General features: G+C 63.0%; 60 protein-coding genes and 1 tRNA gene (1 of these 61 only partly in view). 46 read left to right on the forward strand and 15 right to left on the reverse strand.

Annotation, left to right across the window (positions count from 1 at the left end; translation table 11 throughout):
• Nucleotides 1-51: 51 nt before the first annotated feature.
• A protein-coding gene (locus tag V1261_RS03830; RefSeq protein ID WP_405197982.1) for an IS3 family transposase occupies nucleotides 52-1,283 on the forward strand; the annotation gives its coding sequence in 2 pieces (ribosomal slippage) (nucleotides 52-319 and nucleotides 319-1,283; 1,233 coding nt in all).
• 95 nt (nucleotides 1,284-1,378) lie between these two features.
• Nucleotides 1,379-1,807, forward strand: coding sequence for a hypothetical protein (locus V1261_RS03835; protein ID WP_329770131.1), 429 nt, complete (start codon nucleotides 1,379-1,381; stop codon nucleotides 1,805-1,807).
• Nucleotides 1,808-2,326: 519 nt separating this feature from the next.
• Here the strand turns inward: V1261_RS03835 and V1261_RS03840 are convergent.
• The gene (locus V1261_RS03840) at nucleotides 2,327-2,707 is read right to left on the reverse strand and encodes a hypothetical protein (protein ID WP_329770132.1); all 381 of its coding nucleotides are present in this window, start codon (nucleotides 2,705-2,707) and stop codon (nucleotides 2,327-2,329) included.
• Between the two features lie 212 nt (nucleotides 2,708-2,919).
• On the reverse strand, nucleotides 2,920-3,348 hold the full coding sequence (locus V1261_RS03845; protein WP_329770133.1) for a hypothetical protein: 429 nt from the start codon (nucleotides 3,346-3,348) through the stop codon (nucleotides 2,920-2,922).
• Between the two features lie 249 nt (nucleotides 3,349-3,597).
• Here V1261_RS03845 and V1261_RS03850 point away from each other — a divergent pair, with 249 nt between their 5' ends.
• The 5 genes from V1261_RS03850 to V1261_RS03870 are packed head-to-tail and all read left to right on the forward strand — an operon-like array spanning nucleotide 3,598 to nucleotide 5,424.
• On the forward strand, nucleotides 3,598-4,308 hold the full coding sequence (locus V1261_RS03850; RefSeq protein WP_187738552.1) for a hypothetical protein: 711 nt from the start codon (nucleotides 3,598-3,600) through the stop codon (nucleotides 4,306-4,308).
• Between the two features lie 37 nt (nucleotides 4,309-4,345).
• Nucleotides 4,346-4,807: a DUF5681 domain-containing protein gene (locus V1261_RS03855; RefSeq protein WP_329770134.1), complete on the forward strand. Its 462-nt coding sequence runs from the start codon at nucleotides 4,346-4,348 to the stop codon at nucleotides 4,805-4,807.
• A complete protein-coding gene (locus V1261_RS03860) occupies nucleotides 4,804-5,016 on the forward strand; it encodes a hypothetical protein (RefSeq protein WP_329770135.1) in 213 nt (70 codons plus the stop codon). The genes V1261_RS03855 and V1261_RS03860 overlap by 4 nt, the downstream gene beginning before the upstream one ends.
• A complete protein-coding gene (locus V1261_RS03865) occupies nucleotides 5,013-5,192 on the forward strand; it encodes a hypothetical protein (RefSeq protein ID WP_023906213.1) in 180 nt (59 codons plus the stop codon). Before V1261_RS03860 ends, V1261_RS03865 begins: the two co-directional genes overlap by 4 nt.
• A 4-nt stretch (nucleotides 5,193-5,196) precedes the next feature.
• Nucleotides 5,197-5,424 carry a hypothetical protein gene (locus V1261_RS03870; protein ID WP_329770136.1) on the forward strand — a complete coding sequence of 76 codons (228 nt, stop codon included), beginning with the start codon at nucleotides 5,197-5,199 and terminating at the stop codon, nucleotides 5,422-5,424.
• A 644-nt stretch (nucleotides 5,425-6,068) separates the two neighbouring features.
• On the opposite strand, the gene V1261_RS03875 is transcribed toward V1261_RS03870, so the two are convergent.
• From V1261_RS03875 to V1261_RS03895, 5 genes are all read right to left on the reverse strand, one after another.
• The gene (locus V1261_RS03875) at nucleotides 6,069-6,773 is read right to left on the reverse strand and encodes a TIR domain-containing protein (protein WP_329770137.1); all 705 of its coding nucleotides are present in this window, start codon (nucleotides 6,771-6,773) and stop codon (nucleotides 6,069-6,071) included.
• A gap of 11 nt (nucleotides 6,774-6,784) precedes the next feature.
• A complete protein-coding gene (locus V1261_RS03880; protein WP_329770138.1) occupies nucleotides 6,785-7,270 on the reverse strand; it encodes a DUF2321 domain-containing protein in 486 nt (161 codons plus the stop codon).
• Nucleotides 7,271-7,292: 22 nt separating this feature from the next.
• A tRNA-Ser gene (locus V1261_RS03885) sits at nucleotides 7,293-7,382 on the reverse strand.
• A gap of 202 nt (nucleotides 7,383-7,584) precedes the next feature.
• Nucleotides 7,585-8,085, reverse strand: coding sequence for a hypothetical protein (locus V1261_RS03890; protein ID WP_329770139.1), 501 nt, complete (start codon nucleotides 8,083-8,085; stop codon nucleotides 7,585-7,587).
• 46 nt (nucleotides 8,086-8,131) lie between these two features.
• Nucleotides 8,132-8,704, reverse strand: a complete 573-nt coding sequence (locus V1261_RS03895) for a hemerythrin domain-containing protein (protein ID WP_329770140.1) — start codon at nucleotides 8,702-8,704, stop codon at nucleotides 8,132-8,134.
• 390 nt (nucleotides 8,705-9,094) lie between these two features.
• Between V1261_RS03895 and V1261_RS03900 the strand changes: the two genes are divergently transcribed.
• Nucleotides 9,095-9,409 carry a c-type cytochrome gene (locus tag V1261_RS03900; RefSeq protein ID WP_329770141.1) on the forward strand — a complete coding sequence of 105 codons (315 nt, stop codon included), beginning with the start codon at nucleotides 9,095-9,097 and terminating at the stop codon, nucleotides 9,407-9,409.
• On the opposite strand, the gene cobA is transcribed toward V1261_RS03900, so the two are convergent.
• A complete protein-coding gene (cobA, locus tag V1261_RS03905) occupies nucleotides 9,401-10,207 on the reverse strand; it encodes a uroporphyrinogen-III C-methyltransferase (protein WP_329770142.1) in 807 nt (268 codons plus the stop codon). The two genes, V1261_RS03900 and cobA, sit on opposite strands and share 9 nt — an antisense overlap.
• Before the next feature lie 154 nt (nucleotides 10,208-10,361).
• On the opposite strand from cobA, the gene dcd reads away from it, so the two are divergent.
• The 3 genes from dcd to V1261_RS03920 all read left to right on the forward strand — a co-directional run bounded on the left by dcd (nucleotide 10,362) and on the right by V1261_RS03920 (nucleotide 13,472).
• On the forward strand, nucleotides 10,362-10,931 hold the full coding sequence (gene dcd / locus V1261_RS03910; RefSeq protein ID WP_329770143.1) for a dCTP deaminase: 570 nt from the start codon (nucleotides 10,362-10,364) through the stop codon (nucleotides 10,929-10,931).
• 112 nt (nucleotides 10,932-11,043) lie between these two features.
• Nucleotides 11,044-11,907 carry a KPN_02809 family neutral zinc metallopeptidase gene (gene ypfJ / locus V1261_RS03915; RefSeq protein WP_329770144.1) on the forward strand — a complete coding sequence of 288 codons (864 nt, stop codon included), beginning with the start codon at nucleotides 11,044-11,046 and terminating at the stop codon, nucleotides 11,905-11,907.
• Nucleotides 11,908-11,999: 92 nt separating this feature from the next.
• Complete coding sequence (locus V1261_RS03920; RefSeq protein ID WP_329770145.1) at nucleotides 12,000-13,472, forward strand: DEAD/DEAH box helicase; 1,473 nt, start codon at nucleotides 12,000-12,002, stop codon at nucleotides 13,470-13,472.
• Nucleotides 13,473-13,484: 12 nt separating this feature from the next.
• Here V1261_RS03920 and V1261_RS03925 read toward each other — a convergent pair whose 3' ends face one another.
• Nucleotides 13,485-14,312: a symmetrical bis(5'-nucleosyl)-tetraphosphatase gene (locus V1261_RS03925; RefSeq protein WP_329770146.1), complete on the reverse strand. Its 828-nt coding sequence runs from the start codon at nucleotides 14,310-14,312 to the stop codon at nucleotides 13,485-13,487.
• A 26-nt stretch (nucleotides 14,313-14,338) separates the two neighbouring features.
• Here V1261_RS03925 and V1261_RS03930 point away from each other — a divergent pair, with 26 nt between their 5' ends.
• Complete coding sequence (locus V1261_RS03930; RefSeq protein ID WP_329770147.1) at nucleotides 14,339-15,655, forward strand: hemolysin family protein; 1,317 nt, start codon at nucleotides 14,339-14,341, stop codon at nucleotides 15,653-15,655.
• A 91-nt stretch (nucleotides 15,656-15,746) separates the two neighbouring features.
• Nucleotides 15,747-16,040 (forward strand): H-NS histone family protein, encoded by a 294-nt coding sequence (locus tag V1261_RS03935; RefSeq protein ID WP_329770148.1) that lies wholly within the window; start codon nucleotides 15,747-15,749, stop codon nucleotides 16,038-16,040.
• A 47-nt stretch (nucleotides 16,041-16,087) separates the two neighbouring features.
• Here V1261_RS03935 and V1261_RS03940 read toward each other — a convergent pair whose 3' ends face one another.
• Together V1261_RS03940 and V1261_RS03945 are read right to left on the reverse strand one after the other, a co-directional pair.
• Nucleotides 16,088-16,870 carry an SAM-dependent methyltransferase gene (locus V1261_RS03940; RefSeq protein WP_329770149.1) on the reverse strand — a complete coding sequence of 261 codons (783 nt, stop codon included), beginning with the start codon at nucleotides 16,868-16,870 and terminating at the stop codon, nucleotides 16,088-16,090.
• The gene (locus V1261_RS03945; RefSeq protein ID WP_329770150.1) at nucleotides 16,867-17,487 is read right to left on the reverse strand and encodes a Maf family protein; all 621 of its coding nucleotides are present in this window, start codon (nucleotides 17,485-17,487) and stop codon (nucleotides 16,867-16,869) included. Before V1261_RS03945 ends, V1261_RS03940 begins: the two co-directional genes overlap by 4 nt.
• A 24-nt stretch (nucleotides 17,488-17,511) precedes the next feature.
• On the opposite strand from V1261_RS03945, the gene V1261_RS03950 reads away from it, so the two are divergent.
• The 23 genes from V1261_RS03950 (at nucleotide 17,512) to V1261_RS04060 (ending at nucleotide 39,243) form a co-directional block, all read left to right on the forward strand.
• Entirely contained in the window at nucleotides 17,512-18,090 is a 579-nt protein-coding gene (locus V1261_RS03950; RefSeq protein ID WP_329770151.1) for a YceD family protein, read from the forward strand.
• A gap of 216 nt (nucleotides 18,091-18,306) precedes the next feature.
• A complete protein-coding gene (rpmF, locus tag V1261_RS03955) occupies nucleotides 18,307-18,489 on the forward strand; it encodes a 50S ribosomal protein L32 (protein ID WP_018714170.1) in 183 nt (60 codons plus the stop codon).
• Between the two features lie 73 nt (nucleotides 18,490-18,562).
• The gene (gene plsX / locus V1261_RS03960; protein WP_329770152.1) at nucleotides 18,563-19,639 is read left to right on the forward strand and encodes a phosphate acyltransferase PlsX; all 1,077 of its coding nucleotides are present in this window, start codon (nucleotides 18,563-18,565) and stop codon (nucleotides 19,637-19,639) included.
• 115 nt (nucleotides 19,640-19,754) lie between these two features.
• Complete coding sequence (locus tag V1261_RS03965; protein WP_329770153.1) at nucleotides 19,755-20,732, forward strand: beta-ketoacyl-ACP synthase III; 978 nt, start codon at nucleotides 19,755-19,757, stop codon at nucleotides 20,730-20,732.
• An 88-nt stretch (nucleotides 20,733-20,820) separates the two neighbouring features.
• Nucleotides 20,821-21,771 (forward strand): ACP S-malonyltransferase, encoded by a 951-nt coding sequence (fabD, locus tag V1261_RS03970; protein ID WP_329770154.1) that lies wholly within the window; start codon nucleotides 20,821-20,823, stop codon nucleotides 21,769-21,771.
• A 27-nt stretch (nucleotides 21,772-21,798) separates the two neighbouring features.
• On the forward strand, nucleotides 21,799-22,542 hold the full coding sequence (gene fabG / locus V1261_RS03975; protein ID WP_329770155.1) for a 3-oxoacyl-ACP reductase FabG: 744 nt from the start codon (nucleotides 21,799-21,801) through the stop codon (nucleotides 22,540-22,542).
• 113 nt (nucleotides 22,543-22,655) lie between these two features.
• A complete protein-coding gene (gene acpP, locus V1261_RS03980; protein ID WP_018714165.1) occupies nucleotides 22,656-22,895 on the forward strand; it encodes an acyl carrier protein in 240 nt (79 codons plus the stop codon).
• A gap of 214 nt (nucleotides 22,896-23,109) precedes the next feature.
• Nucleotides 23,110-24,354: a beta-ketoacyl-ACP synthase II gene (gene fabF, locus V1261_RS03985; RefSeq protein ID WP_329770156.1), complete on the forward strand. Its 1,245-nt coding sequence runs from the start codon at nucleotides 23,110-23,112 to the stop codon at nucleotides 24,352-24,354.
• A gap of 53 nt (nucleotides 24,355-24,407) precedes the next feature.
• Nucleotides 24,408-24,944, forward strand: coding sequence for a hypothetical protein (locus tag V1261_RS03990; RefSeq protein WP_329770157.1), 537 nt, complete (start codon nucleotides 24,408-24,410; stop codon nucleotides 24,942-24,944).
• Entirely contained in the window at nucleotides 24,941-25,585 is a 645-nt protein-coding gene (rpoE, locus tag V1261_RS03995; RefSeq protein WP_405198039.1) for an RNA polymerase sigma factor RpoE, read from the forward strand. Before V1261_RS03990 ends, rpoE begins: the two co-directional genes overlap by 4 nt.
• Nucleotides 25,586-25,604: 19 nt before the next feature.
• Nucleotides 25,605-26,306 (forward strand): hypothetical protein, encoded by a 702-nt coding sequence (locus V1261_RS04000; RefSeq protein WP_329770158.1) that lies wholly within the window; start codon nucleotides 25,605-25,607, stop codon nucleotides 26,304-26,306.
• 13 nt (nucleotides 26,307-26,319) lie between these two features.
• The gene (locus V1261_RS04005) at nucleotides 26,320-27,378 is read left to right on the forward strand and encodes a MucB/RseB C-terminal domain-containing protein (RefSeq protein WP_329770159.1); all 1,059 of its coding nucleotides are present in this window, start codon (nucleotides 26,320-26,322) and stop codon (nucleotides 27,376-27,378) included.
• A 154-nt stretch (nucleotides 27,379-27,532) separates the two neighbouring features.
• On the forward strand, nucleotides 27,533-29,146 hold the full coding sequence (locus tag V1261_RS04010; protein ID WP_329770160.1) for a DegQ family serine endoprotease: 1,614 nt from the start codon (nucleotides 27,533-27,535) through the stop codon (nucleotides 29,144-29,146).
• Between the two features lie 217 nt (nucleotides 29,147-29,363).
• Nucleotides 29,364-31,172 carry a translation elongation factor 4 gene (lepA, locus tag V1261_RS04015; protein WP_329770161.1) on the forward strand — a complete coding sequence of 603 codons (1,809 nt, stop codon included), beginning with the start codon at nucleotides 29,364-29,366 and terminating at the stop codon, nucleotides 31,170-31,172.
• 3 nt (nucleotides 31,173-31,175) lie between these two features.
• The gene (lepB, locus tag V1261_RS04020) at nucleotides 31,176-32,141 is read left to right on the forward strand and encodes a signal peptidase I (protein WP_329770162.1); all 966 of its coding nucleotides are present in this window, start codon (nucleotides 31,176-31,178) and stop codon (nucleotides 32,139-32,141) included.
• Nucleotides 32,142-32,238: 97 nt separating this feature from the next.
• Nucleotides 32,239-32,970, forward strand: a complete 732-nt coding sequence (rnc, locus tag V1261_RS04025) for a ribonuclease III (protein WP_405198061.1) — start codon at nucleotides 32,239-32,241, stop codon at nucleotides 32,968-32,970.
• Complete coding sequence (gene era / locus V1261_RS04030; protein WP_405198040.1) at nucleotides 32,967-34,004, forward strand: GTPase Era; 1,038 nt, start codon at nucleotides 32,967-32,969, stop codon at nucleotides 34,002-34,004. The genes rnc and era overlap by 4 nt, the downstream gene beginning before the upstream one ends.
• 27 nt (nucleotides 34,005-34,031) lie before the next feature.
• The gene (gene recO, locus V1261_RS04035) at nucleotides 34,032-34,790 is read left to right on the forward strand and encodes a DNA repair protein RecO (RefSeq protein WP_329770164.1); all 759 of its coding nucleotides are present in this window, start codon (nucleotides 34,032-34,034) and stop codon (nucleotides 34,788-34,790) included.
• Nucleotides 34,787-35,554, forward strand: coding sequence for a pyridoxine 5'-phosphate synthase (locus V1261_RS04040; protein WP_329770165.1), 768 nt, complete (start codon nucleotides 34,787-34,789; stop codon nucleotides 35,552-35,554). The genes recO and V1261_RS04040 overlap by 4 nt, the downstream gene beginning before the upstream one ends.
• The gene (locus V1261_RS04045) at nucleotides 35,551-36,351 is read left to right on the forward strand and encodes an alpha/beta fold hydrolase (RefSeq protein ID WP_329770166.1); all 801 of its coding nucleotides are present in this window, start codon (nucleotides 35,551-35,553) and stop codon (nucleotides 36,349-36,351) included. Before V1261_RS04040 ends, V1261_RS04045 begins: the two co-directional genes overlap by 4 nt.
• Nucleotides 36,348-36,755, forward strand: coding sequence for a holo-ACP synthase (acpS, locus tag V1261_RS04050; protein WP_329770167.1), 408 nt, complete (start codon nucleotides 36,348-36,350; stop codon nucleotides 36,753-36,755). The genes V1261_RS04045 and acpS overlap by 4 nt, the downstream gene beginning before the upstream one ends.
• A gap of 33 nt (nucleotides 36,756-36,788) precedes the next feature.
• On the forward strand, nucleotides 36,789-37,877 hold the full coding sequence (gene nagZ / locus V1261_RS04055; RefSeq protein WP_329770168.1) for a beta-N-acetylhexosaminidase: 1,089 nt from the start codon (nucleotides 36,789-36,791) through the stop codon (nucleotides 37,875-37,877).
• Between the two features lie 82 nt (nucleotides 37,878-37,959).
• A complete protein-coding gene (locus V1261_RS04060) occupies nucleotides 37,960-39,243 on the forward strand; it encodes an RsmB/NOP family class I SAM-dependent RNA methyltransferase (RefSeq protein ID WP_329770169.1) in 1,284 nt (427 codons plus the stop codon).
• Nucleotides 39,244-39,360: 117 nt separating this feature from the next.
• Here the strand turns inward: V1261_RS04060 and rpmG are convergent, their stop codons facing one another.
• From rpmG to trxB, 3 genes are all read right to left on the reverse strand, one after another.
• Nucleotides 39,361-39,531, reverse strand: coding sequence for a 50S ribosomal protein L33 (gene rpmG, locus V1261_RS04065; RefSeq protein ID WP_329770170.1), 171 nt, complete (start codon nucleotides 39,529-39,531; stop codon nucleotides 39,361-39,363).
• 29 nt (nucleotides 39,532-39,560) lie between these two features.
• Nucleotides 39,561-39,794, reverse strand: coding sequence for a 50S ribosomal protein L28 (rpmB, locus tag V1261_RS04070; RefSeq protein WP_329770171.1), 234 nt, complete (start codon nucleotides 39,792-39,794; stop codon nucleotides 39,561-39,563).
• Between the two features lie 255 nt (nucleotides 39,795-40,049).
• The gene (gene trxB / locus V1261_RS04075) at nucleotides 40,050-41,006 is read right to left on the reverse strand and encodes a thioredoxin-disulfide reductase (RefSeq protein ID WP_329770172.1); all 957 of its coding nucleotides are present in this window, start codon (nucleotides 41,004-41,006) and stop codon (nucleotides 40,050-40,052) included.
• Between the two features lie 225 nt (nucleotides 41,007-41,231).
• Here trxB and V1261_RS04080 point away from each other — a divergent pair, with 225 nt between their 5' ends.
• From V1261_RS04080 to V1261_RS04120, 9 genes are all read left to right on the forward strand, one after another.
• Nucleotides 41,232-41,906: a Crp/Fnr family transcriptional regulator gene (locus tag V1261_RS04080; RefSeq protein WP_329770173.1), complete on the forward strand. Its 675-nt coding sequence runs from the start codon at nucleotides 41,232-41,234 to the stop codon at nucleotides 41,904-41,906.
• A gap of 22 nt (nucleotides 41,907-41,928) precedes the next feature.
• Nucleotides 41,929-44,304: a DNA translocase FtsK gene (locus V1261_RS04085; RefSeq protein WP_329770174.1), complete on the forward strand. Its 2,376-nt coding sequence runs from the start codon at nucleotides 41,929-41,931 to the stop codon at nucleotides 44,302-44,304.
• A 232-nt stretch (nucleotides 44,305-44,536) separates the two neighbouring features.
• Nucleotides 44,537-45,223: an outer membrane lipoprotein periplasmic chaperone LolA gene (gene lolA, locus V1261_RS04090; RefSeq protein ID WP_329770175.1), complete on the forward strand. Its 687-nt coding sequence runs from the start codon at nucleotides 44,537-44,539 to the stop codon at nucleotides 45,221-45,223.
• Nucleotides 45,224-45,377: 154 nt separating this feature from the next.
• Nucleotides 45,378-46,682 (forward strand): replication-associated recombination protein A, encoded by a 1,305-nt coding sequence (locus tag V1261_RS04095; protein ID WP_329770176.1) that lies wholly within the window; start codon nucleotides 45,378-45,380, stop codon nucleotides 46,680-46,682.
• Between the two features lie 196 nt (nucleotides 46,683-46,878).
• Nucleotides 46,879-47,808, forward strand: a complete 930-nt coding sequence (locus V1261_RS04100) for a branched-chain amino acid ABC transporter permease (RefSeq protein ID WP_329770177.1) — start codon at nucleotides 46,879-46,881, stop codon at nucleotides 47,806-47,808.
• A 13-nt stretch (nucleotides 47,809-47,821) separates the two neighbouring features.
• Nucleotides 47,822-49,018, forward strand: coding sequence for an ABC transporter permease subunit (locus V1261_RS04105; RefSeq protein ID WP_329770178.1), 1,197 nt, complete (start codon nucleotides 47,822-47,824; stop codon nucleotides 49,016-49,018).
• Between the two features lie 12 nt (nucleotides 49,019-49,030).
• On the forward strand, nucleotides 49,031-49,801 hold the full coding sequence (locus V1261_RS04110) for an ABC transporter ATP-binding protein (RefSeq protein ID WP_329770179.1): 771 nt from the start codon (nucleotides 49,031-49,033) through the stop codon (nucleotides 49,799-49,801).
• A gap of 13 nt (nucleotides 49,802-49,814) precedes the next feature.
• Entirely contained in the window at nucleotides 49,815-50,531 is a 717-nt protein-coding gene (locus V1261_RS04115) for an ABC transporter ATP-binding protein (protein WP_329770180.1), read from the forward strand.
• A gap of 99 nt (nucleotides 50,532-50,630) precedes the next feature.
• Nucleotides 50,631-51,032 (forward strand): VOC family protein, encoded by a 402-nt coding sequence (locus tag V1261_RS04120; protein WP_329770181.1) that lies wholly within the window; start codon nucleotides 50,631-50,633, stop codon nucleotides 51,030-51,032.
• A gap of 15 nt (nucleotides 51,033-51,047) precedes the next feature.
• Here the strand turns inward: V1261_RS04120 and V1261_RS04125 are convergent, their stop codons facing one another.
• A complete protein-coding gene (locus V1261_RS04125) occupies nucleotides 51,048-52,097 on the reverse strand; it encodes a CDP-6-deoxy-delta-3,4-glucoseen reductase (RefSeq protein ID WP_329770182.1) in 1,050 nt (349 codons plus the stop codon).
• 153 nt (nucleotides 52,098-52,250) lie between these two features.
• Between V1261_RS04125 and V1261_RS04130 the strand changes: the two genes are divergently transcribed.
• Nucleotides 52,251-53,175, forward strand: partial view of an NAD-dependent epimerase/dehydratase family protein gene (locus tag V1261_RS04130; RefSeq protein WP_329770183.1) — the 5' portion only. 56 nt of this gene lie beyond the right edge of the window; 925 of the gene's 981 nt are visible here — the first part of the coding sequence; its start codon is at nucleotides 52,251-52,253; its stop codon lies beyond the right edge, outside the window.

A 53,175-nucleotide genomic window follows, 5' to 3' on the forward strand; every position in this document is an offset into this window, starting at 1 on the left:
TGGAGTTCCCCCCATTTGACGGACACTTTCACTGAGAAGAAAGGAGCCCCCATGGGAAAAACCAAGCCCCCGTACCCCGAGGCATTCAAACAGCAGATCGTCGAGCTGTTTCATTCCGGTCGCAGCCAATCCGAGCTGGCACGTGAGTTCGATGTGTCAGCGGTGAGCATTGCCAACTGGGTTGCACGCGCTGCAGCCGATGCTGGCAAGCCGTTATCCGGCAAGGATGTGTTGACAACGTCCGAGCGCGAGGAACTCGTCCGCTTGCGCCGGGAGGTCAAGCGTCTTCAAACGGAGCGCGACATCCTGGCAAAGGCTACGGCCTGGTTTGCCGGACAAAGCGAGAAGACGTCCACGCCGTCTACGCGCTGATGCAGGCGAACCAGGCCGATCTCCCAATACGCACCATGGCCCGGGTGTTGGGTGTGTCCAGCAGTGGTTACCACGACTGGCTAAATCGCCGACCCAGTGCACGCGATCAGGCCAATGCCGAGCTGCTGCTGCGCATCAAAGCCATCCATCAGATGAGCGATACCACCTACGGCGTGCCGCGCATGGTCGCGCAACTGGCGCGCGATGGGGTGATCGTCAACAAGAAGCGCGTCGAACGCCTGATGCGTCAGGCGAGTCTGAAGGGTGTCAGCCGCCGGCGCGGCTGGTGCGTGACAACGCGCCGTGATCGAGAGGCTGGGCTGGCCAGCGATCTGGTCAATCGCCGCTTTGCGGCGGATGCTCCTAACCAACTTTGGGTGGCAGACATGACCTACCTGCCTACCTGGAGCGGGTTTGCCTATCTGGCGGTAGTCATCGACGTATACAGCCGCAAAGTAGTGGGTTGGGCCTTTGGCACGCGCATGACGGCCGATCTGGTGGTGCAGGCGTTGGAGATGGCCGCCTTCACGCGCAAGCCCCAGGGCGTCATCCACCACTCCGATCAGGGCAGCCAATACACCAGCACGGTGTTTGGCAAGCGTTGCGAGGAAATGGGCGTGCGCCCAAGCATGGGATCGGTGGGGGATGCTTACGACAACGCCATGGCCGAGAGTTTCTTTGCCAGCCTGGAATGCGAACTGGTCAACCGAAGAAGCTGGAAAAGCCAGACCGAGGCCAGGCATGCCGTGTTTACCTGGATAGAGGGCTGGTACAACCCACATCGGTTGCACAGCGCACTGGGCTACCTTGCTCCCAACGAATTCGAGCAAATCAATGCACAATCCGGGCAGTCCCCGGTAGAAAATACCACCGTTACCGCGCTGAATTCTTCAGCGCTCAACCGTCCGTGAGATAGGGGGAACTCCAACTCCACAGAGACCCGGCGCAGCGCCAGCTATGGGTACGCGCCTATGAAAAGGTCATTCGGCTTGCCGCGCTGCTGGCGGTGGCCGACAACTACCTGTTCCCTGTCGTCCAGGTTGAGCATGTGGAATGGGCTATCGGCATGCTCCGCCACGCCAACCTGACCGTGCAGCGCCGCGTCTGCGACGGCGATATTTCGGACGACGCCGACCATGCACGCGAGCAGATGATTCTTCAGCGGTGCCGCCGCTGGCTCGCGGTTCAGCGCAAAGACCCGAAGGAAGAAAAGCTGCGCCAGCACGGCGTCGTCTCGCGCCGCTTCCTGCAACAAGAGGTCTGCTCACGAGACCTGTTCAAGAAGCACCGCCTTGGCGCTACGACGGTCTTTAACCACACGATGAAGAGTCTGGTCGAGAATGGCTTTCTCGTGAAAATCCACGAGACCAAGGCTTGGGAGGACTTCAACGCGCGTGCTGAATGCTGGCGCGTGGTGGAACTGGGCCAGCGTTAGCTGGTGGGCGGCTAACAGGCAGCACACAAGGCGCAACTTCGATGCATCCGATCCCCGTCTTGTTTGCTGCAAACCCCCCTCGTTAGTGACACGTCAAACAAACGACCGGGACACCGGCAAAACGCAGTACCTATAAGGGGTTTAAGGGTGTTGTGTGTGTGTTTGTTAGTTTGTTTGTTGCGTTCTTTGCACTTCGTATGGGTCAGCGGTCGTTTGCTTAATTCTTGTGCAGCAAGTGGCCCTGCACGTCCCGCAACACGTACAACACCGCTAACGCCACTAACAGCTAACGCAGCCCGAACGCCAAACTAGGAAAACGGCGGTCGGAAGCGAGTGAATGCAGCACCCACGCGGGTGAGCCGCCCATGTGGTGAGCTCGTTCTAGCCCATTCGTAGCGAGGGCGGAGTTTCGTGCATGCGCAGCGCGTGCAAGCCCCGCACCGCGCCGCCAGTACCGTTGCACTGACTACCCTGCAATCGCGGCCTACGCGGCCCGTGCGTGGCCCCCAGCCGTACCAACTACCCGTCGCGCACGCGCTTCAGCGGGTAGAACACGCCCGCCGTGCGCCGCCTCTTGGGGTACAGCGTGGCGATCAAGCGCCCCCATTGCGTCTCCGTCACCAACTCCTGACGCACTACCCGCTTCTCATTCGCCTTATTGCCAAAGGTGCGCGCATGGGCGAGGTAGTCCTCATAGAGAACGCGCGCCTGCGTCCATTCGCGCGGGTCATCCACTTCAACCACGCAACGGCGTATCCAGTCGTCAAAGACCAAGTCTTGCAGCCAGCCGGCTTGCTTTTCTGCCTCCGCTCGCGCCTGTTGCAGCCCGGTGATTGCCATGTCGATCTTTGACGGAAGAGCCTTCGTTCGTCGCTCCAGCTTTTTTGCAATGAACGGCATTCCTGCCTGACGTGCCGCCTCAATGCTTGGGTCTGGCGGGGGCGTGGGATCGTTCTCTGGCAGGGGAAGTGAGCCTGCCTTTGGTCTCTGTCGTTGATTCGAGGTTGCCATTTTTGAGTGTATGGTATGTAGGGTTTCGCTACATACCATACATCAAGGACACACAAACGAAAAGCGCCCCATGCGGGGCGCTTGCTTGTGGTGCAGAGGTATCAGGCAGCAGCTTTGACCCGTCCGCTGATGCCGTTGAAGCGACGCCATCCATAGAGTTCTATCAAGGCGTTGTTTTCGTTCCAGCCCTTCTCAGCGGCTACCGGCTTCAAGTCCTTCGGCATCATGTTGCCGTGCTGGTCTAGGTACTCCCACACCTCCAGGCACTTGCCGGGGCCGGGACGCTTGACCCCGTTCTGCTCGACACGCTCCACCTTCGGGACGGCCGCTTTCTTCGGCTTGCTTGTGGTCACCACAGCTTCGGCGGGTACGGCCTCGGCAACGGGTGTCGATGCTTCCTTCTGCTTCCAACCGAACCGCGTGCCGTCCGCGGATTTGTGAACGGTGATCTGCACCAGCTCGGCGGGCACGCCCGCGGCAATGGCTGCGCGCTTGGCGTTCTCGCGCTTCGTGTAGGTCTTGGCGGTCATGTCGTTGCTCCTGTGCGGGTTGATGGAGGCACATTGCAAGACAGGTCTCCGAGACTCGGCAACGACTTTTTGGATGCACGCGACAACGCCGGGAAAGCAGAACAACAAACACCGAATTAGCTGTTCTCCGCTTGTTCTAGAACTCTAAGCAATTGTTTTGCAACTGCTTTTCCTTGCGGACTTTCGCTTGATAGCCCTACCGTTTTGCACATGCGCAGCCGCGCCGCCATTTATCAAGGAGTTTTCACCATGCCCACCCCAATCGATGCCCGTATTACCCCGTCGCTCCACTCGGAGAATGTTCGCCAGCTTGACGGCTACAGCGACGACAGCGCGCCGTATCTCGGCCCCGTGATGGAAACGCTGGACGATGCGTATCTGACTCTCGCAAAGATTCATGATGCGCGCGACCACGCCAGCCGCAATCAGGCATGGACGCCTGAGCAGGCTGTGATCGCCGTATCCGATGCCGCATACAAGCAACAGCAGCGCCTCCTGTCGAAGTTCGACAAGTTGTCAAAGACCCTCGATCAGCAGATCAAGTCGATGGACGAGATGCTGACCGGCCCCCTGCAACAGAAGGCGGGCATGGGCACGCTGAACACCGAGATTCGGAACCACGTCCGCGCTATGCCGACTGAGGAACGCCAGAAGTTCCTGGAGGACGCGCTGGCTCGCAAAGACCTGACCACACTGACGGCGATTCTGGGCGGCCCGGGTTATCTGTCCGGGTTGATGGATGCCGAAGTTACGCACTACACGCGCAAGCTCCACGAGATTCAGCATCCCGAGGTTGTTGGCCGCCTTACCGCCCTTCGCAGTGCCAAGGCTCACGTTGAAAAAGTCGGTCCGCTGGTGATGGGGCAGGTTGAGAAGGCGATGGGCGCAGATTGGGGGCGCGTCACCGCACTTCGTGAAGCCAACAGCAAAGCGCTGGCTGCTCTCAAGTTCGGCGAGTAACGCTGCTGATCCTCTGCAAACAACAGGAAGCAATCAAATGACTGAAACAGTTCAGCCTGAATGGTTGCAGGGCTTCACCCCTCAGCCAAACAAGCCGCCGAAGGGCTGGCAACCGGGCCAGAGCGGCAATCCGGCAGGCCGTCCCAAGGGCAGCAAGAACCGCAAGACGCAACTCGCGGAAGAACTACAGAAGGACGGTTCCGAACTGGCCCGCGTCATCAAGGAGGCAGCGCTTGCAGGCGACACCAGCGCCATGAACCTGTGGGCGCAACGACTTGAGCCGCCGCTGCGTGCGCGTGCTGCTGCTGTGGAGTTTGAGCTTGACCCTGACAAGCCCCTGCACGAGCAGGCCAATCAGGTACTCGTCGCCGTATCCGAGGGGCGCGTCGATCCTGAAACCGGGCGGATGTTGATCGACTGCATCCAGTCGGTTGCGGGCATCCGTGCTGTCGATGAACTGGAAGCGCGCCTTATCGCGCTGGAGGAGAAACAAGCATGAGCATCTACGACACCGACAGCATTCCCTTTTACGGCTGGGGTCGGCCAAAGATCGAACGCCCGATAGACACACCACATGGGCAATCCGACCTCAAGCTGATCGTCAATGTCTGCTACGAGGCGATTTTGAAGTGCGACGACCCAGCAGTGCGCTATCAGGCCGCGCGCCTGTTGCAAGCAATCGGCCCGATGAAAGGAACGCTCCAATGAAGAATGACAACCTCGACCACGAGAACCGCCCGGTCAAGTACGGTATCACGCCCGACGAGTTGCGCCAGATTCAACAGCGCCGCATCGAGGCGCATGCAGCCCGCGAGACCAGCGACGCGCTGAACCTGCTCCGCGCGGTCAAGCTGGGCGCGGCGTTGCGCGAGTCTCAGGACTAACCACATGAGCATCAGCAGCGCCAAGGGCATGCTTGTCCGACTCAAGAAGCTGGAGCGCTCGCACGGCGCCACCGACGAAATGCGCGGCTGGGTCGCTGACTCCTTTGGTGCCGCGATTGCTGACGGGCGTATGTGCCCGGTTGATGGTCGCGTGGTGCGGGACTGCCTGCTGAAGTGGCTCAGCGACGGCACCGCACGCAGCGGATTCGCTGGCGAAGGGCTGATGCGATGAAGCCGAACTTCCAAGGGTTCGTTGAGCCTCGCATGTGGCCGCAGGACGGCGGAACACGGCGCGAGCCTGTGATGGACATGGACGCCAAGCCACCGCGCGCCGTGCGCCATGTCGGCTGGCGGAAGTGTATGCGGTGTGGTCAGCTTTTCTGGTCGGAAGACGTGCAGCGCTTGCGTCTCTGTACCCCGCAACCGAACCGCCAAGGATGCAGGAGCAGGCAAGACGACGACGGCATCTGAAAAACCCTGCACCGCCCTTATCGTCGTCAGCGGTGCAGTGGCGCGCAGTCCCGGAGAAGCTGCGCCGTCCCATCGGGAACCGTTGGACGTTAATCAAACGGACTCAGTCAGGAACGGGGCCACTCCTACCCGTGCGACCTGGCCTTCAACGGGTGCCGCTGGCACCCGTTGTCGTTTGTGCGGCTGCGCGAGCGTAGCGGGCGGCACAGGCCGCGATCACCACACTGCCGCCGCTAGGGTACTGGCGGCAACGGCACGCGGCCTGTAGCGCCGCGCATGCCAGCGAGCGGGGAACGGCAAACCCGGAATTAGGCGGGCTTGCCTGCTAACTGATTGCTGCGCTTGTAGTTAGGTCGGTGGAACTTGCAGCGCTCTAGCCTATTGGGAGCAGAGCGCCTTTGCTTGCTACAGGTTCGCCAATGAAATCGGGTAGCCCTGAGCCGCCATTTCCTTCGCCAGAAGCGGCCCTGCGTCCTTTTGCAGGTTGTCCTTGAACGGGATATAGAGCAATCCCTGAATGTCGGACGGACGCTCCATGTTGTCCTGCTGCTTCATGAGAATGGCAACATTTTTGCGACCGAGCAGCGTCAGCATCATGCCCAGTTCCATCACAACGTTCTGGCGCGCACGAAACGCCTTTTCGTCCTCATGTCCGGCACGGAAGCCCTCGTCGTCGGGTGTGGCCAGCACTACTGCGAACTTCACCTCCGCCGTGTACTTTTCCAGCTTCTCAATGATGGTTTGCCCCTCCGATGGAAGCTGATCCAAGATCAACGGCTCAAGCCTCCAGCGGCGCAGCATTGCTTCAAGCTCGGTGCGGGCTGCTGCGTCATGCCCGTAGACGACAAAGACCTTGCTCAGCATCGGCTTGGCAGCAGGACCATTCTGCGGTGCGGGTGCTGCCGCAGCCGGTGCGGCTTGCACGCCAAGGCATGCTTTCACCGCATCTTGGTTCTTGCCCTGAACGTTGAAGTTGCCGGTGTGGTAGCTGTTGACGATTGCGCCGTTCTGCAAACGGAGCTGTGTACCCGTGCCATTCGCCAGCGCCGTTTCATTCGCAACTTGGAAGTTGCCTGCTTGGAGGCAAGCCCTAATCTCATCGAGAGTCATTGACATTCCTTCTAGGCTCCCCAAATTGCTTTCTTGGCAGCTTCGCTCAACACATCGACAACAATGTCACGCACCCCGGACGCAACCGAAGTGCCGACCTTCGCCATTACCCTCTTGAACCGGAGGGACGCCACCTGTGTCTTCGGGCTGTCTTTTGTCAGTTCCGCCAGATCTGCCCGGAACTGTTCAAGCTCTTCTGCTGGTAGTTCTGCGCCAATCTCGACCAACTCGACCGCGCTTGCGATCTTGCGTTCAGTCCATGGGAAGGCGTTACCGCAGTTGTGGCAGAACGCGGGCGGCTGGTAGTCGCCTCCGAACCCGAAAACACCTTCAACGTAGTAATCGCCGCGAATGGATGCGCTGCACTTTGGGCACTGCATGATGGTCGCATCACCACACTGGGAACAGAATGCTTCTCGCAGTTCTGGGTTCTGGTCTGCGGCAGTCGTTGCGACGTGCCCATTGGGACAAACCTGTGCGACTCGATACGTACCCATAGCGCTCCCTTCGCTACTGTGATGGCGGTGGGTCAGGGATTCGAACCCTGGAAGGGGTCACCCCCTTGCTAGTTTTCAAGACTAGTGCCTTCAACCGCTCGGCCAACCCACCGTTTCTGTGATGCGCTAGGAATCCGCTAAACGGCGCAAGCAACAGCGCCAAGGCGAATACGCTAACACGTTGTTTTTACTCTGCTTATTGCTGCTCCCGCACCGCCTGAACGTAAGTTTTCAAGACCGCTGGATTAAACCACTCTCCCACGCTTCCGGAAGCCTGCCATTGTACGGCAATCCTGGCATCAGAAGCGCCTTGTTCACCACTCCGGCTCGCCCGTGGCATAACTCTGCTGCCCCTCGGTAATCGAATCGAGCTGGAAGCGCTGGCTATCCACAAACAGCCAGGTATCGGTATAGGTCACGCCAGCGCCGCCCGGAGCCGGAAACGGCGATGCCGCCTGCACCAAGCGGTTCGCCAGCTGCACCACCTCGGGCGCGTGGTCTGGCCGTCGGCGCCAGCGGATGCCCTGAACGCGGCCATTGCCGCCGATGCGGACTTCCATGATGGCAATTGCATGCAGCATGGGCGGTAGCTGGCCGTGGTAAACGTTGCCGGGATTGCGCAGGTACAGGTGTTGCGCGGCGCGCCGGCGATACGCCATGTCCTGCGGGCCGCGTGCGCCACCCCCGCCAATGCTGATGCCGCAACCAGCCAGCACCATGCCGGCAAAAGCACCCAGGGCGCCGGTCAGGCGCACCAGCAGGCGGCGCTCCTGATTCGGGGAGTCGCTGGCAGCGGGAGAAGAGGGCAGGGACATGGCAGCTCCTGGCAGCAAGGACATGCCGCTATCCTAGCCCAAGTTGTCAGGCCGGGTTGACGGGCGTCTGCAGCACCGGCTGGTCAACGCGGCGCTGCGCCATCTCTGCGCCGGCCTGTTCCAGCACCTCGGCACCCATGCCGGGAAATACCGCGGGATAGGCGTGCAGCTCTTCCAGTTCGATATGTGACTGGTACATGTGGGCAAAGCGCAGGCACAGCGTTTCCTGGGCTAGCAGCGCGGCGGCATCGCCTTCGGTCAGCTGTACCAGCAGCGGTCGCAGTTCGGCCCAGGCCTGATCCAGATCCTTGTGCTGGCGCAGGATGTTCTCGGCCATGTGGATCTGCGAGGGATCTCCGCTTGCCAGCATGCGCGGTACCAGGTGGCGCTCCTCGTCTTCATGGTGGTGCGGCCCGGCCATGTCGAAGTAGCGGATGATGTCGGCGGCGGCGCGACGTGCCTGTTCGTCGGCACCGTTCTGGTTGGCATGCGCATGCAGGCGCAGCAGCAGGGCGCACATGCGCTGCACGCGCTGGTGGCAGGCCAGCAGCATGGATTCGGGATCTTCGAAAGTCGCGGGTTTCTGTTGTCCGGGCTCAGTCAGCTGCACGGGTTTCATGACGTATCTCCAGAAAATGTCTAAACATTGTCACCCATCGTCTTCCCGTTTGACGATTCCCCGGATGGTGGAGGGTGTTTACAGTTTTTTGCATTTTTTGTGACGCAGCACAGGGTATGCCCTGAGCAGGAAAAATCGCTGTCGCCTTTAACCTGAAGGCCTCGGTCAGTGGACTGGAAATGCACCAGCCAACGGCTTCATCCGATACCAGCGAGTACAGATGCCAGCCGTCGATGAGATGTGGCGAATCTCCTGACCTCCATGCCTGAACCATGCCCGCGCAAGCCGGCATGGTTTTTTCTTGTCCATGCTGCCTGCGGAACTTCTGCCCCAATGGGATAATCTCATGCAGTACAGGTGCCCCTGTCGGGCACAGCAAGGAATATCCGCATGAAAGTCTCTGTCGTCTCCTCTGCCTTGATCGCCGCCGGTCTGCTGCTGGGCGTGGCACAGGGTGCGCACGCTTCCGAGGCGCTGGCCCGGTCCAAGAACTGCCTGTCCTGCCACACCGTCAACAAGCGCGTCGTCGGCCCCTCGTACAAGGACATCGCCATCAAGTACAAGGGCCAGGGTGCCGAAGCCGCCCTGGCGCAAAAGATCCGTGCCGGTGGCTCCGGCAGCTTTGGCAGCATCCCGATGCCGGCCAGCCCCAACGTCTCCGAGGCCGAGGCGCAGCAGCTGGCACGCTGGATCCTGTCACTCTGATGTGCTGCCTGCCGGGCGCATGGCCTGCGCCTGGACAATCAGTGGATACAGCTCTTCATGCAGCGTGGTCACGCTGCCAATAATCAGCAGGGCAGGCGATACCAGGCGCTCGTCCTGCAGCGCCTGTGGCAATTCGCCCAGCGTGGTGTGCACGATGTGCTGCTGCGGCGTGGTCGCGCTGGAGACGATCGCCATGGGCGTATCGGCGGCATGTTCGCCGTGCTCCATCAGTTCGGCGGCAATACGCGTGGCTTCACCCAATCCCATATAAATCACCAGAGTGGATTCGGCACTCAGCAGCCGGATCCAGTCCAGCTTTGCCGCTCCGTCATCCATGCGGCGGTGACCGGTGACAAAGCTCACCATCTGTGCATGGTCACGGTGCGTCAGCGGAATGCCGCTGGCCGCAGCTGCGCCCATGGCGGCGGTCACGGCCGGCACTACCTCGCAGGGAATGCCGGCAGCCGCCAGCTCCTGCATCTCTTCGCCACCGCGGCCAAAAATGAACGGATCGCCACCCTTGAGTCGCACCACGCGCCGTCCCAACCGTGCCTGCGCCACGATCAGGCGATTGATCTCCGCCTGGGGCAGCGTGTGCCGGCTGGAACGCTTGCCGACGCAGATGCGCTCGCAGTTCTTCGGCAGCAGCGCCAGGATCTCCGGTGAGACCAGCAGGTCGTACAGCACCACATCGGCCTGCTGCAGGCGCTGCAGCGCACGCACCGTCAACAGGTCGGCGGCGCCAGGACCGGCACCGACCAGGCTGACGGGATAAAGAGGGGGAGGGGAGGCTTGCATGGGTACTGCCGGAAGCGGGAAAAGTGCCTAGTGTAAACAGCTTCGGCGAGGCTTCCGGCTGCCATCTCCTGCGGCATTGTGTCTGTCGGCACAGATTGTGGCGCTAGCAGCATAAAATCAAGGCATTACCAAGATAAACCAACCGAGGCGCAGCATGAGTATCAAGAGCGACAAGTGGATCCGTCGCATGGCAGAACAACACGGCATGATCGAGCCGTTCGAGCCCGGCCAGGTGCGTTACGCTGCCGATGGCCAGAAGATCGTCAGCTATGGCACCAGCAGTTATGGCTACGACATCCGTTGCGCGCCCGAATTCAAGGTCTTCACCAATATCCATAGCACCGTGGTGGATCCGAAGAATTTCGACGAAAAAAGCTTTGTCGATATCCATAGCGATGTCTGCATCATTCCGCCCAACAGCTTTGCGCTGGCGCGCACGGTGGAGTATTTCCGCATTCCGCGCAATGTGCTGACGATTTGTCTCGGCAAGAGCACCTATGCGCGCTGCGGCATCATCGTCAACGTGACGCCGTTCGAACCCGAATGGGAAGGCTATGTGACGCTGGAATTCAGCAACACCACACCGCTGCCGGCCAAGATTTACGCCGGCGAAGGCTGCGCCCAGGTGCTGTTCTTCGAAAGCGATGAAGTCTGCGAAACCTCGTACAAGGATCGTGGCGGCAAATATCAGGGTCAGATCGGCGTGACACTGCCCAAGACCTGATCACGCTGCGGTCCTGCAACAGCTGCAGGAAAGCGCTGACAGCCATGCGCAGCCGAATCGCGCATAATCCGCCAAAATCCCCGATTGCGGGGCATGGAACAGGGAGTACAGCATGAAATGGGAAGGCAACCGCCAATCAGGCAATGTGGAAGACCGCCGTAGCCAGCGTGGAGGCGGTGGCATTTTTGGTGGCCGCAGTATCGGCATTGGTACCATCGTGCTGGCGATTCTGGGTTTCGTGTTTTTTGGCGTAAACCCGCTGACCACGATTGGCGTGCTGTCCGGATCGGGCTCGCCGCAGGTGCAGCAGCCGGCACCGGCGCCGCCGGCCAATGACCCGCAGGGCGCGTTTGTCTCTACCGTGCTGGCCGATACCGAAGATGTCTGGAACCAGCTGTTCCAGCAATCGGGTGGCCGCTACCAGGAGCCGCGCCTGGTGCTGTACCGTGGCGTGACCCCCACGGCCTGTGGCACCGGCCAGTCGGCCATGGGCCCGTTCTACTGCCCGGGCGACCAGAAGGTCTACCTGGACCTGGACTTTTTCAACACGCTCAAGCGTGACCTCGGTGCCGATGGTGAATTCGCCCAGGCCTACGTGATTGCCCACGAAGTGGCACACCATGTGCAGAATCTGTTGGGAATTACCGACAAAGTAGATGCCATGCGCGGCCGTATCAGCGAAACTCAGATGAACGCCCTGAGCGTGCGCCTTGAACTGCAGGCTGACTGCCTGGCCGGTGTCTGGGGTCATCATGCGCACAAGTCGCGTCAGATCCTCGAAAACGGAGATATTGAGCGCGCCATGAACGCAGCGGCTAAAATCGGGGATGACGCCATCCAGAAGCGCAGCCAGGGCTATGTGGTCCCGGACAGCTTCACGCATGGTTCCAGCGCGCAACGCGTCCGCTGGTTTACCACCGGCATCCAGACAGGCTCGGTACAAGCCTGCGACACGTTCAACGCCAGCAGTCTCTGATCAGGCTGCTGCCAGCGTCCTACGCGCCAAGGTGCTACCCGCACCTTGGCTATCAGGCTTTGTGCCTGCCGTCTATTTGAGACACATCCTGCATGACAGAAAACGCTACCATTGCCTACGCCCAGCTTCCCCTGGCAGAACCCATCCAGCGCGCCGTTGCCGAGATGGGCTATGTCCAGACCACGCCTATCCAGGCCCAGGCCATTCCCGTGGTACTGGCTGGTCAGGACGTGATGGGTGCGGCCCAGACTGGTACCGGCAAGACGGCGGCGTTCTCGCTGCCGCTGCTGCAGCGCCTGCTCAAGCACGACAACACGTCGGCATCGCCGGCGCGCCACCCGGTGCGCGCACTGGTGCTGCTGCCCACGCGTGAGCTGGCCGACCAGGTGGCGCAGCAGATCAAGCAGTATGCCCAGTACACCAATCTGCGCTCCGCCGTGGTGTTTGGCGGCATGGACATGAAGCCGCAGACTGCCGAGCTGAAGAAGGGCGTCGAGGTGCTGGTGGCCACGCCAGGTCGCCTGCTGGACCATATCGAGGCGCGCAACTGCGTGCTCAACCAGGTCGAGTACGTGGTGCTGGACGAGGCCGACCGCATGCTGGATATCGGCTTCTTGCCGGACCTGGAGCGAATCCTCGGCTATCTGCCGAAGCAGCGCACCACGCTGTTGTTCTCGGCCACCTTTTCCAACGATATCAAGCGTCTGGCCGGCAGCTATCTGCAGAATCCGGTCACGATCGAGGTGGCGCGTTCCAACGCCACCGCCTCCACCGTGGAGCAGCGCTTTGTCCGCGTCAATAGCGATGAGGACAAGCGCCCGATGCTGGCGCAGCTGATCCGCCAGAACGAGGTCAAGCAGGCCTTTGTCTTTACCAACAGCAAGCTCGGTTGTGGCCGGCTGGCACGTGCGCTGGAACGCGACGGCTTCAAGACCGCGGCCCTGCATGGCGACAAGAGCCAGGACGAGCGCCTGAAGGCGCTGGAAGCGTTCAAGGCTGGCGAGGTCGACTACCTGATCTGTACCGATGTGGCCGCGCGTGGCCTGGACATCAAGGACGTGCCGGCGGTGTTCAACTATGACCTGCCGTTCCACGCCGAAGACTATGTGCACCGCATTGGCCGTACCGGCCGCGCTGGCGCCGAAGGCCTGGCGATCAGCCTGGTCGGCAATGCCGATGGCAAGCATGTGGCAGAAATCGGCAAGCTGACCAACCAGAAGATCCAGCCGCTCGAGATTGCGCTGGAAGCGCGTGGTGGTCGAGGCTCGCGCGGTGACTATCCGTCGCGTGCTGAGGGTGGCGAGCGTCGCCGCGAGCCGCGCCGCAGCCACGACGAGCGCGAACCGCAGGGCGATCGCTATCGTCGTGCGCCCAAGCTGGTCGATCCCTTCTTTGACAAGCCGTATGAGGCTTCAGCGCGCAGCGAGTCGGCCTCCTGGGAAAAGGCCGAGCCGCGCAGCCCGGTCACGCGTCCGGGTGCCAGCGCCAATATCCGTCCCAAGCGGTCCATGGCAGCGCTGTTCAAGCCGGCCGCACCGCGTAGCGAGGACAGCCAGGAAGGCTGAAGCCGGTGGCGCTCAGAACTCGGCGCTGCTGTGACTCTGTACCTGAACGATGCGTCCAGGACGGCCCGGCGGCAGGATTTCCACTGCCGTCAGTTCGCCACCCCAGACAGCTCCCGTATCAAGCGACAGCAGGTTGTGGCGCTTGACCAGGCCAAGCGCCGACCAGTGGCCGAAGGCCACCAGCGTGTCCATGGTGCGGCGCAGCGGATGGGCAAACCACGGGATCAGGTGCTCCGGCGCTTCATCCAGCCCACGCTTGTGGTGGAAATCCATATGCCCCTCCACATCCAGGAAGCGGATGCGCGTCAGCGTATTCACGATCACGCGCGCACGATCCATGCCTTGCAGCCGGTTGTTCCAGCGGTCCGGCACGTTGCCGAACAGGTCGCCGAGGAAGGATTGCCAGTGAGCATCCTGCAGTTGTTCGCTGATTTCGTTGGCACAGGACAGGGTTTGCGCGGCATCCCAGCCTGGCTGTACACCGGCGTGCACCATCATGCAGCCGTGCGCCTGCATGGCCAGCGGCTGGCGCCGCAGCCAGTCGAGCAGGATGGCGGCATCGGGCGCATGCAAGATCTCCAGCAGGGTATCGCGCCGGCCCATCGGGCGTATACCCTGGGCTACGGCTAGCAGGTGGATGTCGTGGTTGCCGAGCAGGCAGTGCACGCTGCCTTCGAGCTGCATCATGCGACGCAGCACGCCAACCGAATCCGGGCCACGGTTGACCAGATCACCCAGCACGTACAAGGTGTCGCGGCTGGGGGAGAAATCGAGGGCCTGCAGCAAGTCTTCGAAAGCCTGGTGGCAGCCCTGTATGTCGCCAATACAGTATATTCCCATGATGACTTGCATTATCCAATGAACTGATGGACCTTCTGATCATCATTTTCCTGACCCTGCTCAATGGCATTTTTGCCATGTCCGAGCTGGCCATTGCCTCCAGCCGCAAGGCGCGTCTCGAAGCCATGTCGGCTGCCGGCGATGCCGGAGCTGCATCTGCACTCAACCTGATGGCGAATCCGACCCAGTTCCTGTCCACGGTGCAGGTCGGCATTACCTCGATCGGCGTCCTCAACGGTATCGTTGGTGAAGCGGCGTTCAGCCCGATCGTGGCCGAATGGCTGCGTGGACTGGGTACGCCTGAATCGGTATCCTCGATACTGGCGACCACGCTGGTGGTCACCGTCATCACCTTTACCACCATCATTTTTGGCGAGCTGGTGCCCAAGCGCATTGGCCAGCTCTACCCGGAAGCCGTATCGCGCTGGATTTCCCGCCCCATGGCCGGACTGGCGCGGCTGACCAAGCCCTTTGTCTACCTGCTGTCCACCACCACCCAGGCCGTGCTGCGCATGCTGCCGATCGACACCACGGTGACGCACCGCGTGACCGAGGAAGAACTGGCTGCCAGCCTGGAAGAGGGCGTGGATGCCGGCCTGATCGAGGAGCAGGAGCACCGCCTGGTGCAGAACGTGCTGGGGCTTGATGACCGTCTGCTGTCGTCCATCATGGTGCCGCGCAGCGATATCGTCTGGCTAGATGCCGAGATGACGGCGGCGCAGGCGCATGAACGCCTCACGCAAGGTGCCACGCCCGAGAAGTTCGTGCATGCCCACTCCTGGTATCCGGTCTGCAAGGACGGCGAGCTTGATCACGTGGTGGGCGTGGTCAGCATGGGCCGCATCCTGCAGGTGGTGCGCACCGACAGCACGCGCACGCTGGAGTCGTTTGCCAAGCCGGCCGTGTTTGTGCCGGAAACGCTCACCGGCATGGAGCTGCTGGAGCAATACCGCAGCCATGTTGGCCGCATGGTGTTCGTGGTGGATGAATATGGCGAAATCCAGGGCCTGCTGACGCCGCGTGACCTGCTGGAAGCGATTACCGGTGAATTGCAGCCGGCGCTGCATGAAGTGGCCTGGGCATTGCCCCAGGTCGATGGCAGCTGGAAACTGGATGGCATGATTCCCGCCAGCGAATTGAAGGCGCGTCTCGACATCGAGGATCTGCCGGATGAAGACAAGGCGCATTACAACACGCTGGCCGGATTGCTGATGTTTGTTTCCGGCAGCCTGCCGGTAGAGGGGCAGGTCATCAACTGCGCTGGCTGGGATTTCGAAGTCCTGAAGCTGGTTGGCAAGCGTGTGGAATGGGTGATGGCGCGTAAATCTCCGGAAACAGATTGATGCGAGTTTCTTTTTAACAGCGCTTTTTTTGCTCCTATAATTGATTCCGTTGGATACACGTGTATCTGTCTTTTCCTTATCAGGAGTTGAAATGGAATCTCTGCAAGCACTCATGCAGCAAAAGGAAGCGCTGGAGCTGAAGATCCAGCAAGCGCGCAAGGAGCAGACTGCTGCTGCCGTGGCGCAATGCCGTGAACTGATTGCCCAATACGACCTGACCGAAGCCGACCTGTTCGGTGGCCGCACCCGTGCCCGCGCTGGCTTGACTGCTGGCAGCAAGGTCGCTCCCAAATACCGCGATCCCGCTACCGGTGCCACCTGGACCGGCCGCGGCAAGCCGCCGAAGTGGATCCAGGACAAGAACCGAGATGATTATCTGATCTGACCGTCCGAATGTCTCATGAAAACGCCATGCATCTGCATGGCGTTTTTTTATGGGCCAATGCCAAAAATGGCAGGGACTTTGGCGGGCAATACGGGAGGTGATTGTCGGTGGCGCGACACTGTTGCAGAAAGGATACCCATGCTGGCCAAGGTTAATCCGTGTGCCACGCACAACACCATATCGGGAGAGAGCGTGCGCAATACTTGCTCCAACATCACGGCGTTGCGATAAGGCGTTTCAATCCACAGTTGGGCCTGACCAGTTTTGCGTGCAACATTCTCCAATTCACGCAAACGTTTCTCGCGCGCCGTGTTATCCTGCGGCAAATAGCCGATAAATGCGAAATTCTGGCCATTCAGGCCGCTGGCCGCCAGAGCCAGCAATATCGAACTGGGGCCGGTCAGTGGCACTACCTGAATGCCGGCTTCATGCGCGGCGCGTACCAGCGACGATCCTGGATCGGCGACGGCCGGCATGCCGGCTTCGCTGGCCAGGCCCATGTCATGGCCTTGCAGCGCAGGCTGCAGCAGTTGCAGCGCTTCTTGTTTCCAGGAGCGGGTGGACCCGCCAGCGTGGTCGCCTTTCTTGTGCATGTCGCGTGGCAGCACGCTGATCTGCAGTTCCTGCAGCGCATGTTGCAACGGTGCCACTTCATCCACGCGCTTGAGCAACTGGCGCAGCGTCTTGGCGTTTTCGCAGGCCCAGTACTGCAGGCCGGCCATGGCCTGCAGCGTGCCCGCCGGCAGCACATCGGTGATAGCTGGCAGCGGTGGCTCGCAGCCAAAATCCAGCGGTGCCGGGCAGAGGAACAGGTGGCCGGTGCGGCTCATGCACGCGCTCCGGTCAGCAGCGGCACGCCGGCGGCGCGCAACATGCTGCAGGTCTTGATCATCGGCAGGCCGATCAGCGCGGTCGGGTCATCGTTCTGGATGCGTGCCAGCAGGGCGATGCCCAGGCCTTCGCTCTTGGCGCTGCCGGCGCAGTCGTAGGGCTGCTCCAGGCGCAGATAGGATTCGATCTCCTCGTCACTCATGCCGGTATCGACATCGCGGAAAGTGACGCTGACCTGCGCCACATCGACCTCGGTGTGCTGGCGTGCCAGGCAGACCACGGCGACCGCGGTATGGAACACCACGGTCTGGCCGCGCATGGCGCGCAGCTGTGTCACGGCGCGATCGTGCTGCAAGGGTTTGCCCAGCGATTTGCCATGCAGGTCCGCCACCTGGTCAGAGCCGATCACCACGGCATCGGGATGCAGCTCGGCCACGGCACGCGCCTTAGCTTCGGCCAGGCGGCGTGCCAGCTGGCGCGGCTGTTCGTCGGCAAACGGGGTTTCGTTCACCTGGGGCGAGATCGTCTCAAAGGGAATGCGCAGGCGCTGCAGCAGTTCGCGGCGATAGGGCGAGGTGGAAGCAAGGATGATGTGGGGGAAGACAGCGTCGGACATGGCAGATTCTTTTACACTGTGGGCATGGCTACGGACAAACAACAGGGCGGATCACGCGCAGCGCCGCCATTTTCAGCGCGGCATCTGGACATCACGGCATTTGCCGAGGCTGGCGCGCGACTTGCCGAAGAGACGGTATTGTCGCATTACCCGCGGCTGGCCGATGTGGTGCAGGACGGCGATCAGATGACGCCGGTGCGCTGGCAGGCGCAGGGCAGCATGGTGCCGGTGCTCGGCGGCAGTCCGGAAATCTGGCTGGAACTGGAGGCCGAGGCAGAGTTGCCGATGCAGTGCCAGCGCTGTCTGGAGCCGATGCGCCAGCGCCTGGAAATATCGCGCCGTTTCCGTTTTGTGCAGGATGAGGCCACGGCCGAAATGCTGGATGACGAGCTGGAAGATGATGTACTCGTCATCAGCCGCGACTTTGACCTGCAGGCCCTGATCGAGGACGAGCTGCTAATGGAGCTGCCGGTGGCGCCACGCCATGAGGTCTGTCCGCAGGCGCCACGCATGCAGGTGCAAACAGCAGATTTCCGCGAGGAAGAAGCCGAGAAGCCGAATCCGTTTGCCGCCCTCGAGGCGCTGAAAAAACCGAAGTCCTGAGCAGGGGCGTGGCGTGACTGGCACACACTGACTTGTCGCTGCCGCATAAATTCAGCTATAATCTTCCTCTTACTGCCGATCTGGTTCGTCCGGTATCGGCAAACTGCAGGCAAAAACGCCCGGGATCGCGAGGGTCCGGCCATGATCACATGGCGCATGGCGCAGTCATGCCGGCAAACCCCGTTATTCCATTCAACTTTTTCAGAGGAGCGGACCATGGCCGTTCAGCAAAACAAGAAATCTCCTTCCAAGCGCGGCATGCACCGTTCCCACAACGCCCTGACGGCACCCAACGTCGTCACGGAGCCGACCACCGGTGAACTGCACCTGCGCCACCACATCAGCCCCAACGGTTTCTACCGTGGCCGTCAGGTGCTGAAGAACAAGTCTGAAGCCTGATTCCAGGTCTGATGACAGGGCCCGACGCTCTTGCAGCCTCGGGCTTTTCTTTTTCTGGCGCGGTAGCTCAAAGATGACGGATTCAACGCAAGCGGTGACCCTGGCAGTCGATTGCATGGGGGGCGATCATGGCGTGGCGATTACCTTGCCCGCCTGTGTGCGTTTTCTGGAGTCCCATCCTGATGTCCAGCTGCTGCTGGTTGGTCAGCCTGAGGTGCTCGAGGCGCAGTGGGGCCGGACCAAGGGGGCCGCCGCCGTCAAGTCGCGAACCCGCATTGTGCCGGCGACCGAGGTCGTCACCATGGATGATCCGGTCGAGGTGGCACTGCGCAAGAAAAAGGATTCGTCCATGCGCGTGGCGATCCTGCAGGTCAAGGACGGCCTGGCGCAGGCCGCCGTATCGGCTGGCAATACCGGCGCCTTGATGGCCGTGGCGCGCTATGTGCTCAAGACCATTCCCGGTATTGACCGTCCTGCCATTGCCACGCAGATGCCCAATGGGCAGGGCGGTGCCACCACGGTACTGGATCTGGGTGCAAATGTGGACTGCACGCCCGAGCACCTGCTGCAGTTCGGCATCATGGGCTCGGCCCTGGTGTCGGTGCAGCTCAACAACCAATCTCCCACGGTCGGCCTGCTGAATATTGGCGAAGAAGCGATCAAGGGCAGCGAAGTGGTCAAGAAGGCCGGCGAGCTGCTGCGCACAGCGGGCAACGCCGGCGTGCTCAACTTCTACGGCAACGTCGAGGGTAACGACATCTTCAAGGGCACCACCGATATCGTTGTCTGTGACGGCTTTGTTGGCAACGTGGCGCTCAAGGCCAGCGAGGGTCTGGCGTCCATGGTAGCCAACCTGCTCAAGCAGGAGTTCTCGCGCAATATCTTCACCAAGCTGATTGCCGTGGTCGCCTATCCGGTGCTGGCCAGCTTCAAGCGTCGCGTCGACCACCGTCGCTACAACGGCGCGGCACTGCTGGGCTTGCGCGGCCTGGTGTTCAAGAGCCACGGCTCGGCCGACGAGGTGGCGTTCAGCTATGCGCTCGAGACCGCCTACGAAGCCGCCAGCCACGCGTTGCTGACACGCGTGGAACAGCGCATTGCCAAGGCGGCAACGCTGCAGTGGCCGCAGCAGGAAGCCGCTGCGCATTGAAGCATGCGGCTTCCGGCTGGTGCGCGGCCCGCCGGGCGGCGCTAGAATGATCCACTATTCCGTCATGGGTGCCCAGCCTGGCTGGCAGTGACGGCGATTTTTTCGAGATCAGAACATGCCCTTGTTTTCCCGTATCACCGGTACCGGCAGCTACCTGCCCCCCCGTCTCGTGACCAACCAGCAGCTGGTAGAACAGCTGGCTGCGCGTGGCGTCGAGACTTCCGACGAGTGGATCGTCGCGCGTACCGGCATCCGTGCCCGTCATTTTGCCGATGAGGGCACATATAGCAGCGATCTGGCGGTGGAGGCTGCACGCAAGGCGCTGGCCGCTGCGGGTGCCACGGCGGACGAGGTCGACCTGATCATCGTCGCCACTTCCACGCCCGACATGGTGTTTCCGTCAACCGCCAGCATCGTGCAGCACAAGCTGGGCATTGCCGGTTGTCCGGCCTTTGACGTGCAGGCGGTGTGCACGGGTTTCATCTATGCCCTGACCGTGGCCGACGCCATGATCCGCAGCGGCACGGCGCGCAAGGCGCTGGTCATCGGCACCGAAATCTTCTCCCGCATTCTCGATTTTGATGACCGTACCACCTGTGTGCTGTTCGGCGATGGCGCTGGTGCCATCCTGCTCGAAGCCAGCGAGCAGCCCGGCATCCTGGCGACCGACCTGCATGCCGATGGCAGCTACCGCGAGATCCTGCATGTGCCGGGTCATGTGTCCGGCGGCGAGATCAGCGGCAGCCCGCTGCTGCAGATGGATGGCCAGGCCGTGTTCAAGCTGGCCGTTGGCCTGCTCGAAAAAACCGCGACCGCCGTGCTGGCCAAGGCCGGCATGGAGAAAGAGCAGGTCGACTGGCTGGTGCCGCACCAGGCCAATATCCGCATCATGATGAGCACGGCACGCAAGCTGCGCCTGCCGGCCGACAAAGTCATTGTCACGCTGGAAGAGCAGGGCAATACCTCGGCGGCCTCGATTCCGCTGGCCCTCGATGCCGGTGTGCGCTCCGGCCAGATCCAGCCAGGCCAGACCCTGCTGCTGGAAGGCGTGGGCGGTGGCTTTACCTGGGGCTCCGTGCTGCTCAAGTACTGATTTCTTCACCCTGGCGTGCAGTTTTGCCAGGCCTGTCTGTTCAGGCCGGTTGCCTTGTGTGGCCGGCGCATTCCCTGTTTGAATCACCATGACGCAATTCGCATTTGTTTTTCCCGGTCAGGGCTCGCAAGCCGTCGGCATGCTCGATGGCTGGGGCGATCATCCCGCCGTGACCGATACCCTGAAAGAAGCCTCCGATGCCCTGGGCGAGGATGTGGCCCGCCTGATCCAGGAAGGCCCCAAGGAAGCGCTGGCCCTGACGACCAATACCCAGCCGGTGATGCTGGTGGCTGGGGTGGCGGCGTATCGTGCCTGGCTGGCCGAAGGCGGTCCGAAGCCGGCCGTGGTTGCTGGTCATTCACTGGGCGAGTACTCCGCGCTGGTCGCTTCCGGCGTGCTGACGCTGGCCCAGGCGGCACCGTTGGTGCGCTTCCGCGCCCAGGCGATGCAGGAAGCCGTGCCGGTGGGTGAGGGCGCCATGGCGGCCATTCTCGGCCTGCCCGCAGATCAGGTCGCCGCCGGCTGTGCCCAGGCGATGCAGGAAGTGCCCGGTGAAGTGGCCGAGGCGGTCAACTTCAACGATACCGCGCAGACCGTGATCGCCGGCAGCAAGGCCGGTGTCGAGCATGCCTGCAAGGTGCTCAAGGACATGGGTGCCAAGCGCGCACTGCCGCTGCCGGTGTCGGCACCGTTCCATTCCAGCCTGATGAAGCCTGCTGCCGAGCGCCTGCGCGAAAGGCTGGCTGTCACCGAACTGGCGACTCCCGTGATTCCGGTGGTCAACAATATCGACGTGGCCGTTGAAACCGATCCGGCGCGCATCCGCGATGCCCTGTATCGCCAGGCATTCGGCCCGGTGCGCTGGGTCGAGTGCGTGCAGGCGATCCAGGCGCGTGGCATCAACCATGTGCTGGAATGTGGCCCGGGCAAGGTGCTGGCCGGCATGAACAAGCGCATCGATGGCACCATCGTGAGCGCCTCCGTGTTTGACCCGGCCAGTCTGGCCGAGGCACGCAGCCTGCTTGAGCAGGAACAATAAGACAACCCCAGAGACAAGGAACCGGACATGACTAGCTCCACCCCCCGTATCGCCCTGGTGACCGGCGCTTCACGCGGCATCGGCGCCGCCATTGCCCAGGAACTGGCCCAGGCCGGCTGCCTGGTGATCGGCACCGCCACCAGCGACAAGGGCCGCGACGGCATCAACCAGGCCCTGGCGGCTTTCCCCGGCTGCCGCGGCGCCGTGCTGGACGTGAACGATCTGGCCGCTGTCGAGGCGCTGATTGCCGATATCGTCAAGGAACATGGCGCACTGCATGTGCTGGTGAACAACGCCGGCATCACGCGTGACATGCTGGCCATGCGCCTCAAGGACGAGGACTGGGATGCCGTGCTCGATACCAATCTCAAGGCGGTGTTCCGTGTCAGCCGCGCCGTCATCAAGCCGATGATGAAGCAGCGTCATGGTCGCATCGTCAGCATCACCAGCGTGGTGGGCGCCTCCGGCAATCCGGGTCAGGCCAATTACGCTGCGGCCAAGGCTGGCGTGGCCGGCATGACGCGCGCCCTGGCACGCGAACTGGGCAGCCGTGGCATCACCGTCAATTGCGTGGCACCGGGCTTTATCGCCACCGACATGACCGCCGAGCTGGGTGAAGAGCAGCAGAAGGCCCTGATGGCGCAGATTCCCATGGGTCACCTGGGTTCACCGCAGGATGTGGCACGTGCCGTGGCTTTCCTGGCAGCGGCCGACAATGGCTACATTACCGGACAGGAACTGCATGTCAATGGCGGCATGTTCATGGCCTGATAAGATATGATCCATACAGGCGCAGGGATATGGATTTCCCGGCAGTCTGTGAAAAACTCCGTCAAACGGATAGAATCACTCCCTGTTTACCACTAACCAAGATAGAGATAACCATGAGCGACATCGAAGCACGCGTCAAGAAGATCATTGCTGAACAGCTGGGCGTTGAAGAAGCACAAGTGACCAACGAAAAGGCTTTCGTTGCTGACCTGGGTGCTGACTCCCTGGACACCGTTGAACTGGTGATGGCCCTGGAAGACGAATTCGGCATCGAAATCCCCGATGAAGACGCCGAGAAGATCACCACGGTGCAAAACGCCATCGACTACGCCAAGGAGCACCAGAAGGCCTGATACGCCTCTGACCTGGCTGGCGGAGGCAGATCTTTCTGCCGGGGCTGATGGCCGGGGCTCTTTCCCATGGCGCTCATGCACGGGTTTGCCGAGTGGCTGGCTTCAGTCTGCTGTCGGCAGCCGGTGATGGGCGCCAAGTTGTTTGTATTGTTGATCGCCTGCATGCGCACCGGCCTGGCTGGTGGCGGTTGCAGGCACTAGCGCGAGAACTGCCATGACCCGTCGTCGTGTCGTGATTACAGGCCTGGGGTGTGTAACGCCCGTGGGCAACACCGTCAGTGAATCCTGGGCCAACCTGCTGGCCGGCCGCTCCGGCATTGGCCGCATCACCCGCTTTGATGCATCTGCCTTTGCCTGCCAGATCGCCGGTGAAGTCAAGGGCTTCGAGCTGGACAAGTACCTGTCCAGCAAGGAAGCACGCACCATGGACACCTTCATCCACTATGGCCTGGCCGCGTCCCAGGAAGCAGTGGAAGATGCCGGCCTGCCGACAGGCGAGGCGCTGTCGCCCGAGCTGGCCGAGCGCATCGGCTGCGTCATGGGCTCCGGCATTGGCGGCCTGCCGCTGATCGAGGACACGCACGCCGAGTACATGCAGCGCGGTCCGCGCCGCATCACGCCGTTCTTCGTGCCGGCTTCCATCACCAACATGGTGGCGGGCCAGGCGTCCATGCGCTTCGGCTTCAAGGGCCCGAACCTGGCCATCGTCACGGCCTGTACCACCGGCCTGCACTGCATCGGCCAGGCGGCACGTCTGATCGAATACGGTGATGCCGACGTGGTGCTGGCTGGCGGTTCCGAATCGACCGTGAGCCCGCTGGGCATTGGCGGTTTCGCTGCCATGCGCGCGCTGTCCACCCGCAACGACGATCCCGAAGCCGCCAGCCGTCCCTGGGACAAGGGCCGTGATGGCTTCGTGCTGGGCGAGGGCGCCGGCATGATGGTGCTGGAAGAGTACGAGCACGCCAAGGCACGCGGCGCCAGGATCTACGCCGAAGTCGCCGGCTTCGGCATGAGCGGTGACGCCGGTCACATGACCGCGCCCAATATGGATGGCCCGCGCCGCGCCATGCTGGCCGCCCTGAACAATGCCGGCATCAACGCCGACCAGGTCGACTACCTGAACGCGCACGGCACGTCCACGCCGCTGGGCGACGTCAACGAGTGCAACGCCATCAAGGCCGCGCTGGGCGACCACGCCTACAAGATGGTGGTCAGTTCCACCAAGAGCATGACTGGCCACCTGCTGGGTGGCGCCGGTGGCGTCGAGAGCGTGTTCACCGCGCTGTCCGTGTACGAGCAGAAAGTGCCGCCCACCATCAACCTGAACGACCAGGATCCGGACTGCGATCTGGACTTCTGCGCCAATACCGCACGCGACCTGAAGATCGACGTGGCCGTGAAGAACAACTTCGGCTTTGGCGGCACTAACGGCACCCTGGTGTTCAAGCGCGTCTGATCGCGCGGCCGGCCTGCTGTGCGCATGTGCGCCGGCAGGCCTGATCGATTCCCATGAGTAGCACCCGACGCCCGCCTGCCATGCAGTATCCGGTCAGCACCGATCCGGCGCTGGCAGCCGGGCTGTTGCTGTTGGGCATGACGGTTGCCAGCGTGTTGGCCAGCTGGCGTCTGGGCTGGCAGAACGCCCCTGATTGGCTGGGTATTGTCTGGGCACTGGCCTGGGCCTGGCTGTTGCTGATGGCCTGGCGTGGCTGGCACTGGTACCGGCGCCTGCCGCAGGGCTGGTTGCACTGGACCGGCGAGCACTGGTCCTTCAAGCCCTTGTCGGCTCCGCGCGGCCAGCAGCAACTGCAGACGGCGCCGATCGACGAACAGAAAGCATCCGACACCCCGCTCCCGCAGGCCTGGCAATGCCGTATCGCACTGGATCTGCAGTGGGGCATGCTGGTGCGCCTGCATGGCGTGCCGCGTGCGCCGGCCCAGTGGCTATGGTTGCGCAATGTCATGGCACCGGCCGACTGGGCGCTGCTGCGCGCCGTGCTGCACTGGTCGCAGCGCAGCCAGCCGGCTGATGGGGAGCGCCGGTGAGCGAATCGGACACCAAGCCGGAGATCGTGCGTACGCCCGAGCAGCAGGTCGACTGGGCGCTGGTGCAACGTACCCTGGCCGGCGACCAGAAGGCCTTTGAACTGCTGGTGATCAAGTACCAGAAGCGCATCGAGCGGCTGGTGGCGCGCATGGTGCGCGACGTGGACCTGATTCCCGATATCACCCAGGAAACCTTTATCCGGGCCTACAAGGCGCTGCACCAGTTTCGTGGCGAAGCGCAGTTCTATACCTGGCTGCACCGGATTGCCATGAATACGGCGCGCAAGGCGCTGCTGGACCTGAAGCGCCAGCCGATCACGGCGACGGCATTGCAGCCGTCCGATGCCGAAGAAGATGAAACTTTCTTGCGCCAGCATGAACCAAGTACGGAAGAAACGCCTGAAGCCCTGCTGGCGGCCAAGGAAATCGCCCAGATGGTGAACCTGGCCATGGAGCAGTTGCCCGAAGATCTGCGCCGCGCCCTGACGCTGCGCGAGATTGATGGCCTGTCCTATGACGAGATTGCCGAACTGATGGATTGTCCGATCGGAACGGTGCGCTCCCGCATCTTCCGTGCCCGCGAAGCGGTGGCAGCCAAGATCCGGCCGCTGCTGGAGCACCGCAGCGGCAAGCGCTGGTAGTCAGGCAAAGGATGGAATCATGACGAGCGAGCGCACCCCAATCATTTCTGCTTCCCTGCCGGAAACGGCCACCATGGCCCAGGCCTTGTCGGCCTGGATGGATGGCGAGCCGCTGCCTGACGGCGTGGACGAAACGCTGTTGCTGGACTGGCTGGGCACGCAGGAGGAAGGACGCGACTGCTGGGACTGCTGGCAGCAGCTGGGCGAACAGCTGCGCCATGACGAGATCTCGCAATCGCCTGGCGATAGCGTTGGTGGCAGCGCCTGGATGCAGCAGCTGCAGCAGACATTGGCACAGACGGAAGCCTGCAGCCTGCAGGAAGATGTGCTGCAACAGGAGCAACCGTACAAGGTCACGCCGCCGGCCCTGCCCAGGATGGACTCCGTGCGCATGCTGCCGCGCAAGGCCGCGAACGAGGGCGTCTGGCGCTGGAAGCTGGCAGCCGGCTTTGCCTCGGTGCTGGCGGTGGCCGCGCTGGGCTGGAACCTGGTCGGCCTGCAGCAGCACGACCCAGCCAATGCCCAGGGGCAAGTGCTGGCTGCGGTCCAGATGCCGCCGCCTGCCGTGGTGGCCACGGCACCGGCCGCATTGCCGGCTGACCCGCTGCAGGAGGCGCTGGACCAGGACACCCAGGCCATGCTGCAGGCGCATGCCCAGTTTGGCGACTATGCGCTGCTGGGCGATGGCGCCAGCATGAGCACGGTCAGCTATACGCAGTGAGCAGGAGGGGGTGATGGTCACACGTCGTACCGCGATCGGCACACTGGCGCTGGGCAGCCTGCCGCTATCAGCCGGGCTGTGGGCCTGGTCGGCACAGGCCGATGCGGCCCAGGATCGTTCCAGCCTGCAATGGCTGCAGCGCTGGCAGCAGGCCGCAGCCAGCAACAGTTTTGCCGGCACCATGGCGGTGTCCGGCCCGAATGGCAATCTGCGCAGCGCGCGTGTCTGGCATGCGGTGCAGGGTGGTCGCCAGATCGAGCGGGTCGACAACCTGGCCGGCCATTCGCGCAGCATGTTCCGCACCGACAGCGGTTCGCGTGTCTTCCTGCATGATCAGAAACTGGTGCGGGTGCAGTCGAACCTGCCGCGTGGCGGCATGATGTTCCCCGGCATGCAACCCTTGCCGGCAGCGCAGCAGGCCCAGGGCGCGGCGCGTTATCAGGCGCGCCAGCTGGGCCAGGAGCGCGTGGCCAACCACACGGCCGATATCGTCGGCTTTCTGCCGCAAGATGGCTTGCGTCACGGTTTCCGGTTCTGGAGCGAGCAGAAATCCGGCTTGCTGCTGAAGTGGCAGCTGCTGGAGTTGCCGGCGGGTGCCACCGATTTCCAGCGTGCACGCATGTTGCGCGAGGTCGCCTTCTCCGACTTGCAGATCCAGGCACCCTTGCAATACGCCACGCTGCAACAGATGATGGAGCAGACCAAGGGCTACCGCGTCGAGCAGCAGGCATTGCAGACGACTACGCCGCAGCAGCAGGGCTGGAGCCTGCGGTCACTGCCGGGCTATGCGATCACGCATTGCTATCTGCGGCCGCCGCTGCGTGACAAGGGGCAGCCGCAAGCAGGCCTGGGCGGCAAGGTGACGCAGTGCGTGCTCTCCGATGGCCTGTCCAGCATCTCGTTGTTCCTGCAGGCGGCGGAAGCTGGCAAGGGCCAACAGCCGGCTGCGCGTGGTGCCACGCGCTTTGTCTCGCGCAGCTACCCGGGCGGGCAACTGGCCACGGCCATGGGCGAGGTGCCGGCAGCGGCGCTGCAGGCGCTGCTGGACGGTCTGGCACGTAGCAAACCGTGACAGTGGCGGCGTTGAATCTGCCGCAGCCGACCGCATCTGTGGCGGAGTATTTCATGTGTGGCCGCACTGCCGTGGGCAGGGCGGTCATGGCGATCCGGTGCCTGCAGGCCGCACGCGTCTGCAGGGCCACATAGAGCTTTCGAGGAGAAATGTCATGCAGCGATTCCACGGTACCGAAACCCCTGCCCAGGCGGCAGCCGGCAAGCGCTGGCCCGGCTTGGCACGCCAGGCGCTGAGCGCCGGTGTGGCGCTGACGCTGCTGGGCTGCAACTACCAGGCGTCGGCGCAACAGTCGGGCCAGTCGGCCAGCGAAGCGGCTCCGGCCGTGGTGGTGGCACCCCCGGCACCGGCGGCTTCCACGCTGCAGGCACCGCCACTGGTCACCGGCCTGCCCAATTTCGCGCCGCTGGTCGAGCGTGTCGGGCCATCAGTAGTAAATATCCGCGCCATGGAAAAGGTGCGTAGCGCACGCAGCGGAGCCGTACCCGGCTCGCCGGAAGCGCAGATGGAAGAGTTGCTGCGCCGCTTCTTCGGTATCGAGATCCCGAACATGCCGCGTGGAGGTGGTGGTGCGCAGCCGGCCCCGGACAGCGGACGCGAGCGCCAGGCTGGTATCGGTTCCGGCTTCATCATTTCGCCTGACGGCTACATCATGACCAACGCCCACGTGGTGGAGGGGGCCGACAACCTGATCGTGACGCTGCCGGACAAGCGCGAATTCAGCGCCAAGGTGGTTGGCCAGGACAAGCGCACCGATGTCGCCGTGGTGAAGATTGACGGTACCGGTTTGCCGGCGGTGCAGATCGGCAACGTGGAACAGCTGCGCGTGGGTGACTGGGTGCTGGCGATCGGCTCCCCCTTTGGCCTGGAAAACTCGGTCACGGCCGGCATCGTCAGTGCCAAGCAGCGCGATACCGGCGACTACCTGCCGTTCATCCAGACTGACGTCGCGATCAACCCGGGCAACTCCGGCGGCCCCTTGATCAACATGGCCGGCCAGGTGGTCGGCATCAACAGCCAGATCTATTCCCGCTCCGGAGGTTTCATGGGCATTTCCTTCTCGATTCCGATCGACGAGGCAATGCGCATTGCCGACCAGCTGCGCCAGACCGGTACCGTGACTCGTGGCCGTATCGGCGTGATGATTGGCGATGTGGACCGTGAAGTGGCCAGTTCGCTCGGCCTGCCGGCCAACCAGCAGGGCGCGCTGGTGCGCAATGTCGAAGCCGATTCGCCGGCAGCCAAGGCGGGCGTGCAGCAGGGCGACATCATCACGCGCTTTGACGGCAAGACCATCGAGAAGACGGCCGACCTGCCGCGCCTGGTCGGCGAGACCAAGCCCGGCACGCGCGCCAGCATCACCGTGTTGCGCAACGGCAGCACGCAGGACCTGACGCTGACGGTGGAAAAGGCCGAGGAGGCCGGTACGCCACGTGGCCTGCTGGGTGGCGCGGAGCCGAAGGCCGATAGCGCAGCCACGGCGGTGGCGGCTTTGGGCATGAGCGTGAGCGAGCTCACGTCGGCACAACGCCAGCAGCTGCGTGGCCGTCCCGGCGTGGCGGTCAGCAGCGTGACGGATGGCGGCCCGGCAGCACGCACTGGCTTGCGCGCCGGCGACCTGATCCTGTCGGTGGGGCGCCAGTCGGTGGACAGCGTGGAGAGCTTCTCGCGCGCCGTCTCGGCCCTGCCGCAAAACCACCCGGTCAGCGTGCTCTACGTGCGTGATGGCTATGCCCAGTACGGCATGATCCGCCCGCAGGCGCGCTGATGCGAGGCTTGCGCACAGTCGGGTGGGCAGAGTGCCACAAAAACGCTAAAATAGTGCGTTCTGGCTAACGCAGCCTGCAGTCGCCGGCTTGTCCACCCTGGGCAGCCGGCGCTTTTTGTCGCCCGCGGGACATGTCTTGCGCTCCGCACGGGGCAAATCATCGGCATCCGGGCACGCTGGCCCGACATGGCCCATCGCCTTTCTAGACCCAGTTTTCATGAAGCATATCCGCAACTTTTCCATCATTGCGCACATCGACCATGGCAAGTCGACCCTGGCCGACCGCCTGATTTCGCGCTGCGGTGGCCTGTCCGACCGCGAGATGAGTGAGCAGGTGCTCGACTCGATGGACATCGAGAAGGAGCGCGGCATCACCATCAAGGCGCAGACCGCCGCGTTGCAATACAAGGCGCAGGATGGCCAGATCTACAACCTGAACCTGATTGATACCCCCGGCCACGTCGACTTTTCCTACGAGGTGAGCCGTTCCCTGAGCGCCTGTGAGGGTGCGCTGCTGGTGGTGGACGCCAGCCAGGGGGTGGAGGCGCAGACCGTGGCCAACTGCTATACCGCGCTGGATCTGGGCGTGGAAGTGCTGCCGGTGCTCAACAAGATGGACCTGCCCCAGGCCGATCCCGACAACGCCAAGGCCGAAGTCGAGGACGTGATCGGCATCGATGCCAGCGACGCGATTCCATGTTCGGCCAAGACTGGCCTGGGCATTGACGAAATCCTCGAAATGATCGTCGCCAAGGTGCCGCCGCCGCGTGGCGAGCCGGATGCACCGCTGCGCGCCATGATCATCGACAGCTGGTTTGACGCCTATGTCGGCGTGGTGATGCTGGTGCGCGTGGTCGATGGCCAGCTGCGCAAGGGCGAACGTTTCAAGATGATGGCTTCCAACGCTGCCTACGATGCCAACAACATCGGCGTGTTCACGCCGGCGCAGGAGCCACGCGAGACGCTGAATGCGGGCGAGGTGGGTTATATCATCGCCGGCATCAAGGAGCTGAAGGCGGCCAAGGTGGGTGACACCATCACGCTGGAGAAAAAGCTGCCGAACAACCTGGGCCCGGCCGAGCAAGCGCTGCCTGGCTTCAAGGAAGTGCAGCCGCAGGTGTTTGCCGGCCTCTATCCGACCGAAGCCAGCCAGTACGATGCGCTGCGTGACAGCCTGGAAAAGCTGCAGCTCAACGACGCCTCGTTGCACTACGAGCCCGAGGTATCACAGGCGCTGGGCTTTGGTTTCCGCTGCGGCTTCCTGGGCCTGCTGCACATGGAAATCGTGCAGGAACGCCTGGAACGCGAATTCGACATGGACCTGATCACCACCGCGCCCAGCGTGGTGTACGAGGTGGTCAAGGGCGATGGCGAGGTGATCCAGGTCGAGAACCCGTCCAAGATGCCCGATGCCGGCCGCATCCAGGAGGTGCGCGAGCCGATCGTGACGGTGCACCTGTACATGCCGCAGGACTATGTGGGCCCGGTGATGACGCTGTGCAACCAGAAGCGCGGCGTGCAGCTGAACATGCAGTACCACGGCCGCCAGGTCATGCTGACCTACGACCTGCCGCTGGGCGAGATCGTGCTGGACTTCTTCGACAAGCTCAAGTCGGTCAGCCGTGGCTACGCCAGCATGGACTACGAATTCAAGGAAAACCGCCCGTCCGACGTGGTGAAGGTGGACATCCTGCTCAACGGCGAGAAGGTCGATGCGCTGTCCATTATCGTGCACCGTACGCAGGCGCAGTACCGCGGCCGTGCCGTGGTGGCCAAGATGCGCGAGATCATCAGCCGCCAGCAGTTCGACGTGGCGATCCAGGCTGCCATCGGTGGCAACATCATCGCGCGTGAAACCGTGAAGGCGCTGCGCAAGAACGTGCTGGCCAAGTGTTACGGCGGCGACATCTCGCGCAAGCGCAAGCTGCTCGAAAAGCAGAAGGCGGGCAAGAAGCGCATGAAACAGATTGGTTCGGTCGAGGTGCCGCAAGAAGCGTTCCTGGCCATTTTGCAAGTGGAAGACTGACACATGCCATTCATTACTGCACTGGTACTCGGGGGCTTCGTGGCCTATATGGCGGCCTGGTTCCTGGGCTACCTGGAAGGCAATATGGCCTTGCTGCTGTTCGTTGCCTCGGTCGTGACCGGCCTGTACTGGCTGGCCGAGAAGATCTGGTTCAAGCCGCATCGCCGCCAGGCCGCGCTGGCTTTCGAGCAGGCGCAGGACAAGCGCCAGGCCGAGCTGGCCGCGCAAGGTGTCAAGGCCGATGCCATCGATGTGCGCAGCACCAAGGCGCGCCTGATGGAGCAGCCCTGGTGGCTGGACTGGACGGCCGGCCTGTTCCCGGTGATCCTGCTGGTGTTCCTGCTGCGCTCGTTTGCCTTCGAGCCGTTCCGCATTCCGTCCGGTTCCATGATCCCGACGCTGATGATCGGTGACCTGATCCTGGTCAACAAGTACGAATGGGGCATGCGCCTGCCGGTGCTCAACAGCAAGATCACTGCCGGTACGCCGGTGCAGCGCGGCGAGGTCATGGTGTTCCACTACCCGCCCAAGCCGAGCACCGACTACATCAAGCGCGTGGTGGGCCTGCCGGGCGATACCGTGGCCTATATCAACAAGCGCCTGACGATCAACGGCAAGGAGATCACGCAGACGCAGCAGGCTGATTTCCTCGACCAGAGCACGATGCGCTACCACCAGCTGTTCGACGAGCAGATTGGTACGCACCAGCACCAGATCCTGATCGATGACAGCCGTCCCTCCGGCATCCCGGTGCTGGCCGACTTCCCGCAGAGCGAGAACTGCAACTACAGCGTGGACGGCGTGACCTGCAAGGTGCCCGAAGGCCATTACTTCGTGCTGGGCGACAACCGCGACAACTCGCTTGATTCCCGCTTCTGGGGCTTTGTGCCGGATGACCATGTGGTCGGCAAGGCGGTGGCGGTGTGGATGAACTTTGGCGATTTCAATCGCATTGGCAAGATCCAGTAAGCATGGTGTTGCCCGATGACCTGCCCCTGCGCTCGGCGAACCGATGTCCGGCCGGGCGGGTTGTCTGCCTTTTCCCGATATGAGTCCTGCTGAATCCCTGACCCCCCTGCAACAGCTGGCACAACGGCTGCAGCACGATTTTGCCCAGCCGGCCTTGCTGCAGCGTGCCCTGACACACCGCAGCTTTTCTGCCGACCACAACGAGCGCCTGGAATTTCTGGGCGATTCGGTGCTTGGCCTGGCGATTTCCAGCCTGCTGTTCGAGCGCCTGAAGGCATCGCCCGAAGGCGACCTGTCACGCATCCGCGCCAACCTGGTCAAGCAGGACAGCCTGCACCAGCTGGCACTGCAACTGAAGCTGGCGAACTGCCTGCGGCTGGGCGAGGGCGAGCTGCGCTCCGGTGGCCTGAAACGCCCGTCGATCCTGGCCGATGCCTTCGAAGCCATCATTGGCGCCATCTACCTGGACGCCGGTTATCTGGCGGCCGAAACCCTGGTGCATCGCCTGTTTGCCGATGTCGACCTGAGCCAGAACCAGTCCGTCACCGCCAAGGATGCCAAGACCTCCTTGCAGGAATGGCTGCAGGCGCGCAAGATGAAGGTCCCCACGTATGATGTGGCTGGTATCGAGGGCGAGGCGCATAGCCAGACCTTCCTGGTCGATTGCCAGATTCCGGCACTGCAGATCAGCCAGCGTGGCCAGGGCCGTTCCCGCCGCGCTGCCGAGCAGGATGCCGCCAGCCGCGTGCTGGTGCTGCTGCAACAACAGCAGGCCGCCGCTGCGGCCAAGCCGCGCCGCCCCTTACTTTCTACCCGGAAACCGACATGAGTTCTTCTTCCCCGACCGATCCCAAGCCTGCCGCCGCTGCACTGGATGCCGATACCGAGGCCCAGCTGCAGCGCCTGCTGGGCAAGGAACCGCTGGCACCGGCACAGCCGGGCAGCCAGCCGGGTGCTTCCGACCCGGAGCAGCAGCGTTGCGGCATGGTGGCCATCGTCGGCAAGCCCAACGTTGGCAAGTCCACGCTGCTGAATGCGCTGGTCGGCCAGAAAATCAGCATCACCTCGCGCAAGGCGCAGACCACGCGCCACCGCATCACCGGCATCCGCACGCGCGGCGACGACCAGTTCGTGTTTGTCGATACCCCGGGTTTCCAGACGCGCCACGGCAATGCGCTGAACAAGTCGCTGAACAAGGCCGTGACCGGCGCCGTCTCTGACGTGCAGGTGGTGCTGTTCGTGGTCGAGGCTGGCAGCTTCAGTCTGGCCGATGCCAAGGTGCTGTCGCTGTTGCCGACCGATGTACCGGTGCTGCTGGTGGCCAACAAGCTGGATACCGTGCACCGCCGCAGCGAAATCGCGCCCTGGCTGCGCGACATGCAGGAGCGCCATCCGTTTGCCGAATTCGTGCCGATGTCGGCCAAGAATTCCCGCGATATCGAGCGCCTGCTCGACATCGTGGCCAAATATCTGCCGCAACAGCCCTGGTGGCATGACGAAGCCGAGCTGACCGACAAGAGCGAGCGCTTCCTGGCCAGCGAGATCGTGCGTGAAAAGCTGTTCCGCCTGACGGGTGACGAGCTGCCCTATACCTCGACCGTGGTGATCGACCAGTTCCAGGAGGAGCCGGGCAAGGCGGCTGCACGCATGGTGCGCATTGCCGCCACCATCGTGGTGGAGCGCGATGGCCACAAGGCGATGGTGATTGGCGACAAGGGCGAGCGCATCAAGCGCATCGGCACCGAGGCGCGCCAGGAGCTGGAGCGCCTGATGGATGCCAAGGTGTTCCTGGAGCTGTGGGTCAAGGTGCGTTCCGGCTGGGCCGACGACGAAGCGCGCGTGCGCTCCTTCGGTTACGAGTAAGCCCATGCGGCGGCCCCTGGAGGCAGCATGAAACGCGTGGCGCATGAGCCGGCTTTCGTGCTGCATCACTATGACTGGAGCGAAAGCAGCCTGATCCTGGAGGTGTTCACGCGCCACCATGGCCGCACCGCGCTGATGGCGCGTGGCGCGAAAAAGCCCAGTTCGAATTTCCGGCCGGTGCTGCTGCCGCTGCAGCCCTTGCACCTGAGCTTTGGCGGCGATGCCGATATCCGCATGCTGCGTTCGGCCGAATGGATCGGCGGCCATATCATGCCGACCGGGGAACGCCTGCTGTCGGGCTATTATCTGAATGAATTGCTGCTGCGCATGCTGGCACGGGATGATCCGCATCCGGCGCTGTTCGATGTCTATGCGCGCGCACTGGCGCTGATGGCGTCCGACCATGCCGGCGAATGGCTGGAAGCGGTGCTGCGCGCCTTCGAACTGACGCTGCTGCGCGAAGTCGGCCTGTTGCCGGCGCTCGATGTGCAGACACTGACGCACCAGCCGCTGCAAGCCGACCGGCACTATGTGCTGCTGGCGCACAGCGGCCTGCGGCTGGCACAGCCGGAAGAACGGCGCCAGGCACTGGCCGCGTCGCACTGGCTGGCGCTGGAGCAGGCGATGCAGGGTGAGCAGTCGCTGCAGGCGGTGATGCAGCTGTGCATGGCACAGCGTGACGTGGCGCAGGGCCTGAAACAGCAGCTGCGTGGCGTGCTGCATGCCCATTGTGGCGTGGAGATGTTGCGTACGCGCAAGATGATGATGGAGTTGCAGAAACTATGAATCCAACCGGAACCACCCAGCTGTCGGTAAACGTGAACAAGGTGGCCTTGCTGCGCAATACGCGCCATCTGGGCATTCCCAGCGTCACGCGTGCGGCGGCCCTGTGCCTGCAGGCCGGCGCCGATGGCATCACCATCCACCCGCGTCCGGATGAGCGCCATATCCGCAGCAGCGATGTGCAGGAACTGGCCGATCTGATGCAGAACTGGCCGCAGCAGGAATTCAATATCGAGGGTAATCCGACCCAGAACCTGATGGATTTCATCCGCCAGACGCGTCCGCACCAGGCCACTTTCGTGCCTGATAGCGAAGACCAGTTCACCAGCGACCATGGCTGGGATCTGCAAGATGTCAGTGTGCGCGATCGCCTGCGTCCGCTGATCGAGGAGTGCCATGGGCTGGGCGTGCGTGTCAGCCTGTTCATGGATGCCGAGCCGGCGCTGATGCCGCTGGCACGTGAAGTCGGTGCGGACCGCATCGAGCTGTATACCGAGCCCTATGCCGCCGCCTGGGGTACGGATCAGCAGCAGCAACAGCTGCAGCGTTTTGCCGCTGCCGCGCAGGCCGCACTCGACGCCGGCCTGGGCGTGAATGCCGGCCATGACCTGAACCGGGACAACCTGATCGACTTTGCCCGTACCGTACCAGGCCTGCAGGAAGTCTCGATTGGCCACGCCCTGATCGCCGATGCGCTGGAGCTGGGCTACGCGTCAACGGTGGAAGCCTATCTGCAATGCCTGCGCGCCGCAGGCCGCCACGCATGAATACCGACAACATCCTTCTGAACAACGGCGCCCGCATCCATGCCGAGGCGCTGCAACCAGCTGATGCCAGCCAGGCCGCCAGCCGACCGGTGCTGGTGTTCCTGCACGAGGGCCTGGGCAGCACGCGCATGTGGAAGGGCTTTCCGCAAGCCCTGTGCGATGCCGCCGGCTGCGACGGCCTGCTGTTTGACCGCCAGGGCCATGGCCAGTCCGATCCGCAACAGCAGCCGCGCACCATCCACTACCTGCATCGCTATGCACTGGAAGAACTGCCGCAGGTACTGGCGCAAGCGATTCCCGATCGTGACTACGTGACCATCGGCCATTCCGATGGCGGCAGCATCGGCCTGTTGCACGCGGCCGAACAGCCTGAACGCCTGCGTGGCCTGATCACGCTGGCCGCCCACATCTACGTGGAAGAGGTGACGCTGCAGGGTATCCGCGAGGCGCGTGTGGCCTGGGACGCCGGCAAGCTGTCGCGCGGCCTGGCGCGCTACCATGGCGCAGACCGCGTCGAAACGGTGTTCATGGCCTGGAACGCGACCTGGCAGCTGCCGGCGTTTGCCCACTGGAACTTGGCCTATGCCTTGCCCGCTGTTCAAGTGCCCACCTGCGTGATGCAGGGCGCTGGCGACCAGTACGCCACGGTGCAGCACATGCACGATATCGCCGCCGGCATTCCGGGCGCCACTGATCTATTGCTGCCCGATTGCGGCCATTCGCCGCATCTGGAGAATCCTGAGGTCACGCAACAGGCGATGCTGCAGGTGCTGCAGGACTGGGGTGTACTCGCATGATTTACGGCATCGGCACCGACCTGTGCGATATCCGCCGCATCCGTGCCACGCTGGAGCGGCGCGGCGAGCGCTTTGCCGAAACCGTACTCGGCCCGAGCGAGCTGCAGGTCTACCGCCAGCGCAGCGCGCGCTGGGCCGATCGTGGTGTCAGCTATCTGGCCACGCGCTTTTCCGCCAAGGAAGCCTTCAGCAAGGCGATTGGCATGGGCATGCGCATGCCCATGCACTGGCGCCGTTGCGAGATCCTGAATGCGCCCAGCGGCCAGCCGCAGATCGTGCTGCACGGTGACCTGGACCGCTGGTTCCGCGAACGCCGCCTGCACGCCCATGTCAGCGTCACCGACGAGGCCGAGCAGGCCTCCAGTTTTGTCATCGTCGAGTATCTGCCCGATTCCGACTCCTGATTTCTTATCTGTTTTTTTCCGAGACCGTCCGCCATGCATCCCCTGATCATCGATATTGCCGGCACCCACCTGGACGCTGCCGACCGTGAACGCCTGCAACACCCGCTGGTGGGTGGCCTGATCTACTTTGGCCGCAACTGGGAAAGCCGTGCGCAGATCAGCGCCCTGAGCGCCGAGATCAAGTCGATCCGGCCCGATATCCTGATCGCGGTCGATCACGAAGGCGGCCGCGTGCAGCGTTTCCGCACCGATGGCTTCACCCGCCTGCCGCCCATGCGCGCGCTGGGCGAACTGTGGCGCCAGGGGCAGGGCGGCAAGCGCCGCCTCAATAAGCAGGCGCAGCATGCCAGCCAGGTGGCGACCGCCTGTGGCTACGTGCTGGCCTCCGAGCTGCGCGCCTGCGGCATCGATTTCAGCTTTACCCCGGTGCTCGATCTCGACTACGGCGAAAGCAGCGTGATCGGTGATCGCGCCTTTGATGCCGATCCGCACCTGGTGACGCAGCTATCGCAAAGCCTGATGCTCGGCCTGCTGCAGGCCGGCATGGGCAACTGCGGCAAGCACTTCCCGGGTCACGGCTACGTCAAGGCCGATTCGCACGTGGCGATTCCGGTCGACAAGCGCAGCCTGAAGCGCATCCTGAAGGACGATGTGCGTCCCTATGGCTGGCTCAACAACACGCTGACCGCCGTCATGCCGGCCCACGTGATCTACCCCAAGGTCGATGCGCGTCCGGCCGGTTTCAGCGCTACCTGGATCCAGGACATCCTGCGTGGCGAGCTGGATTTCCGGGGCGCCGTGATCAGCGATGACCTGAGCATGCAGGGCGCACGCCAGATGCAGGGCCGCACGCTCACGCATGGCGAAGCCGCCGTGGCCGCGATTCGCGCCGGCTGTGACCTGGTGCTGCTGTGCAATCAGAGCCTGGATGGCGGCGAAGCACTCGATGCCGCCATGGCGCACGTCAGCGAAGCCGTGGTCAAGCAGCAGCTGTTGCTGGACGAAGCCAGCGAGCTGCGCCGCCGCGCCCTGTTGCCGACCGGCCCGGCACCGGACTGGGACGAATTGATGTGCAGCAGCGCCTACATGCAGGCGCTGGACTTGCTGTCCGAGCTGTTCTGAACCCAAGCGGGCAGGGCACCAGACCTGCCTGATCCGAATTTTCCGGCCCGAAGCGTATCGGGCCCTGACTGAGAGAGTTTCCATGCATCCCAAAGCCCTGCTGGACCATGCTGCCACCCTGGTAGGCCAGATCCTGCGTTTTGACCATCCAGCCGACGCCATCGTGTCGCGCTATTTCCGCGAGCATCGTGAACTCGGTTCTCGCGAGCGCGCCACGCTGACCGAAACCGTCTACCAGGTGCTGCGCCGCAAGCCGTATTTCGAGCTGCTGGCCCGCAGCGGCAGTGGTGCGCGCGAGCGTCGCCTAGCGATCCTGGGGCTGGCTGCACCGGCCGATTTCGTCCAGGGCGCGATCCAGCCGCAGGAAAAGGAATGGCTGGCGGCCTGCCAGCAGATTACGGATGAGCAGCTGCTGCCGATCCACCGCCACAACCTGCCCAACTGGCTGGCCGATGCGCTGCAGCAGCAGCTGGGTGCCGAGCGCTTCCAGCAGCTGGCCGACAGCCTGCTGCAGGGCGCACCGCTGGATCTGCGTGTCAACGCCCTCAAGGCCAAGCGGCCCGATGTGCTCAAGGCGCTGGCGCAGGAGCAGCTGCAGGCCGAAGCCACGCGTTTCTCGCCCTGGGGCATACGCCTGCGCGAACGCCCGGCGCTGACACGACTGGAGTTGTTCAAGGAGGGCGCTTTCGAGGTGCAGGATGAGGGCTCGCAGTTGCTGGCACTGCTGCTGGATGCACGCCGTGGCGAGATGGTGGTGGACTTCTGTGCCGGTGCCGGCGGCAAGACACTGGCACTGGGTGCAGAAATGCGCAACACTGGCCGCCTGTACGCATTTGACGTGTCGGCACACCGGCTGGAAAAGCTCAAGCCGCGTCTGGCACGCAGCGGCCTGAGCAACGTGCATCCGGCCGCCATCGCGCACGAACGCGACGAGCGCATCAAGCGCCTCAGCGGCAAGATCGATCGCGTGCTGGTTGATGCCCCATGCTCCGGCCTGGGCACGCTGCGCCGCAGCCCGGACCTGAAATGGCGCCAGTCCGAGCAGACGGTGCAGGAACTGGTCGCGAAACAGACTGCCATCCTGGCCAGCGCCGCGCGCCTGGTCAAGTCCGGCGGCCGTCTGGTCTATGCCACCTGCAGCGTGCTGCCACAGGAGAACGACCAGATCGCCGAAGCCTTCAGTCAGGCCAATCCTGGGTTCAAGCCGCTGAATGTGGTGGAGCTGCTGGCGCAGCGCAAGGTCGAGCAGGCCGAGCTGCTGGGCAGTCCGGAGCAGGGCGAGACCGAAGCTGGGCGCTATCTGCGCCTGTGGCCGGACCTGCACGACATGGACGGCTTCTTTGCTGCTGTCTGGCAGAAGGCCTGAGTCTGCAACAGCAGCTCTCACGGCACCTGCGGGTGCCGTTTTTTGGCCCCAGGGCTGGCGTACAGACGCAAAAAAGCCCGCTGGAGCGGGCTTCTTGGGTACAGGGAAAAAGCCGGATTAACGCAGCTTGATTTCCTTGTATTCGACGTGCTTGCGAGCCTTCGGATCAAATTTCATGATCGTCATTTTCTCGGGCATGGTCTTCTTGTTCTTGGTCGTGGTGTAGAAGTGGCCGGTACCCGCAGTGGATTCCAGCTTGATCTTTTCGCGTCCGCCTTTGCTTGCCATGATGATGTCCTTTCAGTCAGTGTTGTGGATCAGGCCTGGCCACGGGCACGCATGTCGGCGAGCACGGAGTCGATGCCATTCTTGTCGATCAGGCGCAGGGCGGCGTTGGTCACGCGCAGGCGCACCCAGCGGTTTTCGCTCTCTACCCAGAAACGGCGAGACTGCAGGTTGGGCAGGAAACGACGCTTGGTCTTGTTGTTGGCGTGGGAAACATGGTTGCCCACTTGCGGGCCCTTGCCCGTGACTTCACATTTGCGTGCCATTGAAGCACTCCTTTGACTGTGGTTGTTGCAATAACAGGGCCGACAACGCTGGCCGATCCTGCACCTCGCCTGCGGCATGCAAAGGCCTAGAAAACCCCTGTATGCCTGCTTGCAGGCGGTTTATTTGAGAAACTAGCCAATCGGCTGTTTCGCAAAACCTCGGATTATAGAACAAAAACTGTTTTTCGTGAAGGACTTGCACCATGCAACAGGGCAGCCGAAGCTGCCCTGCGCGGTTCTTGCCACAGATCCGGATCAGCCCTGGTGCTGCTCCAGGAAGCGCTGGGCGTCCAGCGCCGCCATGCAGCCGGTACCGGCGCTGGTGATGGCCTGGCGGTAGATATGGTCCTGCACGTCGCCGGCCGCGAACACGCCTGGCACGCTGGTTTGCGTGGCAAAGCCCTGCTGGCCGCCCTGGGTGATCAGGTAGCCATCCTGCATGGCCAGCTTGTCCTTGAAGATGTCGGTATTGGGTGAATGGCCAATGGCGATGAAGCAGCCATGCACGGGTATCTCCTCGGTGCTCTCGTCCTTGGTGCTGCGGATGCGCACGCCGGTCACGCCGCTGGCATCGCCCAGCACTTCCTCGAGCGTGGCAAACAGCTTCAGCTCGATCTTGCCGGCTTGCACCTTGTCCATCAGCTTGTCGACCAGGATCGCTTCGGCACGGAAGCTGTCCCGGCGATGGATCAGCGTGACCTTGCGGGCAATGTTGCTCAGATACAACGCTTCTTCCACGGCGGTGTTGCCGCCGCCCACCACGCAGACATCCTGGTCGCGGTAGAAGAAACCGTCACAGGTAGCGCAGGCGCTGACGCCGCGGCCCATGAAGGCTTCTTCGGACGGCAGACCGATGTAGCGCGCCGAGGCACCCGTGGCAATGATCAGCGTGTCGCAGGTGTAGCTGCCGCTGTCGCCAGTCAGGGTGAACGGGCGCTGGCCCAGTTCCACCGTGTGGATATGGTCGAACTGGATGGTGGCGTTGAAGCGCTGTGCGTGCTCCAGGAAGCGCTGCATCAGTTCCGGGCCTTGTACGCCATGCACGTCTGCCGGCCAGTTGTCCACATCGGTGGTGGTCATCAGTTGGCCGCCCTGGGCCATGCCGGTGATCAGCAGCGGTTGCAGGTTGGCGCGCGCAGCGTAGATCGCGGCAGAATAGCCGGCTGGGCCGGAGCCCAGGATCAGGACTTTGGCGTGCGTCGGAGTCGTCATGGCGTGTATCCTTTCTTGTTGGCAGGGGTCAATGCACTGCAGTGTAGCCGTTTGCCGATAGGGCAGAGGGCAAGCGGATATGTACAAAACAGAGCATTTCGTGTGAAGCATCGTGCACGATCGGTCAGTAATGGACAATTCCCCTGCAGTATCCATGATTTATGTCATGCTATTAGGGCAAAATGGCAGCTACCGGCATGACCGGCTAGCCAGGGAAAGGACGAGATGACCATTGTTTCCAATCTGGATCTGATCCGCAGGGTTCCCCTGTTCAGTGACTTGACTACGACACAAACCAGCGTGCTGTACGCCAACATCGGAAAAAAGCGCTTCAAGCGCGGTGAAAACATTGTGGAAGAGGGCCGTATCTCCGGCACCCTCTACATGATCCTGTCCGGCCGGGCGCGCGTCCTGCTGCAGGATCACCGTGGGCGCGAGGTCATCATGGCCACGCTGGAGGTGGGTGACTGCATCGGCGAAATGAGCCTGATCGACGGCGAGCCGCATTCCGCCACGGTACGTGCCGAGGTGCAGACCGACGTGCTCACGCTGGATCGCGACGCCTTCCTCAACAGCCTGCGCGAGAACTCCAGCATGGCCGAGGCGGTCATGCGGGGCCTGGTGCGCCGCCTGCGCAAGGCCGACAAGCAGATCGAGTCGCTGGCGCTGATGGATGTCTATGGCCGCGTGCAGACGGTACTGATCGACATGACGGAAACCGATGCCGACGGCAGCATGGTGTTGCGCCAGAAGGTATCGCGCCAGGACGTGGCCAAGATGGTTGGCGCCTCGCGCGAGATGGTCAGCCGCGTGATGAAACACTTTGAGGAAGATGGCACGCTGGTTGAGCGTCCGGATGGCAGCTTCGTGCTGACCCCGCGCAGCCAGCAGGCAGACTGAAGACGGCTGCCAAGGAAGTTGAATGGCATACCTGATTCGCAATACCCAGACTGAACCCGCCCCCGTAGACGACAAGCCGCTGGTCCCCGCCTTTTTCCGGCGTTTCAGCCAGGAGACCGTGCTGTTTGTCGGCCTGCTGCTGCTGGTATTCTGGCTGGCCGCCCTGGTCAGCCACGATACCGCTGACCCTGCCTGGAGCACCACCGGCGTCTATTCCGAGCCGCGCAACTGGCTTGGCCATGCCGGCGCCTGGGTCGCCGACATCAGCTATTTCCTGCTGGGCCGCTCGGTCTGGCTGCTGTTCCTGGCGCTGTTTGCCGGCTGGGTGCGCCTGTTCCGCAGCTGGATCCGCGGCCAGATGCTGCCCGAGGTGGCAGGCGTAGCGCAGGCAGACAACATCGGCTGGCGTCAGCGCTGGCTGGGCTGGTTTGACCAGCGCCTGGTCTGGTGGCTGGCCCTGCTGGTGTTGTTGGCGTCGGCCGCTGGCCTGGAATGGAGCCGCCTGTATGCCGGTGCAGCCTCGCTGCCGGGGGGCGCTGGCGGCATGCTGGGCAGCTTTGTCGGCCCGCTGATGCAGTCTTTCCTGGGCGGGCTGGGTTCCGGCGTGCTGGGCATCGTGCTGCTGGTAGCGGCGTTTGCCTGGGTGTTCCGCTTCTCCTGGGGCCAGGTGTCGCAGCAGATCGGTGCCTGGATCGAGCAGCGCATCGATGCCGCGCGTACCCGTCGTGAAGTGGCGGCAGATGTGGCAGCCGGCCAGGAAGCCGCCCGCCAGCGCGAAGTCGAGGTCGAGCAGGAGCTGGAACAGGTGCGCGAGAACCATCCGATTCCGGTGGCCGTCGACATGCCGGTACGACCGCTGGCGGCCGAGCCCAGTGTGCGTGTTGCCAAGGAGCGCCAGAAGCCGCTGTTTACCGAACTGCCTGACAGCACGCTGCCACAGATCAGCCTGCTGGACGAAGCGCCGGCCAACCGTGAAGCGATCCCGCACGAGACGCTGGAAATGACCAGCCGCCTGATCGAAAAGAAACTCAAGGACTTTGGCGTGGAGGTGCGCGTGGTGGCGGCCAAGCCGGGCCCGGTGGTCACGCGCTACGAGATGGAGCCGGCGACCGGCGTCAAGGGCTCGCAGATCGTCAACCTGGCCAAGGACCTGGCGCGTTCGCTGAGTCTGGTGTCGATCCGCGTGGTCGAGAACATTCCGGGCAAGAACCTGATGGCGCTGGAGTTGCCGAATGCGCGTCGCCAGACTATCCATCTGAGCGAGGTGCTGGGCTCCAACGCCTACCACGACGGCAAGTCGCTGCTGACGGTCGGCCTGGGCAAGGACATCGTCGGTACGCCGATCGTGGCTGACCTGGCCAAGATGCCGCACGTGATGGTGGCCGGTACCACCGGCTCCGGCAAGTCGGTCGGCATCAACGCCATGATCCTGAGCCTGCTCTACAAGGCATCGCCCGAGCAAGTGCGCCTGCTGATGATCGACCCCAAGATGCTGGAAATGTCGGTCTACGAAGACATTCCGCACCTGATTGCGCCGGTCGTGACTGACATGCGCCAGGCCGCCCACGGCCTGAACTGGTGCGTCGGCGAGATGGAGCGTCGCTACAAGCTGATGAGCAAGATGGGCGTGCGCAACCTGGCGGGCTACAACGCCAAGATCGAGGAGGCCAAGGCCCGTGAGGAGCTGATCCCGAACCCGTTCAGCCTGACGCCCGATTCGCCTGAGCCGCTGGAGCGCCTGCCGTATCTGGTGGTGGTGATCGACGAGCTGGCCGACCTGATGATGGTGGTCGGCAAGAAGATCGAGGAGTTGATTGCGCGTCTGGCGCAGAAGGCGCGTGCTGCCGGCATCCACCTGATCCTGGCGACGCAGCGCCCGAGCGTGGACGTGATCACCGGCCTGATCAAGGCCAACATCCCGACGCGTATCGCCTTCCAGGTATCGAGCAAGATCGACAGCCGCACCATTTTGGACCAGATGGGTGCCGAAAGCCTGCTGGGCATGGGTGACATGCTTTACCTGCCGTCGGGCCAAGGCATGCCGACGCGCGTGCACGGCGCCTTTGTCAGCGATGACGAAGTGCACCGCGTCGTGACCTTCCTGAAGGAGCACGGCGAGCCCAACTACATCGAGGGCGTGCTGGAAGGCGGTACCGTCGATGGCGAGGAGGGCGGTGCCGATGGCCAGGGTGGTGGCGAGCAGGATCCGATGTACGACCAGGCCGTCGAAGTGGTGCTGAAGAAGCGCAAGGCCAGCATCTCGCTGGTGCAGCGTGAACTGCGCATCGGCTACAACCGCGCTGCCCGCCTGCTGGAGGATATGGAGCGTGCTGGCCTGGTCAGCAGCCTGTCCAGCAGCGGCCAGCGCGACATCCTGGTGCCGAATCGCGACGAATAAACGTCAGCTTTCTGTCCTTGTTTTGTAACAAGTCCCTGTGCGGTGGCAAGACCGGCAGGGACTTGCGCCGTTAGCTGTTACATTTTCTGCCATGGCAGGACTTTTGCAACGCTTGCACCTGAACTCCTGCCCGTTTCCCCCTCTAAACTGACAGCAAGACCTGAAGCAGCCCGTCTGCAGATGCACGGCATGGGGCCGTGTGGCAGGTCAGCCTACGAAGGAGAAATCGCTGATGTTCAAGCAAGAAACCGCCAAATCCGTGCAGCCCGCTGCCGCTTCCCGTCGCCGTTCGCTGCTGGGAGCTGCATCCGTCCTGGCCGTGGGTCTGGCTGGCTGGAGTGGCGCCGCCCATGCGGATGGCCTGTCCACGCTCGACAGCTACATCAAGAACAGCAAGTCCGGTCAGGCCACTTTTACCCAGACCGTGACCAATGTGAACAAGAAAGGCACGGCACGCCAGAGCTCCGGCACCTTCAGCTTCAAGCGACCGGGCCAGTTCCGTTTCGATTACACCAAGCCGTTCAAGCAGACCATCGTCGCTGATGGCAAGACGCTGTGGATGTACGACGCCGGCCTGAACCAGGTGACGCAGCGCAGCCAGGCCCAGGTGCTGGACGCCACGCCGGCCGCCCTGGTGGCCTCGGCGACCAGCCTGAAGTCGCTGCAGACGCATTACAAGCTGGAAAATGCGACCGGGCAGGGTGGCCTGGAGTGGGTGCGCGCCACGCCCAAGGCCCAGGACGGCCAGATCAAGAACGTGATGATCGGTTTCCAGGGCAAGGACCTGCGTTCGCTGGTGATCCTGGACAACTTCGGCCAGCGTTCCGATATCCAGTTTCAGAACTTTGGCAGCAAGCTGCCGGCCAATGTCAGCTTCAACTTCAAGCCGCCGGCTGGTGCCGACGTGCTGAAGCAGTAAGCACGGCATGATCCTGCCCGTAGTGGCAGGCAATACGGGTAACATGCAGGCATGATGATGCGTCTGATGGCCTGCAATCCCGAATCCCACAGCCCTGTCTGCCTGCCGGCGCACAGGGCTGTGCTGTTGCTGTCTCTTGTGCAGGAGGATGCCCATGGCTGACCTGTTCTCGCAGGATCCGATCCCGCCGCTGGCCGAGGCGCTGCGGCCGAAAACGCTGGACGAGGTGATCGGCCAGACCCATTTGCTGGGTGAAGGCAAGCCGCTGCGGCTGGCCTTCCTGTCGGGCAAGCCGCACTCGATGATCTTCTGGGGCCCGCCCGGCGTGGGCAAGACCACGCTGGCGCGCCTGACGGCGACGGCGTTTGACTGCGCCTTTATCGCGCTGTCGGCGGTGTTTTCTGGCGTCAAGGACATCCGTGCCGCCATGGAGCAGGCCGAGCAGAATCTGGCGCAGGGCCGCCACACCATCCTGTTCGTGGACGAGATCCACCGCTTCAACAAGTCGCAGCAGGACGCCTTGCTGCCCTATGCCGAAAGCGGCCTGGTTACCTTTATCGGTGCCACCACAGAAAACCCCTCATTTGAGGTCAACTCGGCACTGCTGTCACGGGCGCAGGTCTATGTGCTCAAGTCGCTCACCGATGAGGAGCTGCGCCAGCTGCTGCAGCGCGCGCAGGCCATGGCGCTGGGTGAGCTGCAGTTTGACGAACTGGCGGTGGATACCCTGATCGGCTATGCCGATGGTGATGCGCGCCGCTTCCTGAACCTGCTGGAGCAGTGCCAGACGGCTGCGCACACCACTGGCGTGCAGCAGATCGAGGCCGCCTTTATCGAAAACGCGCTGACGCTGAATGCGCGCCGCTTTGACAAGGGCGGCGACAACTTCTACGACCAGATTTCGGCGCTGCACAAGTCGGTGCGAGGTTCCAGTCCCGATGCCGCACTCTACTGGCTGACGCGCATGCTGGATGGCGGCGCCGATCCGCGCTACCTGTCGCGCCGCATCATCCGCATGGCCTGGGAAGACATCGGCCTGGCCGATCCGCGCGCCATGCAGATCGCCAACGACGCCGCGCTGACCTACGAACGCCTCGGCAGCCCGGAAGGGGAGCTAGCGCTGGCGCAGGCGGTGATTTATCTGGCGATAGCCGCCAAGAGCAATGCCGGCTACAAGGCCTATAACCAGGCGCGCGCCTTCGTCAAGCAGGACAAGAGCCGCGAGGTGCCGGTGCATCTGCGCAATGCGCCCACCAAACTCATGAAAGAACTGGGCCATGGTCGTGCCTACCGCTATGCGCATGACGAACCGCATGCCTATGCCGCCGGCGAGCACTATCTGCCTGATGACATGGCCGATCCCGGCTGGTACCAGCCGGTGCCGCGCGGGCTGGAACTGCGCATTGGCGAGAAGCTGGCGCAGCTGAAACGCTGGGACGAAGAGGCCGGCAAGCCCTGATTTCAGGGATGACAGATCAGGGAATCCCCCACGCAAAACAGTCGGGAGCGTACGATCGTGCTTGCTACAATCGTTTGCCGCTGCTCGCTGGGTAAGGATTTGCAACAGGGCTGGCGGTACCGCGACAGGTGTCACACGCACCGGTTATAGAGGTAGCGCACACCGTTGCCGGTCAGATCAGGGGAGAACCCAGACGATGGAAATCTTGTTGCAACAGATCATCAATGGTCTGGTCCTGGGGAGCATGTACGCGCTGGTCGCCCTTGGCTACACCATGGTGTACGGCATCATCAACCTGATCAACTTTGCGCACGGCGAAGTGCTGATGATTGGCGCGCTCACCAGCTGGACGATTGTCGGTCTGATCCAGGAAAGCATGCCGGGCCTGCCAGGCTGGATGGTGCTGCTGATTGCCATGCTGGTGGCCTGCGTGGTGGCTGCCGTGCTCAACTTCAGCATCGAGAAAATTGCCTACCGGCCGCTGCGCAACAGCCCGCGGCTGGCACCGCTGATCACCGCCATTGGCATGAGCATCCTGCTGCAGACGCTGGCCATGATCATCTGGAAGCCCAACTACAAGTCCTACCCGACGCTGCTGGCGGCCGAGCCGTTCCAGGTCGCCGGAGCTGTCATCACCGTGACCCAGGTGATGGTGCTGGGCGTGACCGCCATCTGCCTGTCGGTGCTGCTCTACGTGGTACACCGCACCAGCCTGGGCCGTGCCATGCGTGCCACCGCCGAAAATCCGAGCGTGGCCTCGCTGATGGGGGTCAAGCCCGATACCGTGATTTCTGCCACCTTCATCATCGGCGCCGTGCTGGCCGCCGTGGCCGGCGTCATGTTTGCCGCCAACTACGGCACAGTGCAGCACACCATGGGCTTTCTGCCGGGCCTGAAGGCGTTTACCGCCGCGGTGCTGGGCGGCATTGGCAACCTCGGCGGAGCCGTGGTTGGCGGCCTGTTGCTGGGCCTGATCGAATCGATCGGCTCCGGCTACCTGGGTGTGCTGACCGGCGGCGTGCTGGGCAGCCATTACACCGACATCCTGGGCTTCCTGGTGCTGGTGCTGATCCTGATCCTGCGCCCGTCCGGCCTGCTGGGCGAACGCGTGGCCGACCGCGTCTGACCGGGAGAACCGCATGACATCGAGCAAGAGCAAACTGTTTGTCTTCCTGCTGGCGGCGATTGGCCTGCTGGTACTGCCGCTGGTGCTGCAGCAGTTCGGCAACGCCTGGGTGCGCATCGCCGACCTGGCGCTGCTGTACATCATGCTGGCGCTGGGCCTGAATATCGTGGTCGGCTACGCCGGCCTGCTGGATCTGGGCTATGTGGCGTTTTATGCCGTGGGTGCCTACCTGTTCGCGCTACTGGCTTCGCCGCATCTGCTCGGCACCTTTCCACAGCTGGTGGCGGTGTTTCCCAACGGCATGCACTTGCCGCTCTGGGCGGTGATTCCGCTGGCGGCGGCGCTGGCCGGCATTGTCGGTGTGCTGTTGGGCTACCCGCTGCTCAAGCTGCGCGGTGATTACCTGGCCATCGTTACGCTGGGCTTTGGCGAGATCATCCGTATCTTCATGAACAACCTGGATGCGCCGGTCAATATCACCAACGGGCCCAAGGGCATCGGCCAGATCGATCCGGTCACCGTGGCCGGCCATTCGCTGTCGCGTTCGCTCGATATCGGCGGTTTTACCGTGGCTTCGGTCAGCCTGTACTACTACCTGTTCCTGGTGCTGGTGGTGCTGACGGTGGTGGTCTGCTACCGCCTGCAGGACTCGCGTATCGGCCGCGCCTGGATGGCGATCCGCGAAGACCAGACGGCGGCGCAGGCGATGGGCCTGAACACGCGCAACCTCAAGCTGCTGGCCTTCGGCATGGGGGCCACTTTTGGTGGCATTTCCGGTGCCATGTTTGCCAGCTTCCAGGGCTTTGTCTCGCCCGAATCCTTCAGCCTGATGGAGTCGATCATGATCGTCGCCATGGTGGTGCTCGGTGGCCTGGGCCACCTGCCGGGCGTGATCCTGGGCGCAGTGTTGCTGTCGGCACTGCCCGAGGTGCTGCGCTATGTGGCGCACCCGTTGCAGGCCATGACCGATGGTCGCCTGGATCCGGCGATCCTGCGCCAGCTGCTGATTGCACTGGCCATGATCTCGGTGATGCTGCTGCGTCCGCGCGGTCTGTGGCCTTCGCCCGAGCATGGCAAGTCGGCCAGCCGCAAGGTGGGTGCCAGCAAGGCCCAGCCGGTGACGGCCCAGCAGAACCCGCCTGGCGTCGACTCGCCCGCCGATGCCGTTCCCGGCACTACTACGGTCCGCCAGGACAGCGTCAACCCCTGAGGCGGAAACAGCATGAGCACGACGATTCTCGAAGTCCGCAATGTGTCCAAGCGCTTTGGCGGCCTGCAGGCGCTGAGCGAGGTCAAGCTGCATATCGAGCAGGGCCAGGTCTACGGCCTGATCGGTCCCAACGGCGCCGGCAAGACGACCTTTTTCAACGTCATCACCGGCCTGTATACGCCGGATAGTGGCAGCTTTGAACTGGCCGGCAAGGCCTACGAGCCGACGGCGGTACACAAGGTGGCCCAGGCTGGCATCGCTCGGACCTTCCAGAACATCCGCCTGTTTGCCGAGATGACGGCGCTGGAAAACGTGATGGTGGGGCGCCATGTGCGTACCCATTCCGGCGTGCTGGGTGCCATCTTCCAGACACGCGCCTTCCGTGCCGAGGAAGCCGCCATCCGCGAGCGTGCACAGGAACTGCTGGACTATGTCGGCATTGGCCAATATGCGGATTTCCGTGCGCGTACGCTGAGTTATGGCGATCAGCGCCGGCTGGAGATTGCCCGCGCGCTGGCGACCGAGCCGCAGCTGATCGCGCTCGACGAGCCGGCAGCCGGCATGAACGCCACCGAAAAAGTGCAGCTGCGCGAGCTGATCGACCGCATCCGCAAGGACAACCGCACCATCCTGCTGATCGAGCACGACGTGAAGCTGGTCATGGGCTTGTGCGACCGCGTGACGGTGCTGGACTATGGCAAGGTGATCGCCGAAGGCACGCCGGCGCAGGTGCAGAAGGACGAGAAGGTGATCGAGGCCTATCTGGGCACCGGGCAGCATTGAGGCAGAACACAGCATGAGCAAAACCCTGTTGAAAATCAGTGGACTGGAAGTGGCCTACGGCGGCATCAATGCGGTCAAGGGCATCGACCTGGAAGTGCGCGAGGGCGAACTGGTCTCGCTGATCGGCTCCAACGGTGCCGGCAAGACCACCACCATGAAGGCGATCACCGGGCTGCAGCCGGTGCGCAACGGCGATATCCAGTTCCTGGGCAAGAGCATCCGCGGCAAGGGCGCCTGGGATATTGCCCGGGCAGGGCTGGTGATGATTCCGGAAGGACGCGGCATCTTCACGCGCATGAGCATCATCGAGAACCTGCAGATGGGCGCCTTCCTGCGCAAGGACAAGGCCGCCGTGGCACAGGATATGGAGCGCATGCTGGAGTTGTTCCCGCGGCTGAAGGAACGCCGTGCCCAATTGGCCGGCACCATGTCCGGCGGCGAGCAGCAGATGCTGGCGATGGCGCGTGGCCTGATGGCACGTCCGCGCCTGTTGCTGCTGGATGAGCCATCCATGGGCTTGTCACCGATCATGGTGGACAAGATCTTCGAGGTGGTGCAGGACGTGCACCAGCGCGGCATGACGCTGTTGCTGGTGGAACAGAACGCCAGCCGTGCGCTGTCGATTGCCGATCGCGGCTACGTGATGGAGTCGGGCGTGATGACCATGCAGGGCGAGGCAGGCAGCATGCTGGAGGATCCGCGCGTGCGTGCAGCCTATCTGGGCGAGTAAACTGGCTTGCGGGACTATTTCACGTTTTTTGGATGTTTATTTCCGCATGAAACATGTGTGATGGCGTAATGATCATTGCTTCCGGCAACAATTTCAGATATGCCGGATCCCCTGATTACCAGCACCAGGCCATTTGAGTGCCTGGATTTTTATACCCGAGTGCTCAAGCTGCAGCATGTTCCGAACCTGGAGCTCGATGCCTGCATGGCACAGGCGTATGCTGGCTATGTATTCCGATTGAGCCCGGGCAGCATCCAGCTGGTCGAAGTCCAGCGACAGCTTGCCGAAAATAGCGTTGATGCGCACATGAACCCTGTGATGCAGGAGTTCTACTTCCTGGCGTCCCAGCCGGTGTCCGCGATTTCTACCCGCCTGCAGCGCGAAGGCTGGGTCAACTTCCAGGGACCGGTGCTGTACGAGGGCAGAATCAGTGGCTTGCGCATCCTGCGCGTGCTGGATCCTGACGGTAACCGCTTGAGGCTGGTCGAGCTCTGCTACTGAACCAGCCGCTATTACTCAGGCTTGCGGATCCGCCTTGTCCTTCAGCGAGGTAAAGGCATCGGCAAAGAAGTTGTCCGGATCCAGCTGGTGGCTGGCAATGGCGCGTTCCTTGGCGGCATCCACCATGGCGGGAGCGCCACAGGCATAGAGCTGGGCATCGCGCATGTCCGGGTTCTCCTGCAGCATCACGTCCAGCGCCAGGCCACTCAGGCCGGTCCAGCCGTCTTCCGGCAGGGCATCGGAAATCACCGGCACATAGCGTACCTGCGGATGGCGCGCGCAATAGTCCGTGATCCAGTCGTGCATGTAGACGTCGGCCGGGCGGCGCGCGCCCCAGTAGAGCACTGCATGGCGCTGGCTGCCGGTGTGTGCCATGTGTTCCAGCATGGCCTTGATCGGGGCAAAGCCGGTGCCGGAGGCCAGAAAGATCAGCGGGCCCTGGCCGTCTTCTTCGCGCAGGTGGAAGCTGCCGAACGGACCTTCGATGCGCAGGATTTCCTTTTCCTTCATGCCGTCGAACACATGGTCGGTGAACTTGCCGCCGGGCATGTGGCGCACATGCAGATCGACACGCGGCTGCGCCGGATCGATGTCCTGCGGGGCGGTGGCCATGGAATAGCTGCGGCGCTGGCCATCGGCCAGCAGGAAATCGATGTACTGGCCGGCGTGGTATTGCAGCGGTGCATTGGTCGGCAACTGCAGGGTGATCTGCATCACGTCATCGGCCAGGCGCGCCAGGCCCATCACGCGCGCCGGCATCTTGCGCACCGGGAAAGCGCCGGCTGCCGTCACCTGGCGCGATTCCAGCACCAGGTCGGACTGCGGTACGGCACGGCAGGCCAGCACCATGCCGGCTGCCAGTTCGGCCTCGGACAGGGCTTTTTCCTGATAGGGGTGGTGCGTGACCTCGCCGCTGATCTTCTTGCACTTGCAGGAGCCACAGGCACCATCCTTGCAGCCATAGGGCAGGCCGATGGTCAGACGGATGCCGGCTTCGAGCACGGTTTCGCCGTCCAGAACCTCAAACTGGCGGCCGCTGGGCTGGATATGGACCTGGTATCCCATGGGAGGTGTTCTCCTGCAAAAATCGGATGGAAAAGGGCGGCTCCACGCGGGAGCCATCATGCTCTATTGTCCTGTATCTTGGGGCTCCCTGATCGGTGCAGGGTCAGTCGCTGCTACATTCGGGGCTGCCTGAGCCTGTCATGATGCTGTTCCATGTCCTTGTTCCGTCCCCGCACCGTTGATCCCGAGACCCGACGCCCGCGCGCATGGCCGGCCCGTTTCCGCCGCCAGCGTCTGCTGATAGTCGGCTGTGGCGATGTCGGTGCGCGCGTGGTGCGGCAAGCCGTGCCACGCCGCGGCGTGCAGCTGCTGGCATTGAGCAGCCAGCCGCAGCGGCTGGCTGCGCTGCGCACACAGGGGCTGGCGGTGCTGTCCGGCAACCTGGACCAGCCGCACAGCCTGCGCCGGCTGGCTGGCTGGGCGCATCGCGTGCTGCATCTGGCGCCACCGGGTGCCGATGGTGGCGCATTGGACCTGCGCACACGCACCCTGGTGCAGGCCTTGCGGCGTGGCCGACAACCCTTGCAACTGGCCTATGGCAGCACCAGCGGTGTCTATGGCAACCGCCACGGTGCTTTGCTGCGTGAAACCGATGTCGTGGCCCCCGCCACCGATCGCGCGCGCCGCCGCGTGCATGCCGAACAGACCCTGCGCCGCTGGGGCCGGCAAGGCCTGGGCCAGCCTGCCATCAGCATCCTGCGCATACCGGGCATCTACGCGCCAGACCGGCCACAAGGCACGCCGCGTGAACGCTTGTTGCGTGGCACACCGGCCTTGCAGCCGCAGGATGACAGCTACAGCAACCACATCCATGCCGATGACCTGGCGCGTGCCTGCTGGTTGGCGTTATGGCGTGGCCGGCCACAGCGCATCGTGCACGTGAACGACGATGCGCGCCTGAAAATGGGGGACTATTTTGATCTGGCGGCTGATCTGTATGGCTTGCCTCGTCCGCCACGCATCAGCCTGGCTGCGGCGCGCGAACAGCTGTCGCCGATGCTGCTGAGTTTCATGCAGGAATCGCGCCAGTTGGACAACCGCCGCCTGAAACAGGAACTGGGGCTGGTGCTGCGTTATC

The sequence above is a fragment of the Brachymonas sp. J145 genome (assembly GCF_036312245.1).
GTDB classification, from domain to species: domain Bacteria; phylum Pseudomonadota; class Gammaproteobacteria; order Burkholderiales; family Burkholderiaceae_C; genus Brachymonas; species Brachymonas wangyanguii.

What these genes read in the sequence shown, in the direction of transcription:
- V1261_RS03840 (WP_329770132.1), bottom strand. Translation starts at nt 2,707, where the DNA reads ATGCCGTTCATTGCAAAAAAGCTGGAGCGACGAACGAAGGCTCTTCCG.
- V1261_RS03845 (WP_329770133.1), bottom strand. Translation starts at nt 3,348, where the DNA reads ATGACCGCCAAGACCTACACGAAGCGCGAGAACGCCAAGCGCGCAGCC.
- V1261_RS03850 (WP_187738552.1), top strand. Translation starts at nt 3,598, where the DNA reads ATGCCCACCCCAATCGATGCCCGTATTACCCCGTCGCTCCACTCGGAG.
- V1261_RS03855 (WP_329770134.1), top strand. Translation starts at nt 4,346, where the DNA reads ATGACTGAAACAGTTCAGCCTGAATGGTTGCAGGGCTTCACCCCTCAG.
- V1261_RS03860 (WP_329770135.1), top strand. Translation starts at nt 4,804, where the DNA reads ATGAGCATCTACGACACCGACAGCATTCCCTTTTACGGCTGGGGTCGG.
- V1261_RS03865 (WP_023906213.1), top strand. Translation starts at nt 5,013, where the DNA reads ATGAAGAATGACAACCTCGACCACGAGAACCGCCCGGTCAAGTACGGT.
- V1261_RS03870 (WP_329770136.1), top strand. Translation starts at nt 5,197, where the DNA reads ATGAGCATCAGCAGCGCCAAGGGCATGCTTGTCCGACTCAAGAAGCTG.
- V1261_RS03875 (WP_329770137.1), bottom strand. Translation starts at nt 6,773, where the DNA reads ATGACTCTCGATGAGATTAGGGCTTGCCTCCAAGCAGGCAACTTCCAA.
- V1261_RS03880 (WP_329770138.1), bottom strand. Translation starts at nt 7,270, where the DNA reads ATGGGTACGTATCGAGTCGCACAGGTTTGTCCCAATGGGCACGTCGCA.
- V1261_RS03890 (WP_329770139.1), bottom strand. Translation starts at nt 8,085, where the DNA reads ATGTCCCTGCCCTCTTCTCCCGCTGCCAGCGACTCCCCGAATCAGGAG.
- V1261_RS03895 (WP_329770140.1), bottom strand. Translation starts at nt 8,704, where the DNA reads ATGAAACCCGTGCAGCTGACTGAGCCCGGACAACAGAAACCCGCGACT.
- V1261_RS03900 (WP_329770141.1), top strand. Translation starts at nt 9,095, where the DNA reads ATGAAAGTCTCTGTCGTCTCCTCTGCCTTGATCGCCGCCGGTCTGCTG.
- cobA (WP_329770142.1), bottom strand. Translation starts at nt 10,207, where the DNA reads ATGCAAGCCTCCCCTCCCCCTCTTTATCCCGTCAGCCTGGTCGGTGCC.
- dcd (WP_329770143.1), top strand. Translation starts at nt 10,362, where the DNA reads ATGAGTATCAAGAGCGACAAGTGGATCCGTCGCATGGCAGAACAACAC.
- ypfJ (WP_329770144.1), top strand. Translation starts at nt 11,044, where the DNA reads ATGAAATGGGAAGGCAACCGCCAATCAGGCAATGTGGAAGACCGCCGT.
- V1261_RS03920 (WP_329770145.1), top strand. Translation starts at nt 12,000, where the DNA reads ATGACAGAAAACGCTACCATTGCCTACGCCCAGCTTCCCCTGGCAGAA.
- V1261_RS03925 (WP_329770146.1), bottom strand. Translation starts at nt 14,312, where the DNA reads ATGGGAATATACTGTATTGGCGACATACAGGGCTGCCACCAGGCTTTC.
- V1261_RS03930 (WP_329770147.1), top strand. Translation starts at nt 14,339, where the DNA reads ATGGACCTTCTGATCATCATTTTCCTGACCCTGCTCAATGGCATTTTT.
- V1261_RS03935 (WP_329770148.1), top strand. Translation starts at nt 15,747, where the DNA reads ATGGAATCTCTGCAAGCACTCATGCAGCAAAAGGAAGCGCTGGAGCTG.
- V1261_RS03940 (WP_329770149.1), bottom strand. Translation starts at nt 16,870, where the DNA reads ATGAGCCGCACCGGCCACCTGTTCCTCTGCCCGGCACCGCTGGATTTT.
- V1261_RS03945 (WP_329770150.1), bottom strand. Translation starts at nt 17,487, where the DNA reads ATGTCCGACGCTGTCTTCCCCCACATCATCCTTGCTTCCACCTCGCCC.
- V1261_RS03950 (WP_329770151.1), top strand. Translation starts at nt 17,512, where the DNA reads ATGGCTACGGACAAACAACAGGGCGGATCACGCGCAGCGCCGCCATTT.
- rpmF (WP_018714170.1), top strand. Translation starts at nt 18,307, where the DNA reads ATGGCCGTTCAGCAAAACAAGAAATCTCCTTCCAAGCGCGGCATGCAC.
- plsX (WP_329770152.1), top strand. Translation starts at nt 18,563, where the DNA reads ATGACGGATTCAACGCAAGCGGTGACCCTGGCAGTCGATTGCATGGGG.
- V1261_RS03965 (WP_329770153.1), top strand. Translation starts at nt 19,755, where the DNA reads ATGCCCTTGTTTTCCCGTATCACCGGTACCGGCAGCTACCTGCCCCCC.
- fabD (WP_329770154.1), top strand. Translation starts at nt 20,821, where the DNA reads ATGACGCAATTCGCATTTGTTTTTCCCGGTCAGGGCTCGCAAGCCGTC.
- fabG (WP_329770155.1), top strand. Translation starts at nt 21,799, where the DNA reads ATGACTAGCTCCACCCCCCGTATCGCCCTGGTGACCGGCGCTTCACGC.
- acpP (WP_018714165.1), top strand. Translation starts at nt 22,656, where the DNA reads ATGAGCGACATCGAAGCACGCGTCAAGAAGATCATTGCTGAACAGCTG.
- fabF (WP_329770156.1), top strand. Translation starts at nt 23,110, where the DNA reads ATGACCCGTCGTCGTGTCGTGATTACAGGCCTGGGGTGTGTAACGCCC.
- V1261_RS03990 (WP_329770157.1), top strand. Translation starts at nt 24,408, where the DNA reads ATGAGTAGCACCCGACGCCCGCCTGCCATGCAGTATCCGGTCAGCACC.
- V1261_RS04000 (WP_329770158.1), top strand. Translation starts at nt 25,605, where the DNA reads ATGACGAGCGAGCGCACCCCAATCATTTCTGCTTCCCTGCCGGAAACG.
- V1261_RS04005 (WP_329770159.1), top strand. Translation starts at nt 26,320, where the DNA reads ATGGTCACACGTCGTACCGCGATCGGCACACTGGCGCTGGGCAGCCTG.
- V1261_RS04010 (WP_329770160.1), top strand. Translation starts at nt 27,533, where the DNA reads ATGCAGCGATTCCACGGTACCGAAACCCCTGCCCAGGCGGCAGCCGGC.
- lepA (WP_329770161.1), top strand. Translation starts at nt 29,364, where the DNA reads ATGAAGCATATCCGCAACTTTTCCATCATTGCGCACATCGACCATGGC.
- lepB (WP_329770162.1), top strand. Translation starts at nt 31,176, where the DNA reads ATGCCATTCATTACTGCACTGGTACTCGGGGGCTTCGTGGCCTATATG.
- era (WP_405198040.1), top strand. Translation starts at nt 32,967, where the DNA reads ATGAGTTCTTCTTCCCCGACCGATCCCAAGCCTGCCGCCGCTGCACTG.
- recO (WP_329770164.1), top strand. Translation starts at nt 34,032, where the DNA reads ATGAAACGCGTGGCGCATGAGCCGGCTTTCGTGCTGCATCACTATGAC.
- V1261_RS04040 (WP_329770165.1), top strand. Translation starts at nt 34,787, where the DNA reads ATGAATCCAACCGGAACCACCCAGCTGTCGGTAAACGTGAACAAGGTG.
- V1261_RS04045 (WP_329770166.1), top strand. Translation starts at nt 35,551, where the DNA reads ATGAATACCGACAACATCCTTCTGAACAACGGCGCCCGCATCCATGCC.
- acpS (WP_329770167.1), top strand. Translation starts at nt 36,348, where the DNA reads ATGATTTACGGCATCGGCACCGACCTGTGCGATATCCGCCGCATCCGT.
- nagZ (WP_329770168.1), top strand. Translation starts at nt 36,789, where the DNA reads ATGCATCCCCTGATCATCGATATTGCCGGCACCCACCTGGACGCTGCC.
- V1261_RS04060 (WP_329770169.1), top strand. Translation starts at nt 37,960, where the DNA reads ATGCATCCCAAAGCCCTGCTGGACCATGCTGCCACCCTGGTAGGCCAG.
- rpmG (WP_329770170.1), bottom strand. Translation starts at nt 39,531, where the DNA reads ATGGCAAGCAAAGGCGGACGCGAAAAGATCAAGCTGGAATCCACTGCG.
- rpmB (WP_329770171.1), bottom strand. Translation starts at nt 39,794, where the DNA reads ATGGCACGCAAATGTGAAGTCACGGGCAAGGGCCCGCAAGTGGGCAAC.
- trxB (WP_329770172.1), bottom strand. Translation starts at nt 41,006, where the DNA reads ATGACGACTCCGACGCACGCCAAAGTCCTGATCCTGGGCTCCGGCCCA.
- V1261_RS04080 (WP_329770173.1), top strand. Translation starts at nt 41,232, where the DNA reads ATGACCATTGTTTCCAATCTGGATCTGATCCGCAGGGTTCCCCTGTTC.
- V1261_RS04085 (WP_329770174.1), top strand. Translation starts at nt 41,929, where the DNA reads ATGGCATACCTGATTCGCAATACCCAGACTGAACCCGCCCCCGTAGAC.
- lolA (WP_329770175.1), top strand. Translation starts at nt 44,537, where the DNA reads ATGTTCAAGCAAGAAACCGCCAAATCCGTGCAGCCCGCTGCCGCTTCC.
- V1261_RS04095 (WP_329770176.1), top strand. Translation starts at nt 45,378, where the DNA reads ATGGCTGACCTGTTCTCGCAGGATCCGATCCCGCCGCTGGCCGAGGCG.
- V1261_RS04100 (WP_329770177.1), top strand. Translation starts at nt 46,879, where the DNA reads ATGGAAATCTTGTTGCAACAGATCATCAATGGTCTGGTCCTGGGGAGC.
- V1261_RS04105 (WP_329770178.1), top strand. Translation starts at nt 47,822, where the DNA reads ATGACATCGAGCAAGAGCAAACTGTTTGTCTTCCTGCTGGCGGCGATT.
- V1261_RS04110 (WP_329770179.1), top strand. Translation starts at nt 49,031, where the DNA reads ATGAGCACGACGATTCTCGAAGTCCGCAATGTGTCCAAGCGCTTTGGC.
- V1261_RS04115 (WP_329770180.1), top strand. Translation starts at nt 49,815, where the DNA reads ATGAGCAAAACCCTGTTGAAAATCAGTGGACTGGAAGTGGCCTACGGC.
- V1261_RS04120 (WP_329770181.1), top strand. Translation starts at nt 50,631, where the DNA reads ATGCCGGATCCCCTGATTACCAGCACCAGGCCATTTGAGTGCCTGGAT.
- V1261_RS04125 (WP_329770182.1), bottom strand. Translation starts at nt 52,097, where the DNA reads ATGGGATACCAGGTCCATATCCAGCCCAGCGGCCGCCAGTTTGAGGTT.